The sequence below is a fragment of the Mesorhizobium sp. genome, from assembly GCF_041661565.1.
Classification (GTDB): domain Bacteria; phylum Pseudomonadota; class Alphaproteobacteria; order Rhizobiales; family Rhizobiaceae; genus Mesorhizobium.
This window is the reverse complement of sequence record NZ_JBAZUD010000022.1, coordinates 1-44,268: the sequence shown is the minus strand read 5'-3', so window position 1 is coordinate 44,268 and position 44,268 is coordinate 1. Positions and strand designations below refer to the sequence as shown.

The following is a 44,268-nucleotide window of genomic DNA, read 5'->3' as shown; positions in this document are numbered from 1 at the left end:
ACCGACAGTGCGGCGATCGCAGGATCAATATTGTCGCGCAGGCCCATCCACATCAGGCGCGGCAGCGTGATGGCGTTGACCGAGGTGATGAACAGGGTGACGCCGATCTCTTCCCAGGAAAGCACGAAGGAGAGCAGCGCTGCAGTGATGATGCCGAACTTGATGTTGGGCATGATGATACGGGTGGCGCGCTCCCATACCGAGGCGCCAAGGCCGCGGGCGGCAAGGTCGATGCGGCGGTCGAGCTGGCTGAGCGAGACCAGCATCAGCACCGTGGCGAAGGGCACGGTCATCACCGAATGGGCCATGGCGACGCCCAGCCAGGTGTCGTAGCCGAAGAACGAGCTGAAGCCGGAGATGGAGGTCAGCAGGAAGTAGAGCGTGATCGCCGAAACCACCGGCGGCACCACCATCGGCAGCAGCACGAAGCCGACCAGGGCCGCGGTGAAGCGCGGCTGGAACATCCACACGCCGAGGCTGAAGCACAGCGCAAGCAGGGTGGAGAAAGCGCTGCTGACGATGCCTATGCGGATCGAGAGCAGGATGGAGTCGATCCAGCGCGGATCCTCGATCAAGGCGCGGTAGTGGCGAAGCGACAGTTCGCCCGAAGGCATCGCCAGCATGCGACTCGGCGTCAGCGACACCGGGATGACGGCAAGCAGCGGCATCAGCAGGAACAGCGCTACAAAAGCGGCGATGACCAGCGAGACGGGCCCAGGGCGATAGGTCGGCATCAGATCAGCTGCTTCGGTCTGACATAGCGGAACAGCACCGCCATCAGCGCGCCGACGAACAGCACCAGCACGACGCTGATCGCCGCGCCCAGCCCCCAGTCCGGGCTCTGGAAGATGCGCAGATAGATCAGTTCGGCGACCATGACGCTGCGGCCGCCGCCGAGGATCGCCGGCGTGACGAAGAAGCCGAGCGAGAAGACGAAGACGATCATAGCGGCGCCGATGATGCCGGAGCGGGTCATCGGCACGAACACCGACCAGAAGGTGCGCATGCGGCTGGAGCCGAGGCCGCGCGCGGCCAGCAGCACACGATCGTCGAGGCTGCGCATGGCCGACGCCAGCGGGAAGACGGCGAAGGGAATGAGGAAATGCGTCATGCCGACGATGACGCCAAACTCATTGCGCACCAGCGCCAGCGGCTCCGAGATGAACCCGATCGCCTGCAGCCAGGTGTTGATCAGGCCGCGATTGGACAGCAGCGCCACCCAGCCGAAGGCCCGCGTCAGCACCGAAATCCAAAACGGAACGAGGATGCAGAATTCGGCGATGAGCCGTTGCGCCGGGGTTCCACGCACCCAGACGACGGTGATGGCATAGGCGGCCGCGACCGACACCAGGGTGACGATGGCGGCGATGCGCAGCGTGCGGATGAAGACCGACTGCACCAGATCGTCGGTGAGCAGGGCGTCGTATTGACCGAGCCCAGGCGTCGGCAGGGTGAAGCTCCATTTGACGACGCCGAGAAACGGCCAGGCATAGGCCAGCGCCAGAAACAGGAGCAGCGGCGCCATCAACAGCGCCGCGCCCATCCTGTCGGAGAGATAGCCTTTCATTCCGGCCGATTATCCCTGCGCGATTATCCCTGTCTCGTCAGGCGGAGATGATCTTGGTGTATTCGTCGAGCGCCGGGCCATAATTCTTGGCGTACCAATCCATGTCGAGGGCGATCTGCTTCTTCATGTTCTCCGGATCGACCGGGTTGATGCGTTTCTTGTCGGCGGGGATCATGGCATCGGCGGCCGGATTGGCCGGCCCCTGGCCCAGCTTGTCGAACATGATCAGCTGTTTCTGCGGATCCTGCGCGCTGGCGATGAACTTCATCGCCGCGTCCTTGCCGCCGGGATTGCCCTTGAGCACGGCGAGCGCGCCGGGCGAGATCAGGCCCTGGTCCCAGATGAACTTGATCTTGCCGCCGGAGTCCTGCTCGATCAGCGAGGCGCGGGTCGACCAGACGATCGCCATCGAGGCCTCGCCGTTGAGCAGCACGCTCTGGCTTTCGGCGCCGCCGCCCCAATAGGCGACGACGTTTTCCTTGAAGGCGGCGATCTTGTCATGTGCGCGCTTGAGGTCGAGCGGATAGAGCGAGGCCGGCGCTATTCCGTCCGCCAGCAACGCCGCTTCCCAGCTCGATACGCCCCATTTGTAGAGCGAGCGCTTGCCCGGGAATTTCTTCACGTCGAAGAAATCCGCCATGCCGGTCGGCGCATCCTTGCCGTATTTCTCGGAATCATAGGCGATGACATAGGAGAAGAAGTAGGTCGAAGCCGCGTAATCCCAGCCGAAACCGGGCCGCATCTTGGTCTTGTCGACGATCTTGTAGTCGATCGGCTCGAGCATCCCTTGCGCGCCCAACGTAATGGCCGAGAACGGATCGACGTCGACCAGGTCCCAGGTCGGCGCACCGCTCTTGGATTGCGCCGCGATGGCGCCCTCGGTCGGCCCCGAACCGTCCATCTTGACGACGATGCCGGTTTCCTTTGTGAAGGCCTGCCCGTAGGCGGCGTCATAGGCGGTGATGGCGTCGCCGCCCCAGTTCACCAGCACCAGTTCCTTCGCCTCGGCAAAGGCTTTCGTCGAGCGCAGCAGCATCGGCGTGCCGGCCACTACCAGGGCCGCCAGCTGCGCGAACTGCCGGCGCGAAATCTCGCCGCGGCCTGCCCTGCCGGCCAAGGTTTCGATCGCTTGTTTCCTTGTATCGTGTGTCATGTCAGTTCCCCTTTTTGTCGTTGATAGTACCGGAAAGCGCTGCGACGATATCTCGCCACACCGTTCGTCATTGTCCTCCATCCGGAAGGAGGAAACCTTTTTCCGCCGGCCAGGTCAGCCAAACGGAATTGCCCTTGCCCAGCGCGGCCGCGGCAACCTCGTTGGGCACCGAGACCGTGACCCTGGCGCCCTGCCTTGTCGTCAGGTCCAGCCGCGTCGCGGCGCCGAGATAGGTCGAATTGGTTGCCGTGGCGGCGATGCCGTTCTCGCCGGGCGCCGCCTCGCTGGCGATCGACATGTATTCGGGCCGAATGGCCAGGATGGCATTGCCGCCGATGCCGTCGGCGCTGCCACGCAGGCTGACGGCGCGGTCCTCGCACAGGGCGGTCGCGCCATTGTCGGCGCTGCGCACGCCCTTCAATGGCAACATGTTGATCTCGCCCAGGAATTCGGCGACGAAGCGATTGGCCGGACGGTCATAGACCTCGTCCGGTGCGCCGATCTGCAGCAATTTGCCATGGTTGAAGATGGCGACGCGCGACGACAACGCCAGCGCCTCGCTCTGGTCGTGGGTAACGAACACGAAGGTGGTGCCGGTCTCCTGATGCAGCCGCTTCATTTCGGCCTGCATCTGGCCGCGCAGGCCCTTGTCGAGTGCCGAGAACGGCTCGTCCAGCAGCAGGACGCCCGGCTCGAACACCAGCGCGCGGGCAAGCGCGACACGCTGCTGCTGTCCGCCGGAAAGCTGCGCCGGCAGTTTCTTCCCGTGGCCGACCAGCCCGACGCGCTCGATCATCTCGCCGACGCGGCGCTTGATCTCGGCCGCCGGTTGCTTTCGCACCTTGAGCGGGAAGGCGATGTTGGCCTCGACGCTCATATGCGGGAACAGCGCATAGCCCTGGAACACCATGCCTGCGGCGCGCTGCTCGGCCGGCCGATCGGTTATGTCCGTGCCGTCGCTGAACAGCCGGCCCTCGGTCGGCTGGACGAAGCCGGCGAGGATCATCAGGAAGGTGGTCTTGCCCGAACCGGAAGGCCCAAGCAGGGTGACGAACTCGCCGCGGCCGATATCGAGCGTCAGATTGTCCAGCGCACGGAAGGAGCCAAAGCTCTTGCCGATCCCGATCGCCTTGATCTCTGCTGCCCGGCCGGGTTGCCGCATCCTGCCCTTTCCCGGCGCATGACCCCGTAAATCGAACTCGATTTCGAAAGATCATGCGCGAAATCAAACCATACAGGCTCTTCGTGCGTCCAGGGACGCGCGGCGCCGTAGCGTCGAGCGAAATCGTAGGGCAGCGCGCGGCCTCACCGCAACCGAATAGTTTTCGCAGGATCGGCAAATTCCATTCATCTTTCCAATCGGTGGCGCCCGTGATCGGCGATGCCCTTGGCGTTGCTCTCGACCAGTTTCGACCGCAGCCATCCGGAAAACGCGTCAAGCACGGGATGCGTCGCCTTGGCGTGTTCGGACACCAGGAAATAGGAGCGCGGCGACTTGATCGCGATGTCGAAGGGACGCACGAGCCTGCCCTCGGCCAATGCCTTGCCGCTGGTCAGTTCGTCGCCCATGGCCATGCCCTGGCCGGCAATAGCGGCCGAGAAGACAAGATTCATGTCAGAAAAGAAGATGCCGCCCTCGGTGTCGGGGTTCTCCACCCTCGACAGGGCCAGCCAGCGCGCCCAATCCTCGGTGTCGCCGAGATGCAGGAGGTTGGCGCGCAACACGTCGGCGGGCCTGGAAAATCCACCGACCTTGTTGAGCAGCGTCGGACTGCAGAGCGGGGTGAAGGAGATTTCGCACAGAAGCTCGACCGCGCGGTTCGGCCAATTGCCAACGCCGAAAGCGATAAACGCATCGGCCTCGGCATTGCTGACATCGTCGAGCCGCCGCGGCGTCAGGATGCGCAACGCGACATCGGGATACATCTGGCGGAATTCGCCAATGTGGGTGCACAGGAACAGCGAGGCGAAGCCCGGCGTGCAACTGACGCTGAACGAACCGCCGACGCCGGTGCCCGCATCACGCGCCACCGCGTCGCCCAGCACGGTCAGTGCCTTGCGCACGTCGCTGGCATAGCGCTGGCCGCGCGGCGTCAGGGCCACCCCCTTGCCGATGCGCTCGAGCAGGTCGAAGCCGAGGTCGCGCTCCAGCAGGCGAAGCTGGTGGCTGACGGCGCTGCGGGTCAAATGGAGTTCGTCGGCGGCGCGCCATACACTGCCATGCCTGGCAAAGCTGTCGAGCGCGCGTAGCGCCTGTGTGGAAGGGATTCGCAAGAAGCCTCAGGTGAACCGAATTTGCATGAACCGGGAAAACATATCACTTTTTGGCGACGCGCTTCACTGCTTTCTTCTCGTCCAATGGAAAAACCGGCGACGACCTCGGCCCAGGCAACCGCGCTTGCCCATCTCGACGACATCCAATCGTCCCTGTCGGCGTGGACGCGAACAATCTTCGATTTCGGCGAGACCGCCTGGCGCGAATATCAATCCGCCGCCTGGTATGTGAAGCTGCTGAAACAGGAAGGCTTCTCGGTCGAGGAAGGCTCGGGAGGCATGCCGACCGCCTTCTGCGCGCACTGGAGCAATGGCCCCGGGCCAACCATCGGCATGTATGCCGAATACGACGCCGTGCCCGGCAATTGCCAGGATGCGGCGACGGTCAGGCGTCCGCGCCCTGGCCTGGGCGAACATGCCGGAGGCCATACCGATCCGCACTCCGGCCTGGGGGTCGCCAGCCTCGGCGGCCTGCTGGCGGCCAAGGCAGCGATGCAGCATCACGGCATAGGAGGCACGCTGCGCTTCACCGGAGAGCCGGCGGAGAAGGTTCGCGGGTCGAAGCCGATCCATGCCGCCAAGGGCTACTATGACGGCCTCGCCGGCATGATTTCCTTCCATCCCTTCTACATGCTGCCGCTTTGCAACACGGCGCGCTGGGACACGCATTGCGGCGCCGCCTACGCGATGATCTATCGCTTCATCTGCGACGAGCCCGAAAACTGGGTTCGCGCGGGCGATGGCGCGCCGATTCCGCAGGCGCATTCCGCGGTCAGGGCGCCCGGGGCCAACGACGCGCTGTCGATGATGTACATGGCCTCCAAAGCGTTGCGCGATTCGATGCTGCCCCACCAAGGCGGCTGGTCGATCAGCGAGGCGATCCTCACCGCCGGCCAGGCGACCGCCGACAACCTGCCGGCGGGGCTGGCCGAAATCCAGTACATGATCCGCGTGCCGACGCTTGCGATGGCCGAGCAGGTCACCGCCATGCTCGACCGCAATGCCGAGGCCGCCGCCGCCATGAGCGGCTGCCGCCATGAGCGGCACTGGGTTTCGAAGTCGCGGCCGGGTCTCGCCAATCATGCCATGGCCGAAATTGCCTTCGAAGCGCTGTCGGCGGTCGGACCGCCGCGCTGGGATGACGTGGCGAACGCGGTGGCGCGCGAGATCCAGGTCAATGCAGGCGGGACAGCGACGGACGAGCCGTTCATCGCCGAGATGGAGCGGCTGATCGCGCCGCAGGACGCCGAGGCCATCCTGCGTCGCGACCTGCCGCCATCGCAGGCCAATTCGACCTCCGACGACTATACCGACATGTCCTGGCACACGCCCACGGCACGATTCTATGTCGCGCGCCCCGCCCTGCGGGCCGCCGGCGGGCACGCCTGGCCATCCTGGGTGATGAATGCGCTGGGCGGCATTGCGGCCACCATCGACCCGATGGTGATTTGCGCCTCCAGGACGATCGCGCTCGCCGCGCTGCGACTGCTGGAAGACAAGGCCGCGCGCGAGGCGGCGATGGATGAATTCGTCAAGCGCACCAGCGGCGGCATTGGCGGATCGAGCTGGATCGCGCCGCTATGCGACTACGAACCGCCGATCCACTTCCGCTGGCCGGAATATGTCACCACCGCGCGTGGACGGGACTGGTGGATACCAAAGAATACTGCCGCATGACCCCGATTAATCACGAGGAGAGAACCCGATGACCGTGCATGACCGCATTGTTGCAGAGCCGTTTTCGCTCCAGCGCCGCAACCCGGCTGGCGGCACCAAGCCGCTGACCGCCTGGGGCTTTGCCAACGAGACCGATGTGCTGACCGACGTGCTGCTCGGCTCGCCGAATTTCCTGCGCCATCTGTCGACCAGTTCGCTGTCGCGCAAGCATCTGCGCGAGGCGCCCTGCAACGTCCAGATCGCGCAGGCGCAGCACAAGGACCTGGTCGCCGCCTACGAGCATTTCGGGGTCAGGATCCATTGGCACGAGCCGACGCCGGAACTGCCGATGCAGGTCTATTCGCGCGATTCCAGCGTCATGACGCCCTATGGCGCCTTTATCACCGCCATGGCGAACTGGTGGCGGCGCGGCGAGAACTACGCGGCGATCCGCACCTATGAGAAGCTCGGCATCCCGATCTACGACATGGTCACCGCCGGCACGTTCGAAGGCGGCGACTTCAATGTCATCGAGGAAGGCGTGGTGCTGATCGGCTGCGGCGGCGCCCGCACGCAGGAAGAAGGCGCGCGACAGGTGCAGGCCTGGTTCGACAAGGAAGGCTGGGAAACGCGCCTCGCCTTCATCGACGAGTACTATGTGCATATTGACCTGATGGTGGTGCCGATCGCCGAAAAGCTGACCGCCGTCTGCCTCGCCTGTACGGAGCCCGGCATCGTCGACTGGCTGAAGGGCAAGGGCCACGAGATCATCGACGTGCCGTTCCAGGACACGATGGCGCTCGGTTGCAACTTCATGTCGCTGGGCAAGGACAGGGTGATTGCGCCGACCGCCAGCCAGACGCTGATCGGCCAGCTCAAGGCGCGCGGCTTCGAAGTGGCCGCCGTCGACATGAGCGAGATCTCGAAGACCGGCGGCGGCATCCACTGCATGGCGCAGGCGCTGAAGCGCGAAGCGGCCTGAGGCTGCCCGCCTCTCGGCAACAAACCCTGGGCTGTGTCCTTGCCGCCCTTGTGAGCATTGGAAAAATGGAGGAGAAGTCTCCCGCGACGCATCGCCCTGAAATTGCCGGTTTGCGGTTCTCAGGTCTCGCGATCGCCTAGCCGGATTTCCGAATGGCCAGTCCTGAACCGCGCAAGAGAAGAGGTCCGATCGCCGCCTGGGCGCTGGCGCTGGATGCCTGGATCGATTCCTCGCTATACGAGATCGGGTTCAGGGCGCGCCAGTTCTGGGAAGCCGCGACGATCTTCTCGCGGCGTTTCCGCCTCACCGGCTGGCGCCGCGCCATCATCGAACTGTTGAGCGAAGGGTTTACACTGGGCGCTGGCGGCATCGTGGTGATGCTGGCGCTGGCCATTCCAGCTTTCCAGGACACGACGGGAGACTGGCGGGCCCAGGGCGACTTCGCCGTCACCTTCCTCGACCGCTACGGCAACGAAATAGGCCAGCGCGGCATCATCCAGCGCGATTCGGTGCCGGTCGACGAGATGCCCGACCAGGTCATCAAGGCGGTGCTCGCCACCGAGGATCGCCGCTTCTTCGATCACTACGGCATCGACGTGCTGGGGCTGTCGCGCGCGATCTTCGAAAATGTGCGGGCCAATTCCGTGGTCCAGGGCGGGTCGAGCATCACCCAGCAGTTGGCGAAGAACCTGTTCCTGACCAATGAGCGCACCTTCGAGCGCAAGATCAAGGAAGCCTTCCTGTCGCTGTGGCTCGAGGCCAATCTGTCGAAGAAGGAAATCCTGCAACTCTATCTCGACCGCGCCTATATGGGCGGCGGGACTTTCGGCATCGAGGCGGCTGCCGATTTCTATTTCGGCAAGAGCGTCAAGGACCTGAACCTCGCCGAGGCGGCGATGCTGGCAGGCCTGTTCAAGGCGCCGACCAAATATGCGCCCCATATCAATCTGCCGGCCGCGCGCGCGCGCGCCAATGTGGTGTTGTCCAACCTTGTCGATGCCGGCTTCATGACCGAGGGGCAGGTGCTTCAGGCGCGGCTGCATCCCGCCGACGTCGTCGATCGCGGCGAACAGAAAAGCCCAGATTACTATCTCGACTGGGCGTTCGACGAGGTCAAGAAGATCGCCAAGCCGGGACAGCACTCGCTGGTTGCCCATACCACCTTCGACGCCAACATCCAGAAGGCCGCGGAGGAGTCCGTCGAATTCCACCTGCGGCAATTCGGCAAGGAGTACAACGTCACCGAAGGCGCTGTCGTCGTGATCGAAACCAATGGCGCGGTCCGCGCCATCGTCGGCGGACGCGACTACGGCGCCAGCCAGTTCAATCGCGCCACCAAGGCGCTTCGCCAGACGGGTTCGTCCTTCAAACCCTATGTCTATGCCACGGCGATGGAGCATGGCTTCAAACCCACCTCCGTGATCTCGGGCGGGCCGATCAGCTGGGGCAGCTGGTCGCCGCACAACTATTCGGGCGAATCCGCCGGCAACATCACGCTGATCATGGCGATGGCCAAGTCGATCAACACCGTGCCGGTGCGGCTCGCCAAGGACTATCTCGGCATCGCGCCGATCAAGGCGATGGCGGAATCGTTCGGCGTGGAAACGCCGCTGGAGGGGCACAAGACGATGGTGCTGGGCACGTCGGGGATGACGGTGATGGACCAGGCGACAGGCTACAGCGTGTTCGCCCAGGACGGCTTCGTCGGTTCACGGCACGGCATCACCCAGCTTGTCACCCGCACCGGTGAGGTGGTCTACGACTTCGCCAAGGATGCGCCGCCGCCGCACCGCGTCCTGTCCGAGCAGGCGCTGAAATCCATGAACACCATGTTGACGGCGGTGCCGGTGATGGGCACAGGCCGGCGGGCTCAAATCCCCGACATCGTCGTCGCCGGCAAGACTGGCACGACGCAATCCTACCGTGACGCCTGGTTTGTCGGCTTCACCGGCAACTACACGGCGGCGGTGTGGCTGGGCAATGACGACTTCACGCCAACCAAGAACATGACGGGCGGGACGCTGCCGGCCATGGTGTGGCAGCGCCTGATGGTCTACGCGCACCAGAATATCGACCTCAAGCCCATCCCCGGCATCGACAAGCCCTTCGTCGACGAGCAGATCGCGGCCAAGGCCGAGGAGGCGCAGAAGAAGAACGAGGAGCAGGCGGCTGCCGATGCGGCGGCCGAACGCCCGCCGGTGCTGTCCAGCCGCACGACCGCGATCCTGAAGGAGATGACCAGGCTTTTCCAGTCGGCGCCTCCCCTCGACGCGCCGCAGCCCCCGGAGACACTGTCGGCGCTGTAGCGCTTTCCCGCTGGCCGGCCCACGCAAATCCACGGGTCCGCTTGCCACGAGGCCCCCCGCCGCGATATCCCCGGGCGGCAACTTTCCTGTCCTGGCCCTTCATGCTCAAGAACGCCTTCCTGACGCTGCTCACGCTTGTCATAGCCATCGGCGGCGGTGGCGGCAGCGTCTGGTATGCGCTGAAAATCCAGGATGGCGTCGGCGCCATCCGGATCGGCCAGTGGACGGCCTTTCCCGATATCGGCACATCGTCCGCCGACCCTTATTCGAAAGCCCGGGTGGCACGCGAGGGCGTGCTCGCGCTCGGCCGCGCGGAAGGACTGTCCTTCGTCGCCGAGCGCGACGCGGGCGGCGCCGAGCTCCGGCGCGAATGCACCTACAGGATCGAGGGCGGATTCCCGACCGCACGATTCTGGACGCTCTACGCCGCCGACCAGTCGCTGGGCGTGGTCGAAACCGGCAAGACCCGGCCGGCGGCGCTGCAATCCTACGGGGTGCTGCGCCAAGCCGACAATTCGGTGATCATCTCCGCCAGCCCTCACCCGATGCCGGGCAACTGGCTGCTGACAGACGGGGCCGGCAGGATGTATTTCGTGCTGACTTTCTACGACACGCCGATCGCCAGCAGCACAGGCCTGTCGGACGTTTCACTGCCGAAGATCGTCAGGGCCGGTTGCGATGCGTAGCCTTTACCCGGCTATGCGCGGGCTCCTGCATGCCGTCCTGCTCGGACTGCTCGGCGCCGGCATCGTGCACATCGTCGTGCTGCTGCTGGTGCCGCAATTTTCCGAACGGGACGCGTGGTCGCGGCTTTCGATGGCCTCTGACCTCTACAAGATGACGCGGCTCGATGCCGAGGCCGGGGGCGCGCCCGTGGTGAAATCCGTCGACCCGCTATTTTACGCGACAGCCTGCCGGTTCGACCTCGGTGAAGGGATGGTGCGCGTCAAGGCGCCTGGACACGTCCCCTTCTGGTCGGTGTCGGTTTATGACCGCAACGGCCACAACATCTATTCCTTCAATGACCACACGGCGACGGGGGCCGTGCTGGACGCCGTCGTGCTGACGCCGGCGCAGATGATCGACGTGCGCAAGGAGCTTCCCGAGGACCTCCAGGGCGCGATCTTCGTCGAAGCGCCGATCGAGGAGGGCATCTTCGTCATCCGCGCCTTCGTGCCCGATGACAGCTGGAAGCCGATCGTATCGCGCTTTTTCGAGCAAAGCTCCTGCGCGTTGCAGGAATTCTAGCCAACCGCCCTGCCCGCCGGTTCGTGAGCGCCGTGCTCAGTGATGCGGTATCGGCTTCGTCCGTGGCGAGCCAGGCTTGTCGGGATCGGCCGGCCTCATGTCACTGGCCTGGGACCGCTCGTAGCGGATCCCGGGAAAGATGATCACGGCCGCCGGTATCTCGGCGGTTTGCTTTGTCCGATTGCTTGGTGCCGTTCGCGGCACGAAAGACAGTACCATGCCCATGACTCGCGCATTCCTCTCGGTTTCACCGGAGCACAACGCAACGCCTCCAAATATCATTAAGGACGGCAGAGGGTTAACGTAGCGCTAACGGATCCTCGCTAATTTGATCTTTGTTCCCAGGCCGGAAGGTTTCGGCCGGGGCCATTGCGAGGCCGGCATGGTCCCGGTCAAGCGTGGTCAGGGCTGTGTCGAGTATCGGGCGTATCCTTCGTGTCATCTTCCGACTTCAGGCATATCGCGGTGCGAACCGATTCTGGAAAGGCTGAAAGGCTGTTCCGCGCCGCCGTTTCGGCGTTCTGTTCACTCACCCGGCCGTCACGCAGCGAGATCGCCCAGCTTGAAGACCTGACGCTGCCGCTGTTCGACGCCGTGTCCGTCGAATCGCGGCGCTACGTGGCCGCCGCCCTTTCGGAATGCGAATATGCACCCGCCGCACTGGTGCGTCGGCTGTGCGATCAACCGGTCGATATCGCTGCCCCGTTGCTCATCCGCTCACGCGCCGTCAGCGACATCGATCTTATCGCGCTGATCGGGCGGCATGGCCTGCCCCATGCGCGCGCCATCGCGCGCCGCAAGGATTTGAACCCGACCATCGCCGACCTGGTCAGGGCACTCGAAAGGCCGCACCTGGCGCGGCCGCGGGATTCGAACATGAATATCACCGTTGCGGAGAAGATCGCGCCGATGAGCACGCAAACGACATCCAACGTCCCAGAGAGTCACCAGGCGCAAGGCATCGGCGCCGAGAATGCAAGACGCAGGCTGCGGTCGATGATGCGGGCCGAAGGCGAGGCAGCGGACGCCGCTCGCCTTGTCGGCGCCGACACTTTTGTCAAATTGCGCGAGACGGCGCTGACCGGAAACGCCGCCTTCTTCCAGACGGCGCTGGCCGACGCGCTCGACATCGATTTCAGGGTCGCGCAATCGCTTACCGCCAACCAGAACTATGCCTCGCTGCTTGCCGCGTTGCGCTCGCTCGACCTCAGCGAAGACCGGGCATTCCTGATCACGGTTGCCATCTATCCCGGCCATTTCCCACATCCACAAGCCATCCGCGCCTTCCTCGACCGCTATCGCCTGCTGCATCGCGACGTGGCCAAGGACAAGGTGCGGCTCTGGAAGGCGGAAACCCTTTCGAGGGCGATTCGGGGCCCCAAGGCCGACAACAGCGTCACACACGCCGCGTCCAACAGCGATGACGCACCGGCGTCGTCCGGCGTCAGGGCGTCTTCACGGAAATAAGCTCCTCGACGGGGACGGCGCCAGCCTCGATCTCGACCACCCAGATGTCGGGGTCGAATTTTTTTTCCCGCTCCAGCCGCGCGTCCAGCGCGGCGGCATCATCGCCGGCGCCAAGCAGGCTGAAGAAGCGATCATCGGGTTTGGCCGAATCGTAGCTCGTCTGCGGCGCCGGGCCGAACAGGGCGATTTCTCCCGACCTGGCCCGCGCCAGCACGAACACGGCGCCGGCTTCGGTCGCGCCGCGCTTGACCACGGCGGCAAATCCGCCGGCGCTGAAAACCCGGCGCAACAGGACCGACACCCAAAGATCGGAAGTAACGCGCATCGAGAGAACTCCGGAAAGCGTGCGGGTTCTCTAGCCGTATTTCCGCCGCTCGGCGAGCATCGTTCCAGCCCGTGGATCGGTTATTGTTTTACGGAACGGCGAACTGCCCTAACTTCTTGTTTTCATGCAATTCCCAAGGGAAGGCGCGAAGCCTTTCCTGCAAAGACCGCAGAGACTTTTCTGGAATTGCCCTAGTTGGTCAGGCCGATCTCACGCATCTTGACGTAGACGATTTCGTCGGGCTCGCCCGTCTGCGGCAGCCCGAACAAGGACTGAAATTCCTTGATCGCCGCCTTGGTGCGGGTGCCGACGACGCCGTCCAGCCGCATGTCTTCATTGCCGAATGCCTTCAGCCCCGCCTGGATCTTGACGATGCGCGGATCGGGCCCCTGCATCGGGGTATCCGCCTGCGCGGAAGCGGATTGCCCGGAAGTGGTCTGCAGGGAGACCGGAACGGCGGCGGACGTGTCCGGGCGCGGTTGCGGCCTGGGCACGACGGAAGCGGTTTTCGGCGTGGCGCCCAGCTGATCCAGCAGCAGGGCGTCGATTTCGCCGGAGGCGTTGATCCCCACCTTCTGCTGGTAGGCCTGGATGGCCTTGCGCGTGTTTGGCCCGGAAATGCCGTCGACCGTTCCGGAATAGAAATCCAGGTCCTTCAGTATGCCCTGCACCTGCTCGACCACCGGATCGCCCTTGATCGGAGCCGGTGCCCCGGCTGGCCGCACGATGTTGAACGTCGTCTCCGGCTCGTCCGCCGCGGCGCGTGGAAAACCTTCGATGCTCCGCGTCGCGAAGAACGCGCCGGCATGCGGGAAAGGCTGATACCACAACGCGTTCGCCGACACGTAGAACAGCGTCACCAGGAATGCCGTCGACCCGCCCACCAGGACCGGGTTGCGCGAAATCATCGCGCCGACAGCGACGGCGCCACCCTGAAAGGCATTGCGGCGGCGCTTTACCGGCTTAGGCTGTTTTGCGGAGCGAGCCATTTCTGTCCCCTTTCCCCATGGCCACCGGCATCGTCAGCACCCCGGCACCGTCCGCCGGGCGCCCCTTCGGTCCGTTCACCGGCAGGCTGATGGTCACCGTGGTGCCCTCGCCCGGCATGCTTTCGATGGACATCGTGCCGTCATGCAGCGCCACAAGGCCCTTCACCAGTGAAAGTCCCAGGCCCGTTCCCTCGAACTTGCGGGTATAGTCATTCTGGATCTGCGTGAATGGCTTGCCCAGATTGGCGAAATCCTCCTCGGCAATGCCGATGCCGGTATCCTCGACCCAGAAATGCAGACGCGAGCCGATCCGCTTGGCGCCAATGACGACGTCGCCCCCGTCCGGCGTGAACTTGATCGCATTCGACAGCAGGTTGATGAGCATCTGCTGCACGGCGCGCCGATCGGCGTTGATCTCGCCGACATCCGGCGCGATCAACGCCCTCAGCTCGATATTCTTCGCCTGCGCCTGCAGCCGCATGATGGACTGGCACATGTCGACCGCCTCGGAGAACCGGAACGGCTCAGGCTCGGTCGCATAGGCGCCTGATTCAATCCTGGACACTTCAAGGATCGAAGTCACGACGGCAAGCAGATGCTGCCCCGAATCCCTGACCAGGCCAACATATTCCTTCTGCCGCGGGTCCTTGAAGCCGCCGAACATCTCGTGCAGCAACATGTCCGAGAAGCCGATAATGGCATTCAATGGTGTGCGCAGTTCGTGGCTCACCACCGCCAGGAAACGCCCCTTGGCCACCTCGGCGGACGCGGCCGCTTCATTGGCCATGGCAAGGTCCGCGCGCAGACCGGCAATCTCGTCGTTCTCGCGCAGCAAGAGAGTGAAGGCCTCGGTCTCGCCTTCACCGCGAAGCATTTCCAGCGAGAACGGGCGATAATTGTCGGCCGTCACGCCATTGCCGTTCTGGGGCAGCCTGATGCGCAGTTCGAGGCAGCGCGACAGCGCGCCGTCACGCATGTCCGCCAATGCACTGAGATAGGCGACGCGGTCCGACAGATGGACGCGGTCGAAGAGGCCATTTCCACAAAGCAGTTCCGGAGGCAGCTTCAAGATCGCGCGCGTCTTGGTGGAAGCGTCCAGCACCTCGCCATGGCGGGCGACACGCATGACCACCGCATTGATGATGTCCTCCAGCCGAGCGGAGGTATCCATCGGATTGGCCGCATCGTCGGTATCGCGAAACGCCGAAATGCGCGGCATCAACGTCAAAACCCACGCCAGCGGCACCAGCCAATGCCATGCGGCGACCTGCACTCCCGTGGTCGGCAACATGGGGCCCGCCAAGGTCTGGATCAGGATGGCGGCAGCGGCGGCCAAGGCTCCCCAGAGCGCGGCACGCCGCGAAGCGCCGATCCACCAGGCCTCGAACGGCAGCGCCAGGGCAAGCATTGCGACAGGAGAACTCAGCCCGCCGGCGGCGGCGATGAGGCAGCCCAAGGCAATGGCGGCGACCGCCAGCGCAACTCGACCCGCCATGGCCATCTTGCCGGTCGCGGCCACCAGCAAGGCGATGAACCAGCACAAACCAAAGGTCGAGAAGATAGCGGCCATGGTAACGGCGGCGCCCATGCCTGACGTGACAAGCGTGACAGCCGCGCCGGCGGCAAAGAAGGGAGCGGCCAGCATCACGCCGATGAAACGGCCCTGAGCCTCGCGCTCGCTGCGCCCGAGAATGGACGGATGGACCATACGTTCGCAACCGGCGGCCATCGCGCCGGGCAATTCAACGTATCTGGCCTTGATCGAACTCAACTCAACGCACTCGCACTCGTCGGGACAGCTCTGCTTTGCAGATCATTCTGGTTAACACTGAAACTCGCATCCAGCGTTTAAGGAATGGATAAGGCAGGGCCGACCAAGGCCCGGGCTGCGGCGAATATCGGGATGCCGGCGGCCGAAAACCCGGGCAAATGCCGCCATAGTAAACGGAGGGTTATCCGGCGCCTTGGACCGTGCGCCGGCCAAGGTCGATACCCGTCGGCCTTGCTCTGACGGAATATCGTTACAGAACAAGCGGATGGATGGTTTCCGAATGGCAAACATGGCCACTCGAATTTTCGTCAAACCGATTGCAAAATGCTTCGTTTCGAATCTGCCTAAAATTTGAAGAAAATTCTTGCTTTGCGCGCAAGCCGTCTTTTGCGCCTATATGCCAATATCGTCCCCATAAAAGAGGTCATGCCTTATGACGCATGATCCGGTCACGACGAGAGGCAAGGCATGTTCTTTCTGATAAGGATGGCTTTCTGGTTTTCCCTGGTGCTGCTGGCGCTGCCGCTCGGTGTCGGTTCTGAGGAACCTGGGCAGGAAAGCGTCGGACCCATCCAGGCTCTGTTCGCGGCACGCGAAGCCGTCGGCGATATCGCCGGCATTTGCGAACGCAAGCCCGACGTCTGCGAAACCGGCAAGTCGGCCATGCATACGATCACCGTCCGCGCCAGGGAGACGGCCAAGATGGCGGCGGCGATGCTGGACGACAAGGCCGCAGCCGGCCCCGATCTGTCGACGATGACCGCGAGCGTGCCGGAAGAGATCGTCTTGCCCGAGACAGTCAACCTGCCGGCGCGGAACTAAGCCGTCCGGCATCTCGCCGCGGGCCATTCGCACTTACGACGCCTCTGCGGTGTCCTTGTTTTTTCCGTGACGCGGCACATCCGCATGACTATATCCCGATCATGACGAGTTCGATCCAGACGATCCGCGACGACTTCTCACTCTTGGAGGATTGGGAAGACCGTTATCGTTATGTCATCGAACTCGGTGAGGCGCTGCCGCCATTCCCGGACCAAGAGCGCAACGCCGCCAACAAGGTGCCCGGCTGCGTCAGCCAGGTCTGGCTGACCACTGAACAAGGGCCTGGGCCCGATCCCGTCATCATCTTCAAGGGCGATTCGGATGCCCATATCGTGCGAGGCCTGGTCGCGATCATGCTCGCACTGTTTTCCGGGAAGAGAGCCAGCGAGATCCAGAAAACCGACGCGGAAGCGACATTGAGGGAACTCGGCCTCGACGAGCATCTTTCGCCACAGCGCGCGAACGGCCTTCGATCCATGGTCAAGCGCGTCAAGCGCGATGCCGACGCGGCACACAGGCAGACCGCCTGATCCATCGAACCGCTGCACGCAAAATGAAACGGCGCCCGAAGGCGCCGCTGCATTGAAGTTAAGCTGGCAGGCAGCGATTACCGCGCCTTGCGCTTGCGGCCGAGGCCCATCTTCTTGGCGAGTTGCGACCGAGCGGCGGCATAGTTCGGAGCGACCATGGGATAGGTCGGGTCCAGGTTCCACTTCTCACGATACTGATCGGGCGTGAGGTCGTAGTGGGTCATCAGATGGCGCTTGAGCGACTTGAATTTCTTGCCGTCTTCAAGGCAGACAATGTAGTCGTCGTGAACCGAACGCTTCGGGTTCACCGCAGGCTTTTGCTTATCGATAGCCGGCTGTTCGGCGGCACCACCCACGCGCCCGAGCGCGGCGTGGACATCGGCGATTAGATTCGGCAATTCGCCGACCGGCACTGGATTGTTGCTGACATAGGCGGCCACCACATCAGCTGTCAATTCAATCAAGGCGTCGCTGTTTCTGGAAGGTGTTTCGGCGATATCCATGGTCTTACGGCCCCAACAAGAGTTATTTCGTTCCGTGCCCTTTTTTTACAGGGAGGGCATTGCACCAATTTTGTGCATCTAGAGCTTCCGCGATTCGCGTGGCGGGCACATCAATGAACCTGCTTATCAAGTAAGTCAATTCTCGCTCTTCACTATATTTGTTGGTGCTGATCAACTATTCCCTGTTCAGCTTCAATCTTTCGTGCGTTTTGAAATTTCCGATATTTCGCACGTAAGACCGACACGTTCTGACGCCAGGTCAGTTAGTCGTTACATCAGGGATATCTCACAAAGCGTCGTCCATTGCTTGATTTTGCTTGGCGACCGCGCCGACATTCTTGGTTGTTCACATGTGTCCACAAAACCGCAGGTTGCCGCGGTGGCCGCGCAGGCAGTAACCAGCCAGTTGCCGCGCTCCTTGGCGTAACGCATTTGCCGCGTGTCAGCAGGTGACGAAGCACGCCTTTTGCCGGGTCGCGACGCATATCGGCCACTTGCCAAGCCGCGATTACGGCCCCATGAGACTGCCCTGTAGAAGCCAGAGTTAAAATGACCATGAGTTCCGCATTTCCCATCGTCAGTCCGCCAGCGCCCGAGAAACGGCCGGCCACCGACACGCATCACGGCATCACCCGCAGTGACGAGTATGCCTGGCTACGGGCGGACAACTGGCAGGAAGTGTTCCGTGATCCATCGCTGCTCGATCCCGGCATCCGCGCCCAGTTGGAAGCAGAGAACGCCTATCAGTCAAAGCTGATGGCCGACACGGAAGACCTTAGGAAGCGTCTTTTCAAGGAAATGAAAGGCCGCATCAAGGAAGACGACTCGTCCGTACCGATGAAGGACGGACCCTATGCCTACGGATCGTCCTTCAAGCTCGGCGGCGAGCAGCCGCGCTATTTCCGCACGCCCCGGGACGGGGGCGACGAGGCGATCCTGCTCGATGGCGACGCGGAGGCCGAGGGCAAGGCCTATTTCCGCCTCGGCGGCGTCGATCACTCGGCCGACCATGGCAAGCTGCTCTGGGCCTTCGACGACAAGGGCTCCGAATTCTACACGCTTCGCGTGCGCGACCTTGCCGATGGCAAGGAGTTGGCGGACCAGATCCCCGATACCGGCGGATCGGGCGTCTGGAACGCTGGCAATGACGGGTTTTTCTACACCCGGCTCGACCCCAACCACCGGCCGTCCAAGGTGCTGTTCCATGCGCTTGGACAAGATCAGGACAGCGACCGGCTGATCTACGAAGAGACCGACCCCGGCTTCTTCATGGATGTCGAAGGTACCCGCGGCAATCAATGGATCATGATCGGCATCAACGATCACGAGACTTCGGAATACCGCCTGCTGAACGCCAGCGACCCATTCGCCGAACCGAAACTTGTCGCTGCGCGCGAGATCGGGCTGCAATATGACCTGGAGGAAGGCGGAGACATCTTCTTCATCCTGACGAATGCCGACGGCGCCAAGGATTTCAAGATCATGACGGCGCCGGCGATTGATCCGGTGCGCGCCAACTGGCGGGAACTGGTGGCGCACGAGCCGGGCCGGCTCATTCTGTCGGTGATCGGCTTCAAGGACCACATGGTCCGGCTCGAACGCAAGGAAGGCCTGCCACGCATCGTGGTCCATGACCGCAAGAGCGGTGAGGAGCATCTTCTGTTTCTCGACGAAGAGGCGTTCTCGCTCGGCCTTTCGGGTTCCTACGAGTACGACACCGAGATCATGCGCTTCTCCTACTCGTCAATGACGACGCCCGCTCAGGTGTTCGACTACAACATGCGCACCCGCGAGCGGATGCTGCTCAAGACCCAGGAAGTTCCGTCCGGCCATGATCCGGACCTGTACGTCACAAGACGGCTGATGGCGCCCGCCGCCGACGGCGAACTGGTGCCGATCTCGCTGTTGCATCATCGCGATACGCCGCTGGATGGATCGGCGCCATTGCTGCTCTATGGATACGGCTCCTATGGCATCACCATACCGGCCGCCTTCAACACCAACTGGTTCTCGGTGGTCGACCGTGGCTTTGTCTTTGCCATCGCCCATGTGCGCGGCGGCAAGGACAAGGGCTATGGCTGGTATGACGACGGCAAGCGCCAGAACAAGATGAACACGTTCACCGATTTCATCGCCGTCGCACGCCATCTGGTCGCGGAACGCTACACGGCCCACGACCGGATCGTGGCGCAAGGCGGCTCCGCCGGCGGCATGCTGATGGGCGCGATCGCCAACATGGCGCCGGAGCTTTTCGGCGCCATCATCGCCGAGGTTCCGTTCGTCGATGTGCTCACCACGATGCTCGACGCCAGCCTGCCGCTGACGCCGCCGGAGTGGCCGGAATGGGGCAACCCGATCGCCTCCGAGGATGATTACCGCACGATCGCCGCCTACTCGCCCTACGACAACGTTGCCGCGCTCGACTATCCGCCGATCCTGGCGCTCGCCGGTCTCACCGATCCACGCGTCACCTATTGGGAACCGGCCAAATGGGTCGCGCGGCTGCGCGAGCGCAAGAGCGGCGACAATCCGGTGCTGTTCAAGATCAACATGGACTCCGGCCATGCCGGCGCATCCGGCCGTTTTTCCCGGCTGGAAGAAATCGCCTACACCTATTCCTTCGCCCTGAAGGTGACCGCCAAGGCGGATCATGCCGTGAGCCGATAGAGCCCTGCGTTCGAAGCGTTTCGCGACGCTCCCGGCGTTGCAAGCCAGTAATAGATTTTCGGGGTGAAATCACGATTGCGAGCGGATTTTCCGCTCGCAATCGCTATGTCCTCAGGCTACCCAATGCGCGGCTTTCAAAGCCGCCACAGCCAGTTCAGTCACCAGGATCCGCCATGCTGCTCGTCGATACCTATCTCGACAAATCGCCCATCCAAGGTATCGGTGTCTTCGCCAAGAACTCCATTTCGCGCGGCACGCTGGTCTGGAAGCTGGATCCGCGGTTCGACCGGATCATCGAGGTCGATGTCTATGAGGGTGAAAGCGGTCCGGTGAAGAGCTATCTTGACCGCTACGCCTACCCCGACCGGCGCGACCCGAACTTCATCGTTTTCGAAGCCGACGATGCGCGCTACATGAACCATGCCGACGAGCCGAACTGCGACGTCTCCTTGCCCGAGGAAACTTTCGCACTGCGCGACATCGCGCCAGGCGAAGAGTTGACCTGCAACTACAACCACTTCTTCGAGACGGGTTTCGACTTCCTGGGCGACCGCCACCTGCCATCCGACAGCTGAGCGGCTTCAATATTTTCCTAGTTTGCCGTCTTCTGGCGTGCCGGATAGCCGTTTGAATGCGGGGGCACTGCCTTGAGGTACGCTGCGATGGCGGCGCGATCTTCAGGTTTCAACTCGGCCATGTTGCGCTGGACGTCGACCATCGCCCCGCCGACCGAATCGAAATCCGGCGTGAATCCGGTTTCGAGGTAATTGGCAATGTCGGCTTGCGACCAGTCGCCGATCCCGCCCTCGCCCGAAGTGATGTTGGGGACGATGCCGCTGCCTTCGGCGGCGACGGCTCCGGCCAGCCACTCACCCCGCTTCGTGCCGCCCGCAAGGTCGCGCGGCGTATGGCATTCGCCGCAGTGGCCTGGCCCCTCGACGAGGTAACGCCCCGCCAGCACCGGATCGGGCGTGCCCGCGCTCAAGGCAATAACGGGCTGGTCGCTGAGATAGAGCAGCTTCCACAGGCCGATGCCGCGACGGATGTTGAAGGGGAATGCCAGCGAATTGCCGGGAGCCTTGCCTGCCACGGCCGGCAGCGTCTTCAGGAAGGCATAAAGGTCGGCGATATCTTCCGGCTTCATACGGGCGTAAGACGTGTATGGGAACGCCGGATAGAAATGTTCGCCTGATGGCGAAACGCCCTTCAGCATCGCATTGGCGAGATCCTCGACGGACCATGCGCCGATGCCATCCTTGGGATCCTGTGAGATGTTGGGCGGAACGAAGGTGCCGAACGGCGTCTTGAGCTCGAGACCACCCACGAGTTGAAGCCGCGCGTCGCCCTGCGAGCCCGGCTTGGCGTGGCAGGAGGTGCAGCCGCCGGCGTAGAAGATGCGCTTGCCCCTGGTCGCATCGCCGGGTCCGAGCTTGGCCACGGCCTCGCTGTCGAGCCTTACCGGCGCCGAGAGCACCCAACCGGCAGCAGCTCCGATGCCGCCCAGGATGACCAGGGCGCCGACGAGTTTCTTCAGCAAGGCCATTGCCAGCTATCAGCTCTTCTTCACCCGATAGGCTTGGTGGCAGGTGCCGCAATTGGAGGCGATGGCTCCAAATTGCGTCTTCAACGTATCGACGTCGGCGGGGGCGGCGGCGACCGCTGCCTTCACGTCGGCGAGATATTTGTCCTCGGCGGCCTTGAAGCCCGCCATGTCCTGCCAGATCTTCGGCGAGGCGGTGGTGTCGCCTGTGTCGCTGCCGGCCGGAAACAATGTGTCGACGTCGAACTTCTCGGCATTGGCCTGCAGCGCCTGGAGCTGCGCCAGCACGGAAGCGGCATCATAGGCCTCTTCGCCCTTGACGACTTTCGACAGGCCGCCGACGATCTTTCCACGTTCCTTCATCAGAGCCTGCCGGTCGAGGACCGGGTCGGCAAAGGCCGCCGATGCCGCGAGTGCGAGCATAGAGATGGCGATAACAAGCTTTCTCATTCAGTAGGCTCCATGATGAAGGCATTTCGGGACAGGACGTTAACGGATGCAACCGGCGGGTTATTCCTTCGGATCCGACTTTTTTCGGCCGACGAGTCCTCTGCGCAAAAAAGAAAGGCCCCGGGAATGCCGGGGCCTTTCTTGAGATCGATCAGGTTTTCGCCTTTTCGTACAATTCCAGCACGTGATCCCAGTTGATCAGGCTGTCGACGAACGCCTCGAGATATTTCGGACGGGCGTTGCGATAGTCGATGTAGTAGGAATGTTCCCAGACATCGACGCCGAGGATCGGCGACGCGCCGTGGACGAGCGGGTTCTCGCCGTTCGGCGTCTTCGAGATCGCCAGCTTGCCGTCCTTGACGGAAACCCAGGCCCAGCCCGAGCCGAACTGGGTGGTGCCGGCGGCGATGAAGTCGGCCTTGAACTTGTCATAGCCGCCCAGATCGCTGTCGAAAGCCTTCTGCAGGTCGCCGGGAAGCTTGTTGCCGCCGCCGCCCTTCTTCATCCACTTCCAGAAATGGATGTGGTTATAGTGCTGGGCGGCGTTGTTGAAGAGCCCGGCATTCTTGCCGAACGACTGCTTGACCACCTCTTCGACCGACAGATCGCCCATACCCGCCTCGGCGGCGAGCTTGTTGCCGTTGTCGACATACGCCTTGTGGTGCTTGTCGTGGTGATACTCCAGCGTCTCTTTCGACATGTAGGGCTGCAGCGCCTCATAATCATAAGGCAGAGCGGGCAATTCAAAAGCCATGGACGGTACTCCCTCGTGGAAAATCCGGTGTCGATACCGGACTAAGATAGGTCTGGAATGGGTTGGGACAACTCCGGGATGAAGCGTCGACGGCCTTTTTATCCGCTCACGCGGCGGAAGTCGAATGCGCCCAATCCCAATAAAGTTCGCGCGCCTTCTTGGCTACCGGACCGGGTTGCAGGTTGCGATCCTCGATGCGGGTGATGGGCACCACCTTGGAGTGGTTGCCGGTCGAAAAGATCTCATCGGCTTCCAGGAAATCGCGCACCGACAGCGTCTTTTCCGTCGTCTTGAACCCATATTCGCCAAGCAGTGTCATCGTGCGCGAGCGGGTGATGCCGGACAGGAACGTGCCGTTCGGCGCCGGCGTCAGAACATGGCTGTCCTTGACCAGGAAGATGTTGGAGGTGCCGGTTTCGGCGACATTGCCCAGCATGTCGAGCACCAGCGCATTGTCGAAGCCGCGCATCTTGGCTTCGAGAATGGCACGGCCGTTGTTGGGGTAGAGGCAACCGGCCTTGGCGTTGGTTGGCATGGTCTCGATGGTCGGCCGCCGGAACGGCGACACGGTCACCGAAAAGCCGGATGGAGGGATCATCGGCGATTCGTATAGGCAGAGGCAGAAGCGGGTCGATGCGGGATCGGCCGGCACCCCCATGTAGCCGCCATGCTCGGCCCAATACATCGGCCGGATGTAGACGGCTGTCTTGCCATCGAATTTCTTCAACCCATCCCAGGTCAGACCGACGATCTTGTCGGCGGTCATCGACGGCTTGAGGCCCAGCGCTATCGCTGATGAATTCACCCTTGCGGCGTGGAGTTCGAGGTCCGGCGCCACGCCTTCAAACCAGCGGCCGCCGTCGAACACGCTGGTGCCAAGCCACATGGCATGGCTGCGCGGTCCCAGAATGGCGACATTGCCCTCGTGCCAATCGCCATCGACGAAAGTCCATGTCGTGGATTGCGCCGCAGTCGCCAGTGTCATCGCGTTGTCCCGTCCGGTCGGTCTCGTGTGACAGCCATTGGAAGATGCTTTGGCGGGCGCCGTCAACCGGCATGAGGGACTTTTCTTGAGGCCAGCGGCGGTGCGATGCAATCAAGGCTTGCACCTTGTGCCGCCTCGCCTCAAAACAGCGCCATGCAATACGCCGCCTATGTTTTCGACGCCTATGGCACGTTGTTCGACGTGCATGCCGCCGTGCGTCGCCACGCCGACAAGATCGGGCCGGATGGCCAGCTGCTGTCCGAAACCTGGCGGGCCAAGCAGCTTGAATATTCCTGGGTGCGCACGCTGATGGGCGCCTACGTGGATTTCTGGCAGTTGACCGAGCAGGCGCTCGATTTCGCCTTCCGCAAGGTTCCAACCGCCGATCCAAGCCTCAAGGCGACATTGCTGGACGCGTATTGGCGGCTGGACTGTTATCCGGAAGTGCCGGCTGTACTCAAGGCGCTGAAGGCTTCGGGAGCCAGACTGGCAATCCTGTCCAACGGTTCGCCCGAGATGCTGCAGGCGGCGGTCAAGTCCGCCGCACTCGATCAGGTTCTGGACGACATCTATTCTGTCGACATGGTGCGGCGATTCAAGACCGACCCGTCGGTCTACGACATGGTCGCCACCGGCTGGCGCCTCTATCCGGCCGCGGTGTCCTTCCAGTCCTCCAACCGCTGGGACATCGCGGGAGCCACCAAATTCGGATTTCGCACGGTGTGGATAAACCGCTCCAACCAGCCCGAAGAGTACCGGGATTTCCCGCCTGCCCTCATCCTGCCATCCCTCGACGCGCTCGTATCCGGCGGCTAGGCCGTTCTGTGGCATCGATGCCACAGTGGCCGTGCGGTCACAGCTTCGCCTTTCTTTGCCCACGTTCGGGCCAGAATCGGAACCGCCTATCCCGCCAGGTGTTGTCAGCACCGGCAACAGCGGTCGGCGAATTCACGCTTTGTTGCGATTTGCGACCTAAAGAAGGCAAACATGTCCATAACCGAAATCGAAACTTTCCGCCTGAGCCGCCGCGGCTTCCTCAATGCCGCGGCATTGGGCGCCGCCTCGATTGCGGTTTCAGCATGCGCCACCACCGGTCCGGGACCGGTCGAACCACCGCCGCCGGCCTATGTCGAACCGCCTCTGCCGGATTATGCGACGATGTACGCCGCAGTCAGCGATGGCGGCTTCGACCTTCCGGCCATACCGTTCGAGAAGATCGACCCGCAGTACCTGCGCCAGATCGTTCCCGATCCGACGGGCCAGCAGCCCGGCACCATCGTCGTCGACACGACAGGCCATCATCTCTATCTGGTGCGCCCCGGCGGCCAGGCGATCCGTTACGGCGTCGGTCTCGGCCGTGCCGGCTTCGAATGGTCCGGCGACGCCGTCGTCCAGTGGAAGCAGAAGTGGCCCAAATGGACCCCGCCGGATGAAATGATAGCCAGGCAACCGGAATTGAAGCCATACAGCGCCGACAATGGCGGCATGCCCGGCGGCCTGAAGAACCCGCTCGGCGCGCGCGCCCTGTACCTCTTCCAGGGCAATGTGGACACGCTCTACCGCCTGCACGGCTCTCCGGAATGGAGGTCGATCGGCAAGTCGGTCTCGTCAGGCTGTGTTCGCTTCATGAACCAGGACATCATCGATCTCTACGATCGTGTTCCGTCGAAGACCCCGGTCATTGTCACCGCCGATATTGGTCAGGCAAACGTGGCGACGGCCAACCGCCGCGCTATCCCGATCGACGCCGGCGTGCCGGACGACGCTGTCTTCTGAGCCGGCGCCGGAGTGGCCGTTCGCCGACTCCAAGCCGGTCTCATCGTCCGCGGGACAGGCTGCCCAGGATTCCGCGCACGATCGCCCGGCCCACGGAAGAGCCGACGGATCGAACCACCGACTTGATCGCGGCCTCGGCCACTGTTTGCCGATTGGACGGGCGCGGCGCCGGTGCGCGCCTGCCGCTGGACTCCGGCTTGTCATCGTCAGTGCCGAAGCCCGGAATGGTCCAGCGCGAGCCGCCGGTGCCCGCCTGCCGCCCCTGTTCTTCGGAATCCTGTGCTTCCCTGGCCTTCTTCTGCAGCATTTCGAAGGCTGATTCGCGATCGATGGTCTGGTCGTATTGTCCAGCGACAGGGCTTTCCTGAATGAGCCGGCGGCGCTCGTCGGGCGTTATCGGACCAAGGCGCGAGGACGGCGGGCGGACCAGCGTGCGCTGCACCATGGACGGAATGCCCTTGGCCTCCAGCGTCGAGACCAGCGCTTCGCCGGTGCCGAGCTGGGTAATGGCGGTCATGCAGTCGAAATCGGGATTTGGACGGAACGTCTCGGCCGCCGTCTTCACCGCCTGCTGTTCACGAGGCGTATAGGCGCGCAACGCATGCTGGACGCGATTGCCGAGCTGGGCCAGGACCTTTTCAGGAATGTCCAAGGGGTTCTGGGTGACGAAATACACGCCGACGCCTTTCGAGCGGATCAGGCGGACGACCTGTTCGACGCGGTCGATCAGAACCTTCGGCGCTTCATCGAACAGGAGATGCGCCTCGTCGAAGAAGAACACCAGCTTCGGCCTGTCAGGATCGCCGACTTCCGGGAGCACTTCGAACAGTTCCGACATCAGCCATAGCAGGAAGGTCGCGTAGAGGCGCGGGTTCATCATCAGCTTGTCGGCGGCAAGCACGCTGATGGCGCCGCGACCATCACGCGTCGTTCGCATGATGTCGGCAATGCGCAATGCCGGCTCGCCGAAGAAATGCGCCGCACCCTGCTGCTCGAGGACCAGAAGCGTGCGCTGGATGGCTCCCACGGAAGGCTTGGTCACGTTGCCGTAGCGCGAGCCCAGTTCGTCGGCGCGGTCTGCGATGTTGGCGAGCAGGGCCTGCAAGTCCTTCATATCGAGCAGCAGCAGGCCTTCCTCGTCGGCCAGGCGGAAGGCGATGTTCATGATGCCTTCCTGCGCCTCGGTGAGGTTCATCAGGCGCGACAACAGCAATGGGCCCATCTCCGAGACCGTGGCGCGGATCGGATGGCCCTGCTCCCCGAACAGATCCCAGAAGATGACGGGAAATTCCTGGAAGTCGTAGGGGTCGAGCCTGACCTGTTGCGCCCGCTTGACGAGGAAATCCTGGGCTGTGCCCATCATGGCAATGCCGGAGAGATCGCCCTTGATGTCGGCGCAGAACACCGGCACGCCGGCATTGGAAAATCCTTCCGCCAGGATCTGCAAGGTGACTGTCTTGCCGGTGCCGGTGGCGCCGGTCACAAGGCCGTGGCGGTTGCCATACTGCAGCAGCAACTGCTCGGCGCGCTGGTAGCTGTCGTCCGGCTTGCGGCTGGCGCCAATGAAAATGCTGGTGTCGTCAGCCATATGTACGCTCTCCGCAATGCTATTTGTCTCTAAAACCAGGGCTCGCCGCAGGTATAGTCAGCCTGCCGCAGAGCGACAATGCCAATCCTCGAAATCGGATTTTGGAAGCTTGCGGATTTCGCACGTGTTTGGCAATCGTTCAGGCAGGCAGCCGCCCCTAAACCGGGGATCGATTTCAGTCATGGAGACTGCATTGCATTGCGGTAATGAACCGGGACCCGTAGACTGACGCATCGCCTGGTGCGGCTGCAAGAAAACGAGGAAAACGGATGGGCGCCGGAGCCTTGACCAAGGATGCTGAACCCGTGAACGCAGAGCGCCAGCGTTGGATGGCCCTGGCGGAAAAGGCGCTGGCCGGCGCATCGTTCGAGGAAAGGCTGGTCTCGCGCACGGATGACGGCATTCGCGTCGAGCCGCTCTACGACCGTGCGACCGGGTCGGACCCGATCGTGCGCGCCAATCCGCTGTCGCCGTGGATCGTCAGCCAGCGTGTCGACGATCCCGATATCGACCGCGCCAAGGCCCAAGCGCTGGAAGACGTTACCCAGGGCGCGACGGGCCTGTCGCTCGTCTTCGAAGGCGCCCCGAATGCATTCGGCCATGGTCTGCCGAGAACCACCCAGGCGCTGGAGACGGTGCTGGACGGCATACCCCTCGACCGCGTGCAGATCCGCATCGATGCCCATCCCTGGAGCCGCGCTGTCGCCGACTGGCTGGTGGCGTTTCTAGGCAAACGCCGGTCCGATCCGGCCAAGCTCAACCTCTCCTTCGGCATCGATCCGGCGGCGATCTTCGCCGGAACCGGCCGGTTGCGCATGTCAATCGAGGCTTTGCAGGCATCGATGCCGCAATCGCTGGCGCATTTCTTCTCGATGGGTGTTCCCGGCGTGGTGCTGGAGGCCGATGGGCGTGTGTTTCACAATGCCGGCGCCACCGAGGCGCAAGAGCTTGGCATCATGCTCGCTTCGGCCGTCTCCTATCTCAGGATGTTCGAGACGGCCCGGCAGCCGCTTATCTACGCCGCGCCTCACATCGGCTTCGCGCTCAGCGTCGACCAGGACCAATTCCTGTCGATGGCCAAGGTGCGGGCCCTGCGCAGGCTTTGGGCGCGGGTTCAGGAGGCCTGCTCGATCCCCAGCTCCACTGCCAACATCCATGCGGAGACTTCGTTTCGCATGATGACGGTGTCGGATCCCGAGACGAACATCCTGCGCACCGCCATTGCCGGCTTCGCGGCGGCGGCCGGCGGCGCCGATTCGATCTCCATCCTGCCGCACACGACCGCGCACGGCCTGCCGACCGGGTTTGCCCGCCGGGTCGCCCGCAACGCGCAGTTGATCATGGCCAATGAAAGCCATGTCGATCATGTCGCCGATCCTGCCCATGGCTGCGGCGCTGTCGAAGCCCTGACCGCGGAGCTATGCGAAGCGGCCTGGGCGCAATTGCAGACGATCGAGGCCGAGGGCGGGGTGTTGTCCAGCCTCCAGGACGGGCATATCCAGGCCCGCGTTCATGCCGCCGCCGCGCGGCGCAACGAGGCCTACCGGTCAGGCGAGCGGGCAATCATCGGCACGACGCTCTATCCCCTGAAAAACGAGCGTCCGGTCGAGACCCTGGCGGCGGAACGGCGGCCACCCTTCACCGAAGGGGTCGCCGTCTGCGAACCCCTGTTTCCCGTCCGCATCGACCAATCCCTCGGAGCCAGCTCTTGATACCCGATTTCAGTCAAATCGGCTGGGTGCCGCCACGCCGCGCGCAGGTCGATGTCAAAGGGCAGCGGACAACGCCCGAAGGCCTTGTCGTCAAGCATCTCTATACCGAGGGCGACCTCAAGGGATTGCCGTATCTCGATACCTATCCCGGCCTGCCGCCCTTCGTGCGCGGCCCCTACCCCACAATGTATGTCCAGCAGCCCTGGACCATCCGGCAATATGCCGGGTTCTCGACGGCGGAGGAATCCAACGCCTTCTACCGGCGCAACCTTGCCGCCGGCCAGAAGGGCCTGTCGGTCGCCTTCGATCTCGCCACGCATCGCGGCTATGACAGCGACCATCCGCGCGTTGCCGGCGATGTCGGCATGGCCGGCGTCGCCATCGATTCCATTCTCGACATGCGCCAGCTGTTCGATGGAATTCCGCTCGATGAGATGACGGTGTCGATGACGATGAACGGCGCGGTGTTGCCGATCATGGCGCTCTACATCGTGGCGGCTGAGGAACAGGGCGTCGCCCAGAAGGATCTCGCCGGAACCATCCAGAACGACATCCTGAAGGAGTTCATGGTCCGCAACACCTATATCTATCCGCCAAAGCCCTCGATGCGGATCGTGTCGGACATCTTCTCCTACACGTCGAAGAACATGCCCAAGTTCAACTCGATATCGATCTCCGGCTACCACATGCAGGAGGCAGGCGCGACGGCGGACCTCGAGCTCGGCTATACGATCGCCGACGGCATCGAATACGCCCGTGCCGGTGTAGCCGCCGGCCTCGATATCGACCGCTTCGCGCCGCGACTGTCCTTCTTCTGGGCGATTGGCATGAACTTCTTCATGGAAGTTGCCAAGCTGCGCGCCGCCCGCCTCTTGTGGGCGACTTTGATGGCGAAGAATTTCTCGCCGAAGGACGAGCGCTCACTGTCGCTGCGCACGCATTGCCAGACATCGGGCTGGTCGCTCACGGCGCAGGACCCGTACAACAACATCATCCGCACCATGATCGAGGCGATGGCGGCGACTCAAGGCCACACGCAGTCCTTGCACACCAATTCCTTCGACGAGGCAATGGCGCTGCCAACCGACCACTCCGCGCGCATTGCCCGCAATACGCAGCTCATCCTGCAAAAGGAATCAGGCACGACGCGCATCATCGATCCGTGGGGCGGTTCGGCCTATGTCGAGAGGCTCACTCATGACTTGGCGGCGCGGGCGCTTGCCCATATCGAGGAGGTCGAGGCGCTCGGCGGCATGGCGGCCGCGACCGAACAGGGCATTCCAAAGTTGCGCATCGAGGAAGCCGCCGCCCGCACCCAGGCGCGCATCGATTCCGGCGAGCAGATGCTGGTCGGCGTCAACGCCTATCGCCCGGGGACGGACATCGAGGTCGATGTGCTGAAGATCGACAATGCCGAGGTCAGGGCCCGGCAATTGTCGAAGCTGCAAAGCCTGAAAGGCACGCGCGATGTCGCCGCCGTCGAAGGCGCGCTCGACGCGCTGACCCGTGCTGCGCATGGCAATGAAAATCTGCTTGAATTCGCCATCCGCGCCGCACGCGCCAACGCCACGGTGGGCGAGATTTCGATGGCTCTGGAGAAGGCCTTCGGCCGTCATGTCGCCACGGTGCAGACAATTTCAGGCGTCTATCGCAAGACGCTTGGCGACAATGCGGTGGTCGACGGGCTGCAGCAAAAGCTCGATGCCTTCGAGAAAAAGTTCGGCGGCAAGCCGCGCATCCTCGTGGCCAAGATGGGACAGGACGGCCACGACCGGGGGCAGAAGGTCATCGCCACGGCTTTCGCCGATCTGGGTTTCGACGTCACCGTCGGCGCGATGTTCCAGACACCGGAGGAGATCGCCAGGCTTGCGGTGGCGCAGGACGTCCATATCGTCGGCGCCTCGTCGCTGGCGGCGGGACATCTGACGCTGATCCCCGAGTTGCGCGATGCGCTGAAAAAGCTCGGACGCGGCGACATGCTGATCGTGGCCGGCGGCGTCATCCCGCCGCAAGACTATGAAGCGGTGCTGCAAGCCGGAGCGGCGGAAATCTTCCCGCCGGGCACTGTCATTCCGGAAGCGGCGGACCGCTTGCTGGACAGGCTGCTGGCGGGCTGAGCTCGACGACGGATCAGGCGCCGTGATCTTGCCACGGAAAACACTCGACAGCCTGAACCTGCAAGTCGGCGATCAACTCCAGGTCATCGAAACCGATGACGGCATCGTTGTCAGTCCGGTGGGGAGCGACGACGTCCAACGGCAGATGCGCGTTGCTCGTGATGTGATGGACAAGTATCAGACTGCCTTGCAAAGGCTGACCAAGTAGGGAAGCACATTGGCGTCAGGCATCCGACAGCTTGACGATTTCCCATTCCTTGCCGTTGACGCTCGCCACGTCGCCGACCTTCTTGCCGAACAAGGCGACCGCCATTGGCGAGACGTGGGAAATTGTACCCTTGGCCGGATCGGCCTCGTCCTCGCCGACGATTTTCCAGTGGACCTTCTTGCCGTCATCACCTTCCAGCGTGACGCCCATGCCGAAGCGCACCAGATCGCTGCCCGGCTCCGGCACGGACAGTTCGGCGTTCTCACGTCGGGCGGTCCAGTAGCGCAAGTCGCGCGACACCAACGCGATGCGTTCGCGATCGGCTTTCTTCTCTGCTTTGGCGAGATCGTCGCGTAACTCAGTCAGGGCCTGCTCGATCTGTGCCAGGCCGTGTTCAGTCACCAGGTTACGGTGTTGGCTCACCGGCCGCTCGCCAATGCCGGCAATGGCGTTTTCGCTGTCTTCTTCGCGGGTAAAAGCTCTGCTCATCCGCCAAACTTAGGCCTGACGGGCAAACTTCACAAGCCATCCGCGCCGAGCCGCGCCGAATTGCCAACATCTGGCACGATTCCTGCGGATCTCAGGCTGAATGCCGGGGTCCCGTGCCAATGTTGAACAGACGAAACCTGCTTGTCGGTACCGCCGGCTTTGCCGTCCTGGGCCTTTCCCTTGGCAAGGTGGCGGCTGCCAATCTGTCCGGAATCGAAAAAGCTTCGATGCGCGGTTCGATCAACGCCGCCGAACTCGGTGTCCAACCCGGCACCCTCGACGATCAGAGCAAAGCCTTCGCCAGGCTGCTGCGCGATGCGAACGACCGCGATATGCCGGTGTTCCTGCCGCCAGGTACTTATGTCGTCTCCAACCTCTCGCTGCCCGGCCGCGTGCGGCTTTCCGGCGTGCCGGGCGCAACGCGGATCGTCTATGGCGGCGACGGCCATCTGTTCATGGCCGAACAGGCCAGCCACATCGAACTCACCGGATTGGTCTTCGATGGCACGAACCGCCCGATGGGTGATTACGCGCAGGGACTGCTCGATCTGCGGCGGGTCGCGCATCTCGTCGTCGACAATTGCCAGGTAACCGGCAGCGGCAAGAACGGACTTGCCCTGGAACGGGTGGCAGGCCGGATCGAGCGCTCTGATGTATCGGGGGCCGCGGATGCCGGCATCTATTCGGTGGAGGCCGGCGGGCTGGCGATCTCAGGCAACACGGTCAGCGACTGTGCCAATGGCGGCATCCTGGTGCACCGCTGGCAGGCGGCGCAGGACGGCACGATGGTCACCGGCAACCGTGTCGAACGGATCGGCGCGCGCAGCGGCGGAACCGGTCAAAACGGCAACGGCATCAATGCCTTCCGCGCCGGAAACGTCGTCATTTCGGGCAATGTCGTCTCCGACTGCGCCTTCTCGGCGATCCGTGCCAACAGTTCCGGCAATTTGCGGATATCGGACAACACCTGCTCGCGCTCCGGCGAGACCGCGATCTATTCCGAATTCTCGTTCGAAGGCGCCATCATCAGCAACAACATCGTCGATGGCGCCGCCAACGGCATCTCGATCGTCAACTTCAACGAAGGCGGCCGCATGGGTGTCTGCACGGGCAACATCGTGCGCAACCTGTCGACAAGCGGCCCCTACCCCGCCGATCCGCCCGGGTTTGGCGTCGGCATCAGCGTCGAGGCCGACACCACTGTTTCCAGCAATGTCGTCGAGAACGCACCGCTCTATGGCATGCAGATCGGCTGGGGGCCGTATCTGCGCAACGTCGTCGCCATGGGAAACATCATCCGCAAGGCCGGAACGGGCATTGTCGTCAGCGTGGTTGAAGGCGCCGGCACGGCGGTCATCTCGGACAATGTCATCGATGGGACACTGCACGGCGCCATTGTCGGCCAGCGCTGGGCCGAGCCGGCGACCGGCGACCTCGCCAAATCAACGGATACCGGCTATCCGCATCTGACGGTTGAACGCAACAAGGTCAGCTAGAATAGTCAGCGTTCGCTCGGCTTCTCGCGTTTTATTGGCGGCGACTTCTCGGCAGAGACGTCCGATTCCACATCGACTACCACAGGCTTCACGAACCAGGCGTGCTCGAAATGAGCACTCGAAGACGGAAGATCCAACGTCGGAAAGGCCTTGTTGATTTTATTGATGGCCCAGACCAAGCCGCACAAAATACCGATGTAGGCCAACACACACGCAAGCATGGCTTTCAGACCCGCATTGTCGGCCACCCAATGCGCTGTCCGCTCGCTAAAGGATAAAAGCGACAAGCCTGTAAAAAGAAGTCCGTATAGGAGGCCAAGTGCAATTCGGTGATACACAATGCCGCTCGCAATCTGGAATTTAGTGCGAACTTATACTTAAATGCCTGAAAATTCGCAAAAGCCAGACATCGAATTTAAATGACCAAGACGAATCACCAAGCGCATTTTTGTTCAACAGTTAAGTAGCGGACGCATCGGCTAGCCAATCGCCGCCGTTGGTCGCAACGAACCTACCTTGGCGCCGATCCGGCTTTCTATCGCTTCATTCGCCAGTCCAAGCAACCTCGCGGACAGCGCCTCGTCCGCATGAAGCAATTTTGCGAGGACGGCAGCGACCATCGCATCGCCCGCGCGGCTGGCGCCGTCGTCGCATTTCACGGCGATGCCGAGGCCGAGTTCCGGAATTGCGGCACAATGGACGCCTTCGGCGCCGCCCTTCGCGAAGATCCGGCCAGGGGCGGCTTCCATCAAGGCAACGTCGGCGCGACCGGTGCCGGCAACGAAGAACGGTTCCGCCATGCATGCCGAAAGCAGTCGCTTCGCGGCCTTCGCCCGCTCGGGGCCAAAACCGGTTGCAGTGGCCATGCGGGCAAAGCCGAGCGCGAAACTCCTCAGCGGCACCGCATAGGTCGGGATCGAGCAGCCATCGATCGCCCGCTCGTCTGCACCATGCACGGTGCCGGTGACCGCTTGCATGGCGTCACGCACCATCTCCTGCATGCCATGTCCCGCCTTGACGTAGCCACGGGGGTCGATGCCGGAATGTACGCAGGTGCAAAGGAATCCGGCGTGCTTGCCGGAACAGTTGTTGTGTAGCGCATTGGGCGAACCGCCGCCGCGGGCGAGCGCGATCTCCGCGTCATGGCTGGAAGGCCAATGCGTGCCGCACTCGAGTGCTGACTGGTCCAGCCCGGCCTTGGCCAGCATCGACCGTGCCAGTTCGACATGCGCGGGTTCGCCCGAATGCGAAGCGCAGGCCAGCGCCAGTTCGCGATTGCCGAAGCCATAGGCATCGGCCGCACCCGATTCGATCAGCGGCAGGGCCTGGATCGCCTTGACCGCCGAGCGCGGAAACACCGGTTTGGTGGTGTCGCCGATTTCCCAGACCGGCTTGCCGTCGCCGTCGAAGACGGCGACCGCGCCGCGATGTGCACTCTCGACGATTGCACCGCGCAGGACTTCGACCAGAACCGGATTCGCCATGACACCTCCCTAGATCAGTTCACCGTTTCACAGAACCGCTAACTGATCTAACTCTTTGTTTTCACGCAATTCCGGACGGAAAAACGCCCCCACTTTTCCTGGAATTGCTCTAGATGCGGGCCGTTTACCTGATCCGGTCGAGGATGGAAACGTAGCTGGCGACCGCCGCGCCGCCCATGTTGAAGATGCCGCCGAGCTTTGCGCCGGGCACCTGGATGCCGCCGGCTTCGCCGACCAGCTGCATGGCGGTCAGCACATGCATGGAGACGCCCGTGGCGCCGATCGGATGGCCCTTGGCCTTCAGCCCACCGGAGGGGTTGACCGGCAACCTGCCTCCCTTCGCCGTCGAGCCGTCCAATGCCAGCCTGGCTCCCTCGCCCGGCCTGGCAAGGCCCATGGCCTCGTATTCGATCAGTTCGGCGATGGTGAAGCAGTCATGCGTCTCGACGAAGGAAAGGTCGTCGAGCGTCACGCCGGCGTTCTTCAGCGCCTGGTTCCAGGCGTGCTCGCAGCCTTCGAAGGCGAGGATGTCGCGCTTCGACATCGGCAGGAAATCCTGCACATGCTCATTGGCGCGGAACGCCACCGCGCGACGCATCTTCAGCGCCGTGCCAGTGTCGGCAAGAACAAGGGCGGCGGCGCCATCCGAGACCAGCGAGCAGTCGGTGCGTTTCAGCGGACCGGCGACGAAAGGGTTCTTCTCGCTTTCCTGGCGGCAGAACTCGTAGCCGAAATCCTTGCGCATCTGCGCATAGGGATTGTCGACGCCGTTCTTGTGGTTCTTGGCGGCGATCATCGCCAGCGCGTCGGATTGGTCGCCATAGCGCTGGAAATAGGCCTGCGCGATCTTGCCGAAGACGCCGGCAAAACCGGCCGGCGTGTCGCCATCCTCCGGCAGATAGGAGGCCTTCAGCAGGTTCTTGCCGATCTCGGGTCCAGGCGTCGTCGTCATCTGCTCGGCACCGACCACCAGCACGATGCGCGCCGCGTTGGCGTCGATGGCGCGGATGCCCTGCCTGACCGCCGCCGATCCGGTGGCGCAGGCATTCTCGACGCGCGTCGCCGGTTTGAAGCGCAGCCGGTCGTCGGCCTGCAGGACCAGGCTGGCGGTGAAATCCTGGGCCGAAAAGCCGGCGTTGAAATGACCGAGCACGATCTCGTCAACCTCGTCTGGACCGATGCCGGCATGATCGAGCGCGTTCGTGGCGACCTTGACGATCAGGCTTTCCAGCGTCTCGCCTTCGAGCTTGCCGAAACGCGAATGCGCCCAGCCAACGATGCATGCGGTCATGGCGGTCTCCTTCCTTGGCGCCTTCCCCGCGTAGCAGTCCAGGCGCACTTCGCTCTATTGTTCAAATATAAACAATCACGGTCCTGTCGTGAAGGGGCTGTAACCGGACAATCGCTTGGTACAGCCGCCATCGTGCCGATCTTTTTTGTTGATTGACGCGTCAATAAAAAATAATCTCGGCTGCAATAATCCGGGAACAGCATGCCGAAAATCGGAATGGAGCCATTGCGCCGCAAGGCGCTTATCGACGCGACGATCTCGGCGATCGGCGAGCGTGGCTCGCTTGACGTGACGATGTCCGAGATCGCCGGCCGCGCGGGCGTTTCCTCGGCGCTCGCCCATCATTATTTCGGGGCCAAGGATGAACTGTTGCTGGCGACGATGCGGCATATCCTCGCCGAGTTGACCATCGACATGCGGCGCGCCCTGCTATCCGCCGCATCGCCGCGCGATCGCGTCTCGGCCGTCGTCGCCGTCAACTTTTCCGACATCCAGTTCCGGCCGGAAACCATCGCCGCCTGGCTCGCCTTCTATGTCGAGGCGCAGAAGTCGTCGACCTTGCGACGGCTGCTCAGGGTCTATGCGCGGCGGCTGCATTCGAACCTGATGAGCGGGCTGACCGGCATATTGCCGAGAAGCGAAGCCGATCGCGTCGCCGAGACGACAGCGGCATTGATCGACGGGCTCTACATCCGGCGAGCGTTGAAGGACGGCGTGCCCGACGCGGCAACGGCGATCCGGCTGGTCGAGGACTATCTTGAAACCAAACTTGGCGAGCGGCACCCCCAGTGACAGCAAAGCGACCGAATTTCCTGATCGTCATGGTCGATCAGCTCAACGGAACCTTGTTCCCGGACGGGCCGGCGGAGTACCTGCATGCGCCAAACCTGAAGGCGCTGGCCGCGCGTTCGGCCCGATTCAAGAACAACTACACGGCGTCGCCGCTCTGTGCGCCGGGCCGCGCCTCGTTCATGAGCGGGCAATTGCCGTCGCGCACAGGGGTCTACGACAACGCCGCCGAATTCGCCTCGTCGATCCCCACCTTCGCCCACCACCTGCGTGCCGCCGGCTATTACACCTGCCTGTCGGGCAAGATGCACTTCGTCGGGCCGGACCAGTTGCACGGCTTCGAGGAGCGGCTGACCACCGACATCTATCCCGCCGATTTCGGCTGGACGCCGGATTATCGCAAACCTGACGAGCGGATCGATTGGTGGTATCACAATCTCGGTTCGGTGACCGGTGCCGGGGTCGCCGAGACCACCAATCAGTTGGAGTATGACGACGAGGTCGTGTTCTTGGCCTCGCAGAAACTCTACCAGCTTTCGCGCGACCAGGACGATACCAGCCATCGGCCCTGGTGCCTCACCGTTTCGCTGTCGCATCCCCATGATCCCTATGTCGCGCGCAAGCAGTATTGGGACCTCTATGAGCATTGCCAGGCGATGGATCCGGAAACTGGGTTCATCGCCTATGACGATCAGGACATGCATTCGCAGAGGCTGTACCGCGCCAGCGACTATGCGTCCTTCGACATCACCCCCGAGCAGGTGCGCCGTTCGCGTCGCGGCTATTTCGCCAACATTTCCTATGTCGACGACAAGCTCGGCGAACTGCTGGATGTTCTGGGCCGCACGCGCATGCTCGACGACACCATCATCCTGTTCTGCTCGGACCATGGCGACATGCTGGGCGAGCGTGGCCTGTGGTTCAAGATGAGCTTCTTCGAGGGCTCGGCGCGGGTGCCGCTGATGATCGCCGGCAAAGGTGTGCCGGCCGGGCTGATCGAGGCACCGGTCTCCAATCTCGACGTGACACCGACGCTCTGCGACCTCGCCGACATCGACATCGAGGCGATCGCGCCGTGGACCGACGGCCAGTCGCTGCTGCCGCTTGTCCACGGCACGCCTCGCACGGCGCCGGTGTTGATCGAATATGCCGCGGAGGGTTCCGCCGCGCCGCTGGTGGCGATCCGCGAGGGCAAATACAAATTCGTCCATTGCGAGCTCGATCCGCCGCTTCTGTTCGATCTCGAGTCCGACCCGCTCGAGCGAGACAATTTGGCCAGCGCTCCGGCCAATGCGGCGCTGGTGGCTGCCTTCATGGACAAGGTCCGGGCGCGCTGGGACATGGCCGGCTTCGACGCCGCCGTCCGCGAAAGCCAGGCGCGCCGCTGGGTCGTCTATCCGGCGCTGCGCAATGGCGCCTACTATCCGTGGGATTTCCAGCCGCTGCAGAAAGCCTCGGAGCGCTACATGCGCAATCACATGAACCTCGACAATCTCGAAGAGAGCAAACGGTATCCGCGAGGCGAATGATGGAAAACACGCTCGTTCCCTCTCTTGACCGACTCCAGCAGGCCTATGCGGTCACATCAACGGCGACGCAGATCACGCCGCTGCTGGAGTCGGCTGCCTTGGCTCGTGAGACGGGTGCGGCGCGCGTCTTCGTCAAGGCGGAATCGCTGCAATGGGCCGGATCGTTCAAGGTGCGCGGCGCCTATTGGCGGCTGACGCAGCTTTCTCCCGACGAGGCGAGGAAGGGCGTCGTTGCCTATTCCTCCGGCAATTTCGCGCAGGGGCTGGCCGCCGCCGGCCAGGCACTCGGCATTCCCGTGACCATCGTCATGCCGATCGATGCGCCGGCCGCCAAGCGAGACGCCACGGCAGGCTATGGCGCCCGTGTCGTGCTGACCGACCATGGCGAGCGGGCGCGTGAGGAAGTCGCCGCCGCCAAGGCGCGCGAGATCGCCGAGACCGAGGGGCTGGCGCTGCTGCATCCGTTCGACGATCCGCAGATCATCGCCGGCCAGGCGGGCGCCGGCCTCGAAGCGCTCGAGCAGCTTGAAGCCAAGGTCGCCAGTGCGGACCTTCTGTTCTGCTCGGTGGGGGGCGGAGGGCTGATCGGCGGCGTTTCGCTCGCCTTCCACTATCTGTCACCCGCCACCGAGATCATCGGCGTCGAGCCGGAAGGTTTCAACGGCATGGGCTCATCACTGGCGCAGGGCAGCATCGAGACCATGCCGATCGGCCCGAAGTCGATCTGCGACGGGCTGATGTCGCGACGGCCGGGCGACGCGCCGTTCGCGGCGGTCAAGACGGCCGGCGTTCGCGGCATTACCGTCGACGATCGATCGGTGCGCAGCGCCATGCGGATAGCCTTCGAGCGGTTGAAGCTGGTGCTTGAACCGTCGGGGGCTGCCTCGCTGGCAGCGCTGCTTGGCGGCAAGATCGATGTGAAGGGCAAGACGATCCTCGTGGTGGCAACCGGTGGCAATGTCTCGCTGGCCGATTTCATCACGCATATCAATGATGGGCGCGTCTGAACCATGCTTGAAGCGGATTTCGTCATTATCGGCTCCGGCTCGGCCGGCTCGGCCATGGCCTACCGGCTGTCGGAAGACGGCAAGCATTCGGTCATCGTCATCGAATTCGGCGGCTCCGACATCGGCCCGCTGATCCAGATGCCGTCCGCGCTGTCGATCCCGCTCAACATGAGCCTCTATGACTGGGGCTTCGCCAGCGAGCCGGAACCGCATCTCGGCGGCCGCGTTCTGGCGACCCCGCGCGGCAAGGTGATCGGCGGCTCGTCCTCGATCAACGGCATGGTCTATGTGCGCGGCCATGCCCGCGACTTCGACCATTGGGCCGAGGAAGGTGCGGCCGGATGGGGTTTTGCCGACGTGCTCCCCTATTTCAAGCGCATGGAGGACAATGATGGCGGCGAGGATGGCTGGCGCGGCCACGGCGGCCCGCTGCATGTCCAGCGCGGTGCGCGGCGCAATCCGCTCTATGGCGCCTTCGTCGAGGCGGGCCGCCAGGCAGGCTTCGAACTGACCGACGACTATAACGGCTCCAAGCAGGAAGGCTTCGGGCCCATGGAGCAGACCATACGCGGCGGCCGCCGCTGGTCGGCGGCATCGGCCTATCTGAAGCCGGCTCTCAAGCGCAAGAATGTTAGCCTGCTCAAGGGTTTCGCGCGCCGGGTGATCATCGAGAATCAACGCGCCGTCGGCGTCGAGATCGAAGCTCACAAACAGATTCAGGTCGTTAAGGCGCGGCGTGAGGTCATCGTCGCCGCTTCCTCGATCAACTCGCCGAAGATCCTGATGCTGTCGGGCATCGGCCCCGCCGAGCATTTGCGCGAACATGGCGTTGCCGTGGTGGCCGACAGGCCGGGCGTCGGCCGCAATCTGCAGGACCATCTGGAGCTCTACATCCAGCAGGAATCGCTGCAGCCGATCACGCTGAATTCGGTGCTCAATCCCTTTTCGAAGGCTTTGATCGGCGCGCAATGGCTGTTCCTCAAGTCCGGCCTTGGCGCCACCAACCATTTCGAGGCGGCCGCCTTCGTGCGCTCGCGCGCCGGTGTCGACTACCCCGACATCCAGTATCACTTCATCCCGGCCGCGGTCCGCTATGACGGCAGGGCGGCGGCCAAGTCGCACGGCTTCCAGGCGCATGTCGGACCGATGCGGTCGAAGTCGCGCGGCTCGGTGACGCTACGCTCACCAGACCCGAAATCAAAGCCGGTGATCCGCTTCAACTACATGTCGCATCCCGACGACTGGAGCGAGTTTCGTCACTGCATCAGGCTGACGCGCGAAATCTTCGGCCAGAAGGCGTTCGACGCCTATCGCGGACAAGAACTCTCGCCGGGCCCGCATGCGCGGTCGGACGACGATCTCGATGCCTTTATCCGCGACCATGCCGAAAGCGCCTACCATCCTTGCGGCACCTGCAAGATGGGCCGCGCCGATGATTTGATGAGCGTCGTCGATCCGGAATGCCGGGTCATCGGCGTCGACGGATTGCGCGTCGCCGACTCTTCGATCTTCCCGCGCGTCACCAACGGCAACCTCAATGGGCCGTCGATCATGACCGGCGAGAAGGCATCCGACCACATCCTTGGCCGCACGCCGCTGGCGCCGTCCAACCAGGAACCATGGATCAATCCGCGCTGGCAGGTATCGGACAGATAGAGCATGATCGGGCGACCGCACGATCCGCATGCCGCGAAAGATTTGGAGACCTCCCATGCGCGCCCAGCCCACGGCATCGCACTATGTCAACGGACGCTACATCGACGATGAGCAAGGGGCGCCGCTGCCGGTCATCTATCCCGCCACCGGGGAGATCATCGCCATGCTGCGTTCGGCAACACCGAACGTGCTGGAACTGGCCGTCGAGGCCGCGCGGGCCGCGCAGCCGGGCTGGGCGCGGCTGAAGCCGGTCGAGCGCGGCCGCATCCTGCGCCGCGCCGCGGACATTCTTCGGGCCCGCAATGCCGATCTTGCCCGCATCGAGACGCTGGATACCGGCAAGGCGATCCAGGAGACGCTGGTGGCGGATGCGCCCTCGGCGGCCGACTGCCTGGAGTATTTCGGCGGCGCGGTCGCGGCCTACAATGGCGAATGCGTCGATCTCGGCGGCCCTTTCGCCTACACCCGGCGCGAAGCGCTCGGCGTCTGCGTCGGCATCGGCGCCTGGAATTACCCGATCCAGATCGCCGGTTGGAAATCGGCGCCGGCGCTGGCCATGGGCAACGCCATGGTGTTCAAGCCATCGGAGAACACGCCGCTGTCGGCACTGGCGCTGGCCGAGATCTACAGCGAGGCCGGACTGCCGGACGGGCTGTTCAACGTGGTTCAGGGCTATGGCGATGTCGGTGCAGGCCTCGTTGGCCATGATGTCGTCGCCAAGGTCTCGGTGACCGGTTCGGTGCCGACCGGCCGCAAGGTGCTGTCGCTTGCCGGCTCGAAGATGAAGCACGCGACGATGGAACTCGGCGGCAAGTCGCCGCTGATCGTCTTCGACGACGCCGACATCGAAAACGCCATTGGCGGCGCCATGCTCGGCAATTTCTATTCGACCGGCCAGATCTGTTCCAACGGCACGCGCGTCTTCGTTCAGAGCGGCATCCACGATCGCTTCGTCGACCGGCTGGTCGAGCGGACCAAGAAGATCCGCATCGGCGATCCGCTCGACCCCGAAACCCAGATGGGACCGCTGGTGTCGAAGGCGCAGCATGAGAAGGTGGTCGGCTATATCGGGACCGGCAAGCAGGACGGAGCCACACTGGCCTGCGGCGGCAATGTGCCTTCGCTTCAGGGTTTCGATGGTGGCTTTTTCGTCGAGCCCACGATTTTCACCGGCGTCACCGACACGATGCGGATCGCGCGAGAAGAGATTTTCGGGCCTGTGATGAGCGTGCTGAAATTCGATGGCGAGGACGAGGTGATCGACCGCGCCAACGACACCGAGTTCGGCCTCGCCGCGGGCGTCTTCACGCGCGACCTGCCGCGCGCGCACCGCGTTATCGCCGAATTGCAGGCCGGCACCTGCTGGATCAATGCCTACAATCTGACACCGGTCGAACTGCCGTTCGGCGGCTTCAAGCAGTCCGGCATCGGCCGCGAGAATTCGCTGGCGGCGCTCGCGCACTATTCGCAATTGAAGTCGATCTACGTCGAAACCGGCGATGTCGCCAGCCCATACTGAGACGCCCCACTGGGATGCCAGGCGCCTCGCTGCCGAAGGCCCGCGAAATGCGACACAAGGGCTGCCATTGCCGCTTGCAGGAATGGAGTATGGCGGCTATAAGCCCGCGGTCTGGTCACGGAGTGTAGCGCAGCCTGGTAGCGCACCTCGTTCGGGACGAGGGGGTCGCAGGTTCAAATCCTGCCACTCCGACCAGAAAAACAGACACTTAGTGGTCTGTTTCTCCCGATACCCCGGCACTGCGCGACGGTTTCACGCCGGGGGCAAGGCTGATCTCAAAGACATGTCCTTTAGGGGCTTACACGTCTTGATCGGCCACCGATCACAGCAATGTTCATGGCGCTGCAACAATGCCTTGGTATTGTGCCGTGGCTTGTTCGTGCGATCACACAGAACCGCGATGACGATACGAATAAAACTCCCCGGCGGCACTTTGAAAGTGAAGAGCTATCGCGAATTGCGCGCGCATGAGCGGGACAGGCGTGTTCCCGTCATGAAGATGGGGGCAATCTACCTCATCTGGTGGTCAAACCGACGGCGGCGGCCCTCGCCGGATATCGGTAGCGAGACATAACGAGCTTTCGAAGCGCCTTGCATAGCGAGGCTAAGCTCCGAAAAGCATCAAGACCCGGATCGCAGTGAGCGGCGACCACGAGTGCCGGAAATTTTCATTGTCGATCTATGGCCGTATCGCCTCGATAGACGCATGATCGCGTCGAACAATCCTGGCGTCTCGGGCAATAGCGGCTTGTTCCCCCGGACACCTTCCGTCAGAAGACTAGTTTGGGCAGCGCTGGTTGCGATCACGTTCGCCAGCGGCTGAACGTTAGGTGCGGACATGACTCTGATTTCAACGAGAACGACCAGGTCAATGCTGATCATCGCCCTGTTTTTCGTCGCGGGCTGTTCATCAATGGCCAGAACGGTCAATCCTGCGAAATACGACGGCATGAGTTGCACCGAACTCAACAGCGCGCTGGGCGACAATGCGCGCGCCATCTCGCAGACCGCCGTTACCCGCGGCAAGGTCGCGAACGCCAGCGTTCCACGCTGGGTGCCGGGGGGCTCGCGTGTCAAGGGTGCGGTCGCAGCCCGAGAAACGACCAGGATCGAGCGGCTGAAGCAGCAGCAGGATGCCATCATCGCGGCGCGGTCGCGCAAGTGCCCGAGCGCAGCGGGCTGAACGGGCGGGCAGACAGCCGACTTTGCCGGCAGCCTCAGGCGCTCAGGCGAAAGCGGGTGACGTCGATCGCAGCGGCCATCAGCGTCTGCGTATAGACATGCCGCGGGTTGCTGAAGATCGCCTCCGTTGGTCCCTCTTCGACGATCTTGCCCTGCTTCATGACGATGATGTAGTCGGCCATGGCGCGGACGACCGAAAGGTCGTGGCTGATGAAGAGGTAGGAGAGTTCGTGGTCGGCCTGCAGCTTGCGCAGCAGTTCGACGATCTGCTTCTGCACCGAGCGGTCCAGCGCCGAGGTCGGCTCGTCGAGCACCACCAGCCTGGGTTTCAGGATCATGGCCCGCGCAATGGCGATGCGCTGCCGCTGTCCGCCGGAGAATTCGTGCGGGTAGCGGTTGCGGGCGTTGGGGTCCAGGCCAACCTCCAGCAACGCTT

General features: G+C 63.1%; 41 protein-coding genes and 1 tRNA gene. 23 read left to right on the top strand and 19 right to left on the bottom strand.

Annotated elements, in window-relative coordinates; all coding sequences use genetic code 11:
- From WC739_RS06425 to WC739_RS06405, 5 genes are all read right to left on the bottom strand, one after another.
- Positions 1-734: ABC transporter permease (locus tag WC739_RS06425; protein WP_372952185.1), on the bottom strand; the 734-nt coding region annotated here is incomplete at its 3' end.
- Positions 734-1,567, bottom strand: a complete 834-nt coding sequence (locus tag WC739_RS06420) for an ABC transporter permease (RefSeq protein ID WP_372952184.1) — start codon at positions 1,565-1,567, stop codon at positions 734-736. The genes WC739_RS06420 and WC739_RS06425, both read right to left, overlap by 1 nt.
- 37 nt (positions 1,568-1,604) lie before the next feature.
- On the bottom strand, positions 1,605-2,720 hold the full coding sequence (locus WC739_RS06415) for an ABC transporter substrate-binding protein (protein WP_372952183.1): 1,116 nt from the start codon (positions 2,718-2,720) through the stop codon (positions 1,605-1,607).
- Between the two features lie 67 nt (positions 2,721-2,787).
- The gene (locus tag WC739_RS06410; RefSeq protein WP_372952182.1) at positions 2,788-3,882 is read right to left on the bottom strand and encodes an ABC transporter ATP-binding protein; all 1,095 of its coding nucleotides are present in this window, start codon (positions 3,880-3,882) and stop codon (positions 2,788-2,790) included.
- Between the two features lie 185 nt (positions 3,883-4,067).
- A complete protein-coding gene (locus WC739_RS06405; RefSeq protein ID WP_372952181.1) occupies positions 4,068-4,994 on the bottom strand; it encodes a LysR substrate-binding domain-containing protein in 927 nt (308 codons plus the stop codon).
- Between the two features lie 84 nt (positions 4,995-5,078).
- On the opposite strand from WC739_RS06405, the gene WC739_RS06400 reads away from it, so the two are divergent.
- From WC739_RS06400 to WC739_RS06375, 6 genes are all read left to right on the top strand, one after another.
- A complete protein-coding gene (locus WC739_RS06400) occupies positions 5,079-6,671 on the top strand; it encodes an amidohydrolase (protein WP_372952180.1) in 1,593 nt (530 codons plus the stop codon).
- Positions 6,672-6,699: 28 nt separating this feature from the next.
- Positions 6,700-7,632 carry a dimethylarginine dimethylaminohydrolase family protein gene (locus WC739_RS06395; RefSeq protein WP_372952179.1) on the top strand — a complete coding sequence of 311 codons (933 nt, stop codon included), beginning with the start codon at positions 6,700-6,702 and terminating at the stop codon, positions 7,630-7,632.
- A 152-nt stretch (positions 7,633-7,784) separates the two neighbouring features.
- A complete protein-coding gene (locus WC739_RS06390) occupies positions 7,785-9,938 on the top strand; it encodes a transglycosylase domain-containing protein (RefSeq protein WP_372952178.1) in 2,154 nt (717 codons plus the stop codon).
- 101 nt (positions 9,939-10,039) lie between these two features.
- Entirely contained in the window at positions 10,040-10,624 is a 585-nt protein-coding gene (locus WC739_RS06385) for a DUF1214 domain-containing protein (protein WP_372952177.1), read from the top strand.
- Positions 10,617-11,186 carry a DUF1254 domain-containing protein gene (locus tag WC739_RS06380; RefSeq protein WP_372952176.1) on the top strand — a complete coding sequence of 190 codons (570 nt, stop codon included), beginning with the start codon at positions 10,617-10,619 and terminating at the stop codon, positions 11,184-11,186. The genes WC739_RS06385 and WC739_RS06380 overlap by 8 nt, the downstream gene beginning before the upstream one ends.
- Positions 11,187-11,621: 435 nt before the next feature.
- The gene (locus tag WC739_RS06375) at positions 11,622-12,653 is read left to right on the top strand and encodes a hypothetical protein (protein WP_372952175.1); all 1,032 of its coding nucleotides are present in this window, start codon (positions 11,622-11,624) and stop codon (positions 12,651-12,653) included.
- On the opposite strand, the gene WC739_RS06370 is transcribed toward WC739_RS06375, so the two are convergent.
- The 3 genes from WC739_RS06370 to WC739_RS06360 all read right to left on the bottom strand — a co-directional run bounded on the left by WC739_RS06370 (position 12,631) and on the right by WC739_RS06360 (position 15,675).
- Complete coding sequence (locus tag WC739_RS06370) at positions 12,631-12,978, bottom strand: DUF1491 family protein (protein WP_372952174.1); 348 nt, start codon at positions 12,976-12,978, stop codon at positions 12,631-12,633. The genes WC739_RS06375 and WC739_RS06370 overlap by 23 nt on opposite strands.
- Before the next feature lie 191 nt (positions 12,979-13,169).
- Positions 13,170-13,967 carry a peptidoglycan-binding protein gene (locus tag WC739_RS06365; RefSeq protein WP_372952173.1) on the bottom strand — a complete coding sequence of 266 codons (798 nt, stop codon included), beginning with the start codon at positions 13,965-13,967 and terminating at the stop codon, positions 13,170-13,172.
- Complete coding sequence (locus tag WC739_RS06360) at positions 13,942-15,675, bottom strand: PAS domain-containing sensor histidine kinase (protein WP_372952172.1); 1,734 nt, start codon at positions 15,673-15,675, stop codon at positions 13,942-13,944. The genes WC739_RS06365 and WC739_RS06360 overlap by 26 nt, the downstream gene beginning before the upstream one ends.
- A 531-nt stretch (positions 15,676-16,206) precedes the next feature.
- Between WC739_RS06360 and WC739_RS06355 the strand changes: the two genes are divergently transcribed.
- Positions 16,207-16,560 carry a DUF5330 domain-containing protein gene (locus WC739_RS06355; RefSeq protein ID WP_372952171.1) on the top strand — a complete coding sequence of 118 codons (354 nt, stop codon included), beginning with the start codon at positions 16,207-16,209 and terminating at the stop codon, positions 16,558-16,560.
- A 101-nt stretch (positions 16,561-16,661) separates the two neighbouring features.
- Positions 16,662-17,090, top strand: a complete 429-nt coding sequence (locus WC739_RS06350) for a SufE family protein (RefSeq protein WP_372952170.1) — start codon at positions 16,662-16,664, stop codon at positions 17,088-17,090.
- A gap of 77 nt (positions 17,091-17,167) precedes the next feature.
- Here the strand turns inward: WC739_RS06350 and WC739_RS06345 are convergent, their stop codons facing one another.
- Positions 17,168-17,593, bottom strand: coding sequence for a MucR family transcriptional regulator (locus WC739_RS06345; RefSeq protein ID WP_372952169.1), 426 nt, complete (start codon positions 17,591-17,593; stop codon positions 17,168-17,170).
- A 549-nt stretch (positions 17,594-18,142) separates the two neighbouring features.
- On the opposite strand from WC739_RS06345, the gene WC739_RS06340 reads away from it, so the two are divergent.
- Together WC739_RS06340 and WC739_RS06335 are read left to right on the top strand one after the other, a co-directional pair.
- Positions 18,143-20,260 carry a S9 family peptidase gene (locus tag WC739_RS06340; protein WP_372952168.1) on the top strand — a complete coding sequence of 706 codons (2,118 nt, stop codon included), beginning with the start codon at positions 18,143-18,145 and terminating at the stop codon, positions 20,258-20,260.
- Positions 20,261-20,433: 173 nt separating this feature from the next.
- Positions 20,434-20,835: an SET domain-containing protein gene (locus WC739_RS06335; RefSeq protein ID WP_372952167.1), complete on the top strand. Its 402-nt coding sequence runs from the start codon at positions 20,434-20,436 to the stop codon at positions 20,833-20,835.
- Between the two features lie 17 nt (positions 20,836-20,852).
- Here WC739_RS06335 and WC739_RS06330 read toward each other — a convergent pair whose 3' ends face one another.
- The 4 genes from WC739_RS06330 to WC739_RS06315 all read right to left on the bottom strand — a co-directional run bounded on the left by WC739_RS06330 (position 20,853) and on the right by WC739_RS06315 (position 23,989).
- Positions 20,853-21,803 carry a c-type cytochrome gene (locus WC739_RS06330; protein WP_372952166.1) on the bottom strand — a complete coding sequence of 317 codons (951 nt, stop codon included), beginning with the start codon at positions 21,801-21,803 and terminating at the stop codon, positions 20,853-20,855.
- A gap of 9 nt (positions 21,804-21,812) precedes the next feature.
- Entirely contained in the window at positions 21,813-22,250 is a 438-nt protein-coding gene (locus WC739_RS06325; protein WP_372952165.1) for a cytochrome c, read from the bottom strand.
- Between the two features lie 151 nt (positions 22,251-22,401).
- Entirely contained in the window at positions 22,402-23,004 is a 603-nt protein-coding gene (locus WC739_RS06320; protein WP_372952164.1) for a superoxide dismutase, read from the bottom strand.
- Between the two features lie 106 nt (positions 23,005-23,110).
- A complete protein-coding gene (locus tag WC739_RS06315; protein ID WP_372952163.1) occupies positions 23,111-23,989 on the bottom strand; it encodes a branched-chain amino acid aminotransferase in 879 nt (292 codons plus the stop codon).
- A 153-nt stretch (positions 23,990-24,142) separates the two neighbouring features.
- On the opposite strand from WC739_RS06315, the gene WC739_RS06310 reads away from it, so the two are divergent.
- Complete coding sequence (locus WC739_RS06310) at positions 24,143-24,805, top strand: haloacid dehalogenase type II (protein WP_372952186.1); 663 nt, start codon at positions 24,143-24,145, stop codon at positions 24,803-24,805.
- Positions 24,806-24,976: 171 nt separating this feature from the next.
- The gene (locus WC739_RS06305; RefSeq protein ID WP_372952162.1) at positions 24,977-25,765 is read left to right on the top strand and encodes a L,D-transpeptidase; all 789 of its coding nucleotides are present in this window, start codon (positions 24,977-24,979) and stop codon (positions 25,763-25,765) included.
- Between the two features lie 40 nt (positions 25,766-25,805).
- Here WC739_RS06305 and WC739_RS06300 read toward each other — a convergent pair whose 3' ends face one another.
- A complete protein-coding gene (locus WC739_RS06300) occupies positions 25,806-27,353 on the bottom strand; it encodes a helicase HerA-like C-terminal domain-containing protein (RefSeq protein WP_372952161.1) in 1,548 nt (515 codons plus the stop codon).
- A 269-nt stretch (positions 27,354-27,622) separates the two neighbouring features.
- Between WC739_RS06300 and WC739_RS06295 the strand changes: the two genes are divergently transcribed.
- From WC739_RS06295 to WC739_RS06285, 3 genes are read left to right on the top strand one after another with little or no spacing between them, the layout of a single operon-like run.
- Complete coding sequence (locus WC739_RS06295) at positions 27,623-29,065, top strand: methylmalonyl-CoA mutase subunit beta (protein WP_372952160.1); 1,443 nt, start codon at positions 27,623-27,625, stop codon at positions 29,063-29,065.
- Positions 29,062-31,182, top strand: coding sequence for a methylmalonyl-CoA mutase (gene scpA, locus WC739_RS06290; RefSeq protein WP_372952159.1), 2,121 nt, complete (start codon positions 29,062-29,064; stop codon positions 31,180-31,182). The genes WC739_RS06295 and scpA overlap by 4 nt, the downstream gene beginning before the upstream one ends.
- A 22-nt stretch (positions 31,183-31,204) precedes the next feature.
- On the top strand, positions 31,205-31,390 hold the full coding sequence (locus tag WC739_RS06285) for an AbrB/MazE/SpoVT family DNA-binding domain-containing protein (protein WP_372952158.1): 186 nt from the start codon (positions 31,205-31,207) through the stop codon (positions 31,388-31,390).
- A 15-nt stretch (positions 31,391-31,405) separates the two neighbouring features.
- On the opposite strand, the gene greA is transcribed toward WC739_RS06285, so the two are convergent.
- Positions 31,406-31,879, bottom strand: coding sequence for a transcription elongation factor GreA (greA, locus tag WC739_RS06280; RefSeq protein WP_372952157.1), 474 nt, complete (start codon positions 31,877-31,879; stop codon positions 31,406-31,408).
- Positions 31,880-31,998: 119 nt separating this feature from the next.
- Between greA and WC739_RS06275 the strand changes: the two genes are divergently transcribed.
- Positions 31,999-33,375, top strand: a complete 1,377-nt coding sequence (locus WC739_RS06275; protein WP_372952156.1) for a TIGR03808 family TAT-translocated repetitive protein — start codon at positions 31,999-32,001, stop codon at positions 33,373-33,375.
- Positions 33,376-33,380: 5 nt separating this feature from the next.
- Here the strand turns inward: WC739_RS06275 and WC739_RS06270 are convergent, their stop codons facing one another.
- From WC739_RS06270 to WC739_RS06260, 3 genes are all read right to left on the bottom strand, one after another.
- On the bottom strand, positions 33,381-33,623 hold the full coding sequence (locus tag WC739_RS06270; RefSeq protein WP_372952155.1) for a hypothetical protein: 243 nt from the start codon (positions 33,621-33,623) through the stop codon (positions 33,381-33,383).
- Positions 33,624-33,854: 231 nt separating this feature from the next.
- On the bottom strand, positions 33,855-34,859 hold the full coding sequence (locus WC739_RS06265) for an asparaginase (protein WP_372952153.1): 1,005 nt from the start codon (positions 34,857-34,859) through the stop codon (positions 33,855-33,857).
- A gap of 124 nt (positions 34,860-34,983) precedes the next feature.
- Positions 34,984-36,150, bottom strand: coding sequence for an acetyl-CoA acetyltransferase (locus tag WC739_RS06260; RefSeq protein WP_372952152.1), 1,167 nt, complete (start codon positions 36,148-36,150; stop codon positions 34,984-34,986).
- Between the two features lie 201 nt (positions 36,151-36,351).
- Here WC739_RS06260 and betI point away from each other — a divergent pair, with 201 nt between their 5' ends.
- The 7 genes from betI (at position 36,352) to WC739_RS06225 (ending at position 43,833) form a co-directional block, all read left to right on the top strand.
- Positions 36,352-36,942: a transcriptional regulator BetI gene (gene betI, locus WC739_RS06255; RefSeq protein WP_372952151.1), complete on the top strand. Its 591-nt coding sequence runs from the start codon at positions 36,352-36,354 to the stop codon at positions 36,940-36,942.
- Entirely contained in the window at positions 36,939-38,468 is a 1,530-nt protein-coding gene (gene betC, locus WC739_RS06250) for a choline-sulfatase (protein ID WP_372952150.1), read from the top strand. The genes betI and betC overlap by 4 nt, the downstream gene beginning before the upstream one ends.
- The gene (locus WC739_RS06245) at positions 38,465-39,475 is read left to right on the top strand and encodes a threonine/serine dehydratase (RefSeq protein ID WP_372952149.1); all 1,011 of its coding nucleotides are present in this window, start codon (positions 38,465-38,467) and stop codon (positions 39,473-39,475) included. Before betC ends, WC739_RS06245 begins: the two co-directional genes overlap by 4 nt.
- 3 nt (positions 39,476-39,478) lie before the next feature.
- Positions 39,479-41,131, top strand: a complete 1,653-nt coding sequence (betA, locus tag WC739_RS06240; RefSeq protein ID WP_372952148.1) for a choline dehydrogenase — start codon at positions 39,479-39,481, stop codon at positions 41,129-41,131.
- Between the two features lie 55 nt (positions 41,132-41,186).
- Positions 41,187-42,650 (top strand): betaine-aldehyde dehydrogenase, encoded by a 1,464-nt coding sequence (gene betB, locus WC739_RS06235; RefSeq protein ID WP_372952147.1) that lies wholly within the window; start codon positions 41,187-41,189, stop codon positions 42,648-42,650.
- A gap of 118 nt (positions 42,651-42,768) precedes the next feature.
- Positions 42,769-42,845 (top strand) — tRNA-Pro (locus WC739_RS06230).
- Between the two features lie 676 nt (positions 42,846-43,521).
- Positions 43,522-43,833 carry a hypothetical protein gene (locus WC739_RS06225; RefSeq protein ID WP_372952146.1) on the top strand — a complete coding sequence of 104 codons (312 nt, stop codon included), beginning with the start codon at positions 43,522-43,524 and terminating at the stop codon, positions 43,831-43,833.
- A 34-nt stretch (positions 43,834-43,867) separates the two neighbouring features.
- Here the strand turns inward: WC739_RS06225 and WC739_RS06220 are convergent.
- Positions 43,868-44,268 (bottom strand): ATP-binding cassette domain-containing protein (locus tag WC739_RS06220; protein ID WP_372952145.1); only part of this gene is annotated, 401 nt, incomplete at its 5' end.

What these genes read in the sequence shown, in the direction of transcription:
- WC739_RS06355 (WP_372952171.1), top strand. Translation starts at nt 16,207, where the DNA reads ATGTTCTTTCTGATAAGGATGGCTTTCTGGTTTTCCCTGGTGCTGCTG.
- WC739_RS06415 (WP_372952183.1), bottom strand. Translation starts at nt 2,720, where the DNA reads ATGACACACGATACAAGGAAACAAGCGATCGAAACCTTGGCCGGCAGG.
- WC739_RS06300 (WP_372952161.1), bottom strand. Translation starts at nt 27,353, where the DNA reads ATGGCTGACGACACCAGCATTTTCATTGGCGCCAGCCGCAAGCCGGAC.
- betI (WP_372952151.1), top strand. Translation starts at nt 36,352, where the DNA reads ATGCCGAAAATCGGAATGGAGCCATTGCGCCGCAAGGCGCTTATCGAC.
- WC739_RS06395 (WP_372952179.1), top strand. Translation starts at nt 6,700, where the DNA reads ATGACCGTGCATGACCGCATTGTTGCAGAGCCGTTTTCGCTCCAGCGC.
- WC739_RS06345 (WP_372952169.1), bottom strand. Translation starts at nt 17,593, where the DNA reads ATGGATATCGCCGAAACACCTTCCAGAAACAGCGACGCCTTGATTGAA.
- WC739_RS06305 (WP_372952162.1), top strand. Translation starts at nt 24,977, where the DNA reads ATGTCCATAACCGAAATCGAAACTTTCCGCCTGAGCCGCCGCGGCTTC.
- WC739_RS06335 (WP_372952167.1), top strand. Translation starts at nt 20,434, where the DNA reads ATGCTGCTCGTCGATACCTATCTCGACAAATCGCCCATCCAAGGTATC.
- WC739_RS06320 (WP_372952164.1), bottom strand. Translation starts at nt 23,004, where the DNA reads ATGGCTTTTGAATTGCCCGCTCTGCCTTATGATTATGAGGCGCTGCAG.
- WC739_RS06310 (WP_372952186.1), top strand. Translation starts at nt 24,143, where the DNA reads ATGCAATACGCCGCCTATGTTTTCGACGCCTATGGCACGTTGTTCGAC.
- greA (WP_372952157.1), bottom strand. Translation starts at nt 31,879, where the DNA reads ATGAGCAGAGCTTTTACCCGCGAAGAAGACAGCGAAAACGCCATTGCC.
- WC739_RS06410 (WP_372952182.1), bottom strand. Translation starts at nt 3,882, where the DNA reads ATGCGGCAACCCGGCCGGGCAGCAGAGATCAAGGCGATCGGGATCGGC.
- WC739_RS06365 (WP_372952173.1), bottom strand. Translation starts at nt 13,967, where the DNA reads ATGGCTCGCTCCGCAAAACAGCCTAAGCCGGTAAAGCGCCGCCGCAAT.
- WC739_RS06295 (WP_372952160.1), top strand. Translation starts at nt 27,623, where the DNA reads ATGGGCGCCGGAGCCTTGACCAAGGATGCTGAACCCGTGAACGCAGAG.
- WC739_RS06265 (WP_372952153.1), bottom strand. Translation starts at nt 34,859, where the DNA reads ATGGCGAATCCGGTTCTGGTCGAAGTCCTGCGCGGTGCAATCGTCGAG.
- WC739_RS06370 (WP_372952174.1), bottom strand. Translation starts at nt 12,978, where the DNA reads ATGCGCGTTACTTCCGATCTTTGGGTGTCGGTCCTGTTGCGCCGGGTT.
- WC739_RS06420 (WP_372952184.1), bottom strand. Translation starts at nt 1,567, where the DNA reads ATGAAAGGCTATCTCTCCGACAGGATGGGCGCGGCGCTGTTGATGGCG.
- WC739_RS06400 (WP_372952180.1), top strand. Translation starts at nt 5,079, where the DNA reads ATGGAAAAACCGGCGACGACCTCGGCCCAGGCAACCGCGCTTGCCCAT.
- WC739_RS06275 (WP_372952156.1), top strand. Translation starts at nt 31,999, where the DNA reads ATGTTGAACAGACGAAACCTGCTTGTCGGTACCGCCGGCTTTGCCGTC.
- WC739_RS06340 (WP_372952168.1), top strand. Translation starts at nt 18,143, where the DNA reads ATGACCATGAGTTCCGCATTTCCCATCGTCAGTCCGCCAGCGCCCGAG.
- WC739_RS06385 (WP_372952177.1), top strand. Translation starts at nt 10,040, where the DNA reads ATGCTCAAGAACGCCTTCCTGACGCTGCTCACGCTTGTCATAGCCATC.
- betA (WP_372952148.1), top strand. Translation starts at nt 39,479, where the DNA reads ATGCTTGAAGCGGATTTCGTCATTATCGGCTCCGGCTCGGCCGGCTCG.
- WC739_RS06325 (WP_372952165.1), bottom strand. Translation starts at nt 22,250, where the DNA reads ATGAGAAAGCTTGTTATCGCCATCTCTATGCTCGCACTCGCGGCATCG.
- WC739_RS06360 (WP_372952172.1), bottom strand. Translation starts at nt 15,675, where the DNA reads ATGGTCCATCCGTCCATTCTCGGGCGCAGCGAGCGCGAGGCTCAGGGC.
- WC739_RS06225 (WP_372952146.1), top strand. Translation starts at nt 43,522, where the DNA reads ATGCTGATCATCGCCCTGTTTTTCGTCGCGGGCTGTTCATCAATGGCC.
- betB (WP_372952147.1), top strand. Translation starts at nt 41,187, where the DNA reads ATGCGCGCCCAGCCCACGGCATCGCACTATGTCAACGGACGCTACATC.
- WC739_RS06390 (WP_372952178.1), top strand. Translation starts at nt 7,785, where the DNA reads ATGGCCAGTCCTGAACCGCGCAAGAGAAGAGGTCCGATCGCCGCCTGG.
- WC739_RS06350 (WP_372952170.1), top strand. Translation starts at nt 16,662, where the DNA reads ATGACGAGTTCGATCCAGACGATCCGCGACGACTTCTCACTCTTGGAG.
- WC739_RS06245 (WP_372952149.1), top strand. Translation starts at nt 38,465, where the DNA reads ATGATGGAAAACACGCTCGTTCCCTCTCTTGACCGACTCCAGCAGGCC.
- WC739_RS06315 (WP_372952163.1), bottom strand. Translation starts at nt 23,989, where the DNA reads ATGACACTGGCGACTGCGGCGCAATCCACGACATGGACTTTCGTCGAT.
- WC739_RS06260 (WP_372952152.1), bottom strand. Translation starts at nt 36,150, where the DNA reads ATGACCGCATGCATCGTTGGCTGGGCGCATTCGCGTTTCGGCAAGCTC.
- WC739_RS06380 (WP_372952176.1), top strand. Translation starts at nt 10,617, where the DNA reads ATGCGTAGCCTTTACCCGGCTATGCGCGGGCTCCTGCATGCCGTCCTG.
- WC739_RS06330 (WP_372952166.1), bottom strand. Translation starts at nt 21,803, where the DNA reads ATGGCCTTGCTGAAGAAACTCGTCGGCGCCCTGGTCATCCTGGGCGGC.